This is a genomic window from Mycobacterium cajalii, from assembly GCF_045809005.2.
Lineage (GTDB): Bacteria > Actinomycetota > Actinomycetes > Mycobacteriales > Mycobacteriaceae > Mycobacterium.
On record NZ_CM141436.1, the window covers coordinates 2,620,655 to 2,677,662 of the forward strand.

Below are 57,008 nucleotides of genomic sequence, written 5' to 3' on the forward strand. Positions count from 1 at the left end.
AATCGTGACCGTGGTGCGGGGGCGTCTTACCCCATAGCGGTCCCCGGAGGTCAGCAATGTCTTATGTGTTCGTCCAGCCAGACGCGTTGACGGCGGCGGCGGCGAATGTGGCGACGATCAACGCGTCGCTGGACGCGGCGAACGCAGCGGCGGGCCTCCCATTCGTCTGGGTGCCGGGATCTGCCGGTGATCAGATTTCGAAGGCGCTCGCGACGCTGTTTTCCGAGGTCGGCGAGGAGTTCCAGACGCTCCTCAAACAATTCACGACGGTCAGCGCCCAGATCACGCAGGCCTTGAATGAGGCGGGGCAGGCGTTCAGGGGCGCCGAGGCGCTTGCCACCCAGGCGTTCAATCCGGCGACGTGGTGGGCCGCGGTGGCCGAAGCCTCGGGTTCTTCGCCGCCGCCGAGGACGGACCCGTTGGCGACGGTGATGTATGAGCTGAACCAGACCGGCGACAAATTGTTCGGCGAGCCGTTGTTCTACGACGGCGCTAATGGGACGGCGTCGAGCCCGAATGGCCAAAACGGCGGCTTGTTGCTGGGCAACGGCGGCAACGGCTGGAACTCCACGGTCACCGGGGGCAATGGCGGCAACGGCGGGATGGCCGGGATTCTCGGCAACGGCGGCGCCGGTGGGACCGGTGGTCCCGGTGCGGTCGGTGTGGCCCCTGGGACCGGTGGCAACGGTGGGGCCGCCGTCTGGCAGGGCAACGGCGGGGCCGGCGGGGCCGGTTGGAACTCCACGATCTCCGGCGTGAACGGCGGTAACGGCGGGGTAGGCGGGCAGGGCGGGTTCTTCTCGGGTGTTGGTGGTCCGGGTGGGGCCGGTGGCAGCGCAACCGACGCGACAGGCGGCACCGGCGGGGCCGGCGGCAGCGTGGGCTTCCTCGGGGGCGCCGACTTGGGCTTCGGCGTTCCGGCCGGCGCTGTCGGCGGGGCCGGTGGTGACAGCGTCAGCGGCACGGGCGGCGCCGGCGGGGCCGGCGGGGCCGGCTTCGCGCTCGGCGGTACCGGCGGGGCCGGCGGCAGCGGCGCCACCGGCGGTGACGGCGGCGTGGGCGGGGTGGCGTACAACCTGGGATGGGGAACCGCCACCGGCGGGGCCGGCGGAGTCGGCGGCGCCGGCACGGTCGGCGCCGGGGGCAACGGCGGCCATGGCGGCGCCGCGATCATGGGCCCCTACAGCTTCGTTGACACGTTCAACGGCCTGGCGATATGGCCCAGCAACTGGGGTACCGCCACCGGCGGTGTCGGCGGCGCGGGCGGCGGCGGTGTCACCATCGGCGGTACCGGTGGGACGGGTGGGACCGGATACAACTTCTTGAGCACCGGCGTCGCCTACGGCGGCACCGGCGGTATCGGTGGCACCGGTGCCACCGGTGGCAACGGCGGCACCGGCGGCAACGTCTTCGCGGTCACTCCGGGCAACGCCACCGTCGGGAGCGGCGGGGCGGCCGGCGGGTCCGGCGGAACCGCCGGCGGCCCCGGCAGCGTCATCTCGTTCTGACGAGTCGCCCGACAGGCGTCGCGTGCGTCGATCACCGCCACGACGGCCGGGCGCTCGAACGCTCTCGTAGGCTCTAGGTCCATGAGCGCTCCCCGGCAGGCACCGATCGGGATATCACCGCTGGCCTGGCTCGATGAGGTGGAGCAACAGCGCCGAGAGGCCGGGCTGCGTCGCTCGCTGTGCCCGCGGCCCGCGGTTGCCACCGAGCTGGACCTGGCGTCCAACGACTACCTCGGCCTTTCCCAGCATCCCGATGTCATCGAGGGCGGTGTCGCCGCGCTGCGCATGTGGGGCGCCGGGGCCACCGGCTCGCGCCTGGTCACCGGGGACACCGACCTGCATCAGCGGTTCGAGTCCGCGTTCGCCGCATATGTCGGCGCGCCCTCGGCGCTGCTGTTCTCCTCCGGCTACACGGCCAACCTGGGCGCCGTGGTCGGCCTGTCCGGGCCGGGATCGCTGCTGGTGTCCGACGCCTACTCGCACGCGTCGCTGGTGGACGCCTGCCGGCTGTCGCGGGCCCGGGTGGTGGTGGCGCCGCACCGCGATGTCGGCGCCGTCGACGCGGCCCTGGCAACGCGCGACGAGGAACGCGCCGTGGTGATCACCGACTCGGTGTTCAGCGCCGACGGCGCGCTGGCCCCCCTGCGCGAGCTGCATGAGGTGTGCCGCCGGCGCCGCGCACTGCTGATCGTCGACGAAGCACACGGTCTCGGCGTGCGCGGCGGCGGGCGCGGGCTGCTGCACGAAGTCGGGCTCGCCGGCGCGCCCGACGTGGTGATGACCACGACGTTGTCCAAGGCGCTGGGCAGCCAGGGCGGTGCGGTGCTGGGGCCGGTTGCCGTGCGCGCCCACCTGATCGACGCGGCGCGCCCGTTCATCTTCGACACCGGTCTGGCCCCGGCGGCCGTCGGCGCCGCGCTGGCCGCGCTCGAGGTGCTGCGCGCCGAGCCGTGGCGCCCCGAGGCGGTGCTGCGGCACGCCCGTGAACTGGCCCAGATCTGCGGAGTGGCCGAGGTTCCGCACTCGGCGGTGGTGTCGGTGATCCTGGGCGACCCCGAAGTGGCGCTGGCCGCCGCGACGGCCTGCCTGGACGCCGGGGTGAAGGTGGGCTGCTTCCGGCCCCCGACGGTTCCCGCCGGGACGTCGCGGCTGCGGCTGACCGCACGCGCGTCGCTGGACGCGGCCGAGCTCGAGATCGCACGCCGGGTGTTGGCGGACGTCGTCGCGGTGTCGCGCCGTTGACCGTGCTGTTCGTCACCGGCACCGGCACCGGGGTCGGCAAGACGGTCGTCACCGCGGCGCTGGCCTGTCACGCCCGTCGGGCCGGCATCGACGTGGCGGTCTGCAAACCGGTCCAGACCGGCACCGACGCCGGCGACGACGACCTCGCCGAGGTGGCGCGGCTGTCCGGAGTGACCGAGCTGGCCGGGTGCGCGCGGTATCCCCGACCGTTGGCGCCGGTCGCCGCGGCCGAGGCCGCCGGAACGGCACTGCCCACCCGTGAGCAACTGCTGACGCTGATCGACGGCCTGGACCGTCCCGGCCGGCTGACCCTGGTCGAGGGCGCGGGGGGGCTGTTGGTGGAGCTGGCCGCGGCGGGCGTCACGTTGCGTGACCTCGCCGTCGACGTGGGTGCCGCGGCGCTGGTCGCGGTCGGCGCGGAGCTGGGCACCCTCAACCACACCGCCCTGACGTTGGAAGCCCTTGCCGCCAAAGGAGTTTCGTGTGCCGGCCTGGTGATCGGCAGCTGGCCGGCCAAGCCCGGGCCCGCCGAGACCTCGAACCGCGCCGCGCTGGCGCGGCTGGCCGCCGTGCGGGCCGAGCTGCCCGCCGGGGCGGGCCGGCTCGGGGCAGCGGAATTCGCGGACATGAGCGCGGCGGCGTTCGACCGTCACTGGGTGGGCGCGCTGGCCGGCTGATGGTCCATTCGATCGAGCTGGTCTTCGACCCCGGCGCCGAGGCGGCGATCCGCCGCGTCTGGGACGACCTGGCCGGCGCCGGGATCCCCAGCCAGGCACCCGCCAGCCGCCCGCACGTCACGCTGGCCGTGGCCGACCGCATCGCGGCCGACGTCGACGAGCTGCTGCGACCGGTGAGCGCGCGGCTGCCGCTGCCGGCCATCATCGGCGCGCCGGTGCTCTTCGGCCGGGGCGACGTGGTGTTCGCGCGGCTGATCGTGCCGACCGGCGAGCTGTTGGCGCTGCATGCCGAGGTGCACCGGCTCTGCGCGGCGCACATGGCGCCCGGGCCGATGGCCAACAGCCTGCCCGGCCGGTGGACCGCGCACGTCACGCTGGCCCGCCGGGTCGGCGGCGCGCAGCTGGGGCGGGCGCTGCGGATCGCGGGCCGGCCGTCGCAAATCGACGCCACCTTTGCGGGCCTGCGCCGCTGGGACGGCAACAAGCGCGCCGAACACCCGATCGGCTGACCGCGGTTTGGTCGGTGCGGGCCGCTAACCTAACGTGAACGCGAACTCGTTCACGGCGTAAAGGAGTACCGGGTGACTCAGGCGGCGGCTCGGCCAGACACCGACGGCCACGACACCGACGATCCGGCCGACATTCTGGCGGTGGCCCGCCGGCAGGTCCTGGATTGCGGTGAGGGGCTGAGCCGGGACCAGGTGCTCACGGTGCTGCAGCTGCCCGACGACCGGCTCGACGAACTGCTGGCGCTGGCGCACGAGGTGCGGATGCGCTGGTGCGGCCCCGACGTCGAGGTGGAGGGCATCATCAGCCTGAAAACCGGCGGCTGCCCCGAGGACTGCCACTTCTGCGCCCAGTCGGGCCTGTTCGCGTCGCCCGTGCGCAGCGCCCGGCTCGACATCCCCAGCCTGGTCGAGGCGGCCAAGCAGACCGCCAAGTCGGGGGCCACCGAGTTCTGCATCGTGGCCGCGGTCCGCGGACCCGACGAACGGTTGATGGCCCAGGTCGCCGCGGGCATCGAGGCGATCCGCGACGAGGTCGAGATCAACATCGCCTGCTCGCTGGGGATGTTGACCGCCGAGCAGGTCGAGCAGCTCGCGGCGATGGGGGTGCACCGCTACAACCACAACCTCGAGACGGCGCGCTCGTTCTTCGCCAACGTCGTCACCACCCACACCTGGGAAGAGCGCTGGCAGACGTTGTCGATGGTGCGCGACGCCGGGATGGAGGTGTGCTGCGGCGGCATCCTGGGCATGGGGGAAACCCTCGAGCAGCGCGCCGAATTCGCCGCCGACCTGGCCGAACTGGGGCCCGACGAGGTGCCGCTGAACTTCCTCAACCCCCGGCCCGGCACCCCGTTCGGGGACCTGCAGGTGCTGCCGGCCACCGAAGCGCTGAAGTCGGTGGCCGCCTTCCGGCTGGCCCTGCCGCGCACCATCCTGCGCTTCGCCGGCGGCCGCGAGATCACCCTGGGCGACCTGGGCGCCAAGCAGGGCATCCTGGGCGGCATCAACGCCGTGATCGTCGGCAACTACCTGACCACCCTCGGCCGGCCCGCCGAGGCCGACCTGGAATTGCTCGGCGATCTGCAGATGCCGATCAAGGCGCTGAACGCCAGCCTCTAGGAACCGGCAATTGTGGTCGAGGGTCTGGGCGCGCCGGTCAGCGGCGGCGTCTACAACGTCTATACCGGGGAGTTAGGGGGCACCGAGGTGCCGACCGCGGCCCAGCTGGGCCTCGAGCCGCCACGGTTCTGCGCCGAGTGCGGCCGCCGCATGGTGGTGCAGGTCCGCCCCGACGGCTGGCGGGCGCACTGCTCGCGGCACGGTCAGGTGGACTCCTCCGACCTCGAGGCGCAGCGGTGAACGGGCGGGCGCGCGCGTTGGCCGCCGCCGCGCTGGGGCTGACGGTGGCCGGGGCGCTGCTCGGTGCGCTGTGGGCGTGGATCGCCGCGCCCATCCACGTGGTGGTGGCCAAGACCCGGGCCGGTGAGCGCGTGCACGACTATCTGGGCACCGAGTCGCAGCACTTCTTCGACGACCCGTGCCTGCTGCTGGGCCTGCTGACCACGCTGGCGGTCGTGGGGGCCGTGCTGGGGTGGCAGTGGCGCCGCCACCGCGGGCCGGGGATGGTCGTCGGGCTGTTCCTCGGGATGGTCGCCGCCGCGGCGGCGGCCTCGGCCGTCGGCGCGGCGCTGGTGCGGCTGCGCTACGGCGCGTTGGACTTCGACGCCGTGCCGCTGTCGGGGGACCCGGCGCTGGCCTACGTCCTCGAGGCGCCGCCGGTCTTCTTCTCCCACGGGCCGTTGCAGGTGGCGGCGACGCTGCTGTGGCCGGCCGCCCTCGCGGTGCTGGTCTACGCCCTGATGGCCGCGGCGGACGCCCGCGACGACCTGGGGGCCCCGCCGGTGGCCGACCGGCCCGAGGATGCGCTGCCGGTGGGTGCCGGCGGCTCCGCGGAAGCCGCGGTGTCATAGCGGACGGCGGTGGATCTTCCTGCCGAAGACGACCTTGGCCGCGATCTTGGCCAGCCGGACCATGCCGACGTAGGTCATCGGGTTGAACATCGTCGGCCACGTCGTCCGGATGTGGTGCTCGGTGAGCGGCCGGCGGTTGAACCGGTCGGTGAGCCAGCGCAGCGTCATCGGGGCCGACAGCGGGTGCAGGAGCATGTGCTCGTTGAACGCGTCCCGGTGGTAGGTGACCCGGGCGCCGCCGGCCGAGTAGGCGTCGGCGAGCACGTCGATGTCGTTGACGTCGATCAGGTAGTCGTGCACGGCCTGCACGAGCAGCACCGGCGGCGCCGGCACCGCGGCGCCCAGCTTGATCTGGTCGAAGACGTAGCTGACCTCGGGGGTCGACAGGATGGCATCGAGCGGTTCGTCGAGGTAGTCGCCCATGTTCTTGCCCGCCATCCGGACGACGGCTTCGACGGTCGTCATCTTCTCCAGCGATTCGAGCAGGGCGCGGCCTTCTTCGCTGGCGTGCTTCTTGATGACGCGGTCCAGGTCGGGGTAGGTGTGGACGAGCGCCGCCACGACCAGCGCGGGCAGGCCCGACAGGAAGCTGCCGTTGAGCCTGCGGAAGGTGTTGCCCAGATCGCCGACGGGTGAACCCAGCACCGCCCCGACGATGTCCAGGTCGGGCGCGTAGTCGGCGGACATCTCGGCGGCCCACGCGCTGGCCAGCCCGCCGCCGGAGTAGCCCCACAGCCCGATCGGCGCCGACGGGGACAGCCCGAGCCGGTCCGAACCCAGGGCGGCCCGGATGCCGTCCAGGACGCGATAGCCGGGTTCGTACGGGGCGCCCCACAGTCCCTTGAGGCCCTCGTGGTCGGGCACCGAAACCGCCCACCCCTCGGCGACGGCGGCGGCGATCAGGAACAGCTCGAGCTGGCCGATGGACCCGAGCGCCCGGGCCCGGCGCCGCAGCGCATAGGACGGGAAGCAGCGCGACGACACGGCGTCGATCGCGCACTGATACGACAGCAGCGGGCAGGTCTGCCCGGGAGCGAGCTCGGCCGGCACGATCACCGTGGTCGCCGCCGCCTCCGGCTCGCCGTTCAGGTCCATCGTCCGGTAGAGCAGCTGGACGGCTTTGACGGCCTGCGGGATCAGGCCCAGCAACGCCAGTTCGACGTCGCGCGAACGCAGCACCGTGCCCGGCTGGGCATGCTGATAGCCCAGCGGCGGCTGGTAGAAGGGGTCGTCGGAGGGCAGCAGCGGGCGCACGTTGCGCTGCAATTCCTCGTGTGGTGGCCGACCGATCCACTCCGCGCCGCGCGCTCCCGCCAGATTGCCGAGTTCAACCATCACGGATCCCTTCTTGGCCAACCGGCATTGTCGCGTATGAACGGGTGGTAACCCAAACGTAATCGCCGCAGTGTGAGCCGGTTCGTGTCGGTCGGTCCGCTCACCTGCGGCGATGTCCGGGCAGATGGGCCGCCGCAGCCGGTTGCCACCTCAGATAGCCCCGCGGGGTGGGTCCCAAACCTTCACGGCTGGCCGGGGGGCCGGAACGCGGCAAATTCTTCGGTGACCCGCAGCTGGGAGTCGACGAAGTGGTACAGCGCCGCCGGCCGCCCGCCGCTGCGCCCCGACTGCGCGATGGTACCGGTCTGGGTGATGACCCCGCGCCGGACCAGGACCCGCTGCAGGTTCGTCGCGTCGACCGGGTGGCCCAGCGTGGCGCCGTAGATGTCGCGCAGTGCGGACAGCGCGAACTCCTTGGGCGCCAACGCAAACCCGATGTTGGTGTAGGACATCTTGGCCACCAGCCGGGCACGCGCGTGGGTCACCATCGGCCCGTGATCGAAGGCCATCGGCGGCAGCGAACTCACCGGATGCCAACGGGTGTCCGGTGGCAGCTCGGGGGTGGCGGGGGAGGGCACCAGGCCCAGGAACGTCGACGCGATCACCCGGGTGTTGCCGGGCACCCGGTGAGGGTCGGAGAAGACCGCCAGTTGCTCGAGATGCGCCAGCTCGCGCAGGTCGACCTTCTCGGCCAGTTGGCGCCGGACCGAGGTGGTCATGTCCTCGTCGTTGCGCAACCGCCCGCCCGGCAGTGACCAGGCGCCCTGCTGCGGGTCCTTGGCGCGCTGCCATAACAGCACGTTAAGCTGCGGTTTTTCTTTTCGCGCCCCCGCCTTAACCTGCTCGGCCGCACGGCGAACCTGGAACACGACGGCGAGCACTTCGTGCGCGGTGTTACCATTGGACATGTTTTCGATTCTAAGTCGAAAACCTCCTAGCCGAAAGGAGCGGCCGTGACGGTGCTGAAAGGCATGGACACGCTCGCTGAAGACACCACAAACAAGATCACCGGCATCACCGATTCGCCCTCCGGCTACACCGGGGTGGATGCCGACGAGCAGTGGGCCGCCGAGATCCGCCGCCTGGCCAAGCAGCGCAACGCGACCGTCCTGGCGCACAACTACCAACTGCCCGCCATCCAGGACGTCGCCGACCACGTAGGGGACTCGCTGGCGCTGTCGCGGATCGCCGCCGAGGCGCCCGAGGACACCATCGTGTTCTGCGGCGTGCACTTCATGGCCGAGACCGCCAAGATCCTCAGTCCCGATAAGACCGTGCTCATCCCCGACCAGCGGGCCGGGTGCTCGCTGGCCGACTCGATCACCCCCGAGGACCTGCGCGACTGGAAGGACGAACACCCCGGCGCCGTCGTCGTCTCCTATGTCAACACCAGCGCGGCGGTCAAGGCGCTCACCGACATCTGCTGCACGTCGTCCAACGCCGTCGACGTGGTCGCATCCATCGACCCCGACCGCGAGGTGCTGTTCTGCCCGGACCAATTCCTGGGCGCGCACGTCCGTCGCGTCACCGGGCGCACCAACCTGCACGTGTGGGCCGGTGAATGCCACGTGCACGCCGGCATCAACGGCGACGAACTGGCCGACCGGGCGCGCGCGAACCCCGACGCCGAGCTGTATGTGCATCCCGAATGTGGTTGTGCCACTTCGGCGTTGTACCTCGCCGGCGAGGGCGCCTTTCCCGCGGACCGGGTGAAGATCCTGTCCACCGGCGGCATGCTGGATGCCGCCAACGCCACGCAGGCCCGCAAGGTGCTGGTCGCCACCGAGGTCGGCATGCTCTACCAGTTGCGCCGGGCGGCACCGGAAGTGGACTTCCAGGCTGTCAACGATCGCGCGTCGTGCCGCTACATGAAGATGATCACCCCCGCCGCCCTGCTGCGCTGCCTGGTGGAGGGGGCCGACGAGGTCGACGTCGACCCGCAGATCGCCACGGCGGGGCGGCGCAGCGTGCAGCGCATGATCGAGATCGGGCAGCCGGGCGGCGGGGAATGATCACCGCTGCGGCGTGGACGGACAGCGCCGACGTCGTCGTGATCGGCACGGGCGTCGGCGGGTTGGCCGCCGCCCTGGCCGCCCAGCGCGCCGGCCGCCGCGTCGTGGTGCTGTCCAAGGCCGACCGGACCCACGGCACGACCGCCACCCACTACGCCCAGGGCGGCATCGCGGTGGTGTTGCCCGACAACGACGATTCGGTCGACGCCCACGTCGCCGACACCCTGGCCGCCGGCGCGGGCCTGTGCGATGCCGACGCGGTCACCTCGATCGTCGCCGACGGCTACCGCGCGGTGACCGAGTTGGTCGGTGACGGAGCACGATTCGACGAGGCGGCCCCGGGCCGGTGGGCCTTGACGCGCGAGGGCGGGCATTCCCGGCGCCGGATCGTGCACGCCGGCGGCGACGCCACGGGCGCCGAGGTGCAGCGCGCGCTCGACCACGCCGCGGCCGTCCTGGACATCCGCACCGGCCACGTGGCCCTGCGGGTGCTGCACGACGGCGGGGCGGTCACCGGGGTGCTGGTGGCCAATCCGGACGGTTACGGGATCATCAGCGCGCCGTCGGTGATCCTGGCCTCCGGAGGGCTCGGGCACCTCTACGGCGCCACCACCAACCCGAGCGGGTCGACCGGCGACGGGATCGCGTTGGCGCTGTGGGCCGGGGTCGCGGTCAGCGACGTCGAGTTCATCCAGTTCCACCCGACGATGCTGTTCCGGGCCGGCGCGGGCGGCCGCCGTCCGCTGGTCACCGAGGCGATCCGCGGCGAGGGCGCGATACTGCTTGACCGGCAGGGCAATTCGATCATGGCCGGCGTTCACCCGATGGCGGATCTGGCGCCGCGCGACATCGTCGCGGCCGCGATCGACGCCCGGATGAGGGCCACCGGCGACCCGTACGTCCTGCTCGACGCCCGCGGCATCGACGGCTTCGAGGCCCGGTTCCCGACCGTCACCGCCGCGTGCCGGGCCGCCGGCATCGACCCCGTCCGCCAGCCCATGCCGGTCGTCCCGGGCGCGCACTACAGCTGCGGCGGCATCGTCACCGACGTGTCCGGCCGCACCGAGCTGCCGGGGCTGTTCGCGGCCGGCGAGGTCGCCCGCACCGGGATGCACGGCGCGAACCGCCTGGCGTCCAACAGCCTGCTGGAAGGGCTGGTGGTCGGCGGCCGCGCCGGCAAGGCCGCCGCCGCGCACGCGTCGGCGGCCGGGCGGGTGCACGCCGAGGTGCCCGAGCCGCTGACCTACGCCGCGCCGCGACGCGAGGACCTGCAGCGCGCGATGAGCCGTGACGCGGCGGTCGTGCGCGACGCGGCCGGGCTGCGGCGGCTGTCCGAGATTTTGTCCGCGGCGCCGGTGCGTCGCGTCGCGGGCCGGCGCGATTTCGAGGACGTCGCACTGACGATGACGGCCCGCGCGGTGACCGCCGCGGCCCTGGCCCGCACCGAGAGCCGGGGTTGCCATCATCGCGCCGAACACCCCGACGCGGCGCCGGAGCAGGCCCGCAGCAGCGTCCTGCGGCTGGCCGGGGACCGCACGGCGGTGCTGGTCGAAACGCTGGCGGTGGTCGGGTGACGATGTTGTCCGACGCCGAACGGGCCGCCGCCCTGGACACCATCCGGCGCGGTCTCGACGAGGATCTGTGCTACGGGCCCGACGTGACCACGCTGGCGACGGTTCCCGGTGACGCGGCGGCCACCGCGTCGATGGTGCCCCGCGAGCCCGGCGTGGTCGCCGGGGTGGACGTCGCGTTGCTGGTGCTCGACGAGGTGCTCGGCGCCGGCGGCTATGAGGTGGTGCACCGCGTCGAGGACGGGGCCCGCCTGCAGCCGGGGGAGGCGCTGCTGACCGTGCGGGCGCCCACCCGTGGGCTGCTGACCGCGGAGCGCACCATGCTCAACCTGATCTGCCACCTCTCGGGGATCGCCACCGCGACCGCGGCCTGGGTGGTGGCCGTGGAGGGCACCAAGGCCAAGGTCCGCGACACCCGCAAAACCCTGCCCGGCCTGCGGCTGCTGCAGAAATACGCGGTGCGCGTCGGTGGGGGCGTCAACCACCGGCTCGGGCTCGGCGACGCCGCGTTGATCAAGGACAACCACGTGGTGGCCGCCGGGTCGGTGGTCGAGGCGCTGCGCGCGGTGCGCGAGGCGGCCCCCGACCTGCCCTGCGAGGTCGAAGTCGACTCCCTCGAGCAACTGGACGCGGTGCTGGCCGAGAAGCCCGAGCTGGTCCTGCTGGACAACTTCGCGGTGTGGCAGACGCAGATCGCCGTGCAGCGCCGCGACACCCGCGCACCGACGGTGCTGCTGGAGTCGTCGGGTGGGCTCGGCCTCGACACGGCGGCGACCTACGCCGCCACCGGCGTGGACTACCTGGCCGTCGGGGCGCTCACCCATTCGGTGCGCGTGCTCGACATCGGCCTGGACATGTGATGCCCGCGCCCGGCCCTGCCGCGACACATAAACCACGCACACGACACGCCGATGCGCCGGGCGCTGGTTTATGTCTCGACGCGCGGAACGCCCCGGCCTCAGGCGATATCGGCGACGAACACCCCGATGCGCCGCAATTGCATGCGCGCCATCCGCGGTAGCGCGTCGGCCTCGGGCCCCTCGTAACCGGCCGGCAGAATGCGCGTATTGGTGAGGTGCACCACCCGGTTGCGGCTGAACTGCACGTCGGCCTCGCCGGCGGCCAGCACGTTCTTGACCCAGTTGGTCTTGCCGTGGCCCAGAGCGATCGCCAGCACGTGTCCCTTGCGGTAGGGCGTGATGATGGTCTCGTAGGCCTTCCCGGACTTGCGGCCGCGATGGGTGATGGTCGCGGTTCCGGGCAGAAAACGCGCGAACGGCTTGACCGCCGGGTTGAAGTATTTGATCTGGAAGCGCTCGAACCAGGGAGGGAACACCATCGGGACGCCCGGCGCGTTGTTGGGGTGATCCTTTGCGGCCATGACGGCTCCCTTTCCAATGCGGTGTCTACGGGCACTGTACCGGCCGGATAACGACTTGAGTTGCTCTGGGACAATGGAGGCGATGAGTACCCCTTCAGCCCCCGTGATCGCCCGCATCGACCTGCGGGGCACGGAGTTGACGGCTGCCCGGCTGCGGGCGGCGCTGCCGCGCGGGGGCGCCGATGTGGAAAGCGTCCTGCCGAAGGTGCGCCCGATCGTGGCCGCCGTCGCCGAGCGCGGTGCCGCGGCGGCGCTGGAATTCGGAGAGCAGTTCGATCGCGTGCGGCCTCCCGCGGTCCGCGTGCCCGGCGCCGCGCTGGCCGCGGCGCTGTCCGGGCTGGACCCCCAGGTGCGCGACGCGTTGGCGGTGATGATCGAGCGCACCCGCGCCGTGCACGCCGACCAGCGTCGCGCCGACGTGACGACCACGCTCGGTCCGGGCGCGACGGTCACCGAGCGGTGGGTCCCGGTCGAGCGGGTCGGGCTGTATGTGCCCGGCGGCAACGCGGTGTACCCGTCGAGCGTGGTGATGAACGTGGTGCCCGCGCAGGCTGCCGGCGTCGCGTCGCTGGTGGTGGCCAGCCCCCCGCAGGCCCGTTTTGATGGCCTGCCGCACCCGACGATCCTGGCCGCGGCCGCGCTGCTGGGCGTCGACGAGGTGTGGGCCGTGGGCGGCGCGCAGGCGGTGGCGCTGCTGGCCTACGGCGGCACCGACACCGATGGGGCCGACCTGGCGCCGGTCGACATGATCACCGGGCCCGGCAACATCTACGTCACCGCCGCCAAGCGGCTCTGCCGCTCGCAGGTGGGCATCGACGCCGAGGCCGGACCGACCGAGATCGCCATCCTGGCCGACCACACCGCCGACCCGGCGCACGTGGCCGCCGACCTGATCAGCCAGGCCGAACACGACGAGATGGCCGCCAGCGTGCTGGTGACCCCCAGCGCGGACCTGGCCGACGCCACCGACGCCGAACTGGCCGACCAGCTTCGGACCACGGTGCACCACCAGCGCGTGAGCACCGCACTCGGCGGGCCCCAGTCGGCGATCATCCTGGTCGACGACCTGGACGCCGGGGTCGACGTCGTCAACGCCTACGCCGCCGAGCACCTGGAGATCCAGACCGCCGACGCGGCGGGGGTGGCCGGGCGGATCCGTTCGGCCGGGGCTATTTTCGTGGGCCCGTACGCGCCGGTGAGCCTCGGCGACTACTGCGCGGGATCCAACCACGTGCTGCCGACGGCGGGCAGCGCGCGGCATTCCAGCGGCCTGTCCGTGCAGACCTTCCTGCGCGGCATCCATGTCGTCGACTACACCGAGGCGGCCCTCAAGGACGTGTCCGGGCACGTGGTCACGCTGGCCAAGTCCGAGGACCTGCCTGCCCACGGTGTGGCGGTGCGGCGGAGGTTCGAGCGATGAGCACGCCCGAGAACCCCACCCTCGCGGACCTGCCGCTGCGCGAGGACCTGCGGGGCAAATCCCCTTACGGGGCACCGCAATTGGAGGTGCCGGTGCGTCTCAACACCAACGAGAACCCGCACCCGCCCACCGCGGCGCTCGTCGAGGACGTCACGCGCTCGGTGGGCGCGGCGGCCGCCGAACTGCACCGCTACCCCGACCGCGACGCGGTGGCCCTGCGCCGCGATCTGGCCGGCTACCTCACCGCCCAGACCGGCGCCCGGGTGGGCGTCGAAAATGTCTGGGCGGCGAATGGTTCCAACGAGATTCTGCAGCAGCTGCTGCAGGCCTTCGGCGGGCCGGGGCGCTCCGCGATCGGGTTCGTCCCGTCCTACTCGATGCACCCGATCATCTCCGACGGCACCCAGACCGAATGGATCGAGGCCGCCCGCGCCGACGACTTCAGCCTCGACGTCGATGCCGCGGTCACCGCCATCGTCGAGAACAAGCCCGACGTGGTGTTCGTCGCCAGCCCCAACAACCCTTCGGGGCAGAGCATCTCGCTGCCCGACCTGCGGCGGCTGCTCGACGTGGTGCCGGGCATCCTGATCGTCGACGAGGCCTACGGCGAGTTCTCCGCGCAGCCCAGCGCGGTGACGCTGGTCGGGGAGTACCCGACGCGGCTGGTCGTCACCCGCACCATGAGCAAGGCGTTCGCCTTCGCCGGCGGCAGGCTCGGCTATCTGGTTGCCACTCCGGCGCTGATCGACGCGCTGCTGCTGGTGCGGTTGCCCTACCACCTCTCCTCGGTCACCCAGGCCGCGGCGCGGGCCGCTCTGCGGCACGCCGACGACACCCTGGGCAGCGTCGCCGCGCTGATCGCCGAGCGGGAGCGTGTCACGAAAGCCCTGCGCGACATGGGTTTCCGCGTCATCCCGAGCGACGCGAACTTCGTGCTGTTCGGGGAGTTCGCCGACGCGCCGGCCGCCTGGCAGCGCTACCTGGACGACGGCGTGCTGATCCGCGACGTCGGCATCCGCGGCTATTTGCGCGCCACCACGGGCCTGGCCGAGGAGAACGACGCGTTTCTGCGGTCCAGCGCCCACATCGCCGCCACCGAGCTGGCGCCCGTCACCCCCGTAGGAGCACCGTGACCGCGACTGAAACCGCCGGGAAAACCCGCCGCGCGCGCATCGAGCGTCGTACCCGCGAGTCCGACATCGTCATCGAACTGGACCTCGACGGCACGGGTCAGGTCCACGTCGACACCGGTGTCCCGTTCTACGACCACATGCTCACGGCGCTGGGCAGCCACGCCAGCTTCGACCTGACCGTGCGCAGCAAGGGCGACGTCGAGATCGAGGGGCACCACACCATCGAGGACACCGCGATCGCGCTGGGCCTGGCGCTGCGGGAGGCGCTCGGCGACAAGAAGGGCATCCGCCGCTTCGGGGACGCGTTCATCCCGATGGACGAGACGCTGGCCCACGCCGCGGTCGACGTGTCCGGGCGGGCCTACTGCGTGCACACCGGGGAGCCGGATCACCTGTTGCGCACCACCATCGCGGGCAGCTCGGTGCCATACCACACCGTCGCCAACCGGCACGTGTTCGAGTCGCTGGCCGCCAACGCCCAAATCGCGCTGCACGTCCGGGTCCTCTACGGGCGCGACCCGCACCACATCACCGAGGCGCAGTACAAGGCCGTGGCCCGCGCGTTGCGCCAGGCTGTCGAGCCCGATCCCCGGGTGTCGGGCGTGCCGTCCACCAAAGGCGTTCTGTGACGCCAACTTCCCCGAAGAAATCCGTTGTGGTCCTGGACTACGGCTCGGGCAATCTGCGGTCGGCGCAGCGTGCGCTGCAGCGGGTCGGCGCGTCGGTCGAGGTGACCTCCGACGCCGCGGCCGCCGCTGCCGCCGACGGGCTGGTGGTGCCCGGCGTCGGCGCCTTCGAGGCGTGCATGAACGGCCTGGGCAGAATCGGCGGCCAGAACATCATCGCCGAGCGGGTCGCCGCCGGCCGCCCGGTGCTGGGGGTGTGCGTCGGCATGCAGATCCTGTTCGCCCGAGGCATCGAGTTCGGGGCGCAGACCAAAGGCTGCGGGCAATGGCCGGGGGAGGTCACCCGGCTGCGCGCCCCGGTGATCCCGCACATGGGGTGGAACGTGGTGGACGCCGCGCCGGGCAGCGTGCTGTTCAAGGGCCTGGACGCCGACACCCGGTTCTACTTCGTGCACTCCTACGCCGCGCAGCGCTGGGAGGGTGCGCCGGAGGCGATGCTGACCTGGGCCACCCACCGGGTGCCCTTTCTGGCCGCGGTCGAGGACGGTGCGCTGTCCGCCACCCAGTTTCATCCCGAGAAGAGCGGGGATGCCGGTGCGGTCGTGCTGAGCAATTGGGTCGAGGGGTTGTGAAGCTTTGCGCGAAGGTGCATTCCGCTACGCGAATGCCGAGAAGCCGCGTCGCCAGTTGCACTTTCGGCGCCCAGGAGGAGATGTGCTGATTCTGTTACCCGCCGTCGACGTGGTCGAGGGCCGTGCCGTCCGCCTGGTGCAGGGCAAGGCGGGCAGTGAGACCGAGTACGGTTCGGCGCTGGACGCCGCGCTGACCTGGCAGCGCGACGGCGCCGAATGGATCCACCTGGTGGACCTGGACGCCGCCTTCGGCCGCGGCTCCAACCGCGAGCTGCTCGCCGAGGTGGTCGGCAAGCTCGACGTGCGGGTGGAACTGTCCGGCGGCATCCGCGACGACGACTCCCTGGCCGCGGCGCTGGCCACCGGCTGCGCCCGGGTGAACCTGGGCACCGCGGCGCTGGAGAACCCGCAGTGGTGCGCCCGGGCGATCGCCGAGCACGGCGACAGGGTGGCCGTCGGGCTGGACGTCCAGATCGACGACGGACGGCACCGGCTGCGCGGGCGCGGCTGGGAGACCGACGGCGGCGACCTGTGGGAGGTGCTGGAACGCCTTGACGGCGAAGGCTGTTCGCGCTACGTCGTCACCGACGTCACCAAGGACGGCACGCTGGGCGGGCCCAACCTGGACCTGCTGGCCCGCGTCGCCGAGCGCACCGAAGCCCCGGTGATCGCCTCCGGCGGCGTGTCCAGCCTCGACGACCTGCGCGCGATCGCCACCCTGGCCGGCCGCGGCGTGGAGGGCGCCATCGTGGGCAAGGCCCTCTACGCCGGGCGGTTCACCCTGCCGCAGGCGCTGGCCGCGGTGCGGGCATAGGGTCGCGATGGACCTCCACGCGTTGGTCGCCCAGGCGTCGGTGATCCTCGACGCCGTCGTGCCCCGGTTCCTGGACGGCCACCGGGCCGACTCGGCGGTCGCCAAGAAGGGCAACGACTTCGCCACCGAGATCGACCTGGCGATCGAGCGGCAGGTGGTCGCCGCCCTGGTCGAGGCCACCGGGATCGGCGTGCACGGCGAGGAGTTCGGCGGCGCCGACCTCGACGAGCCGTGGGTGTGGGTGCTGGACCCGATCGACGGCACCTTCAACTACGCCGCGGGGTCACCGATGGCCGCGATCCTGCTGGCCCTGCTGCACGACGGGGACCCGGTCGCGGGCCTGACCTGGCTGCCGTTCGTCGACGAGCGCTACACCGCCGTCGCCGGGGGCCCGTTGCTGAAAAACGGTGTGCCGCAGCCGCCGCTGGCCGACACCAAACTGGCCGACAGCCTGGTCGGGGTCGGCACGTTCAGCGCCGACGCGCGGGGCCGCTTCCCCGGACGGTATCGGATGGCCGTGCTGGAAAACCTCAGCCGGGTGTCGTCGCGGCTGCGCATGCACGGCTCCACCGGCATCGACCTCGTCTACGTCGCCGACGGGATCTTGGGTGGGGCTATCAGTTTCGGAGACCACATCTGGGACCACGCCGCCGGGGTGGCGCTGGTGCGGGCCGCCGGCGGCATCGTCACCAACCTCGCCGGTGAGGAGTGGACACCCGCCGCGCGGTCGGCGCTGGCCGCGGCGCCCGGCGTGCACGGCGAGATCCTCGAACTGCTGCGCGCTACCGGCGCACCCGAGGACTACTGAGATGGGTCCGTCAACGTCCGCCAACGGCCTTGCCGTGCGCGTGATCCCGTGCCTGGATGTCGACGCCGGGCGCGTCGTCAAGGGCGTCAACTTCGAGAACCTGCGCGACGCCGGCGATCCCGTGGAGCTGGCGGCCGCCTACGACGCCGAAGGCGCCGACGAGCTGACCTTCCTGGACGTGACCGCGTCGTCGTCGGGCAGGGCGACGATGCTCGACGTGGTGCGCCGCACCGCCGAGCAGGTGTTCATCCCGCTGACCGTCGGCGGCGGGGTGCGCACGGTCGAAGACGTCGACACCCTGCTGCGCGCGGGGGCCGACAAGGTCTCGGTCAACACCGCCGCGATCGCCCGGCCCGACCTGCTGGCAGAGATGGCGCGCCGGTTCGGCTCGCAGTGCATCGTGTTGTCGGTCGACGCGCGCACGGTGCCGCCGGGGTCGGTGCCCACCCCGTCGGGCTGGGAGGTCACCACCCACGGGGGCCGCCGCGGCACCGGCATCGACGCCGTCGAGTGGGCGTCCCGCGGGGCCGACCTGGGCGTGGGGGAGATCCTGCTGAACTCGATGGACGCCGACGGCACCAAGGCCGGGTTCGACCTGGCGATGCTGCGCGCGGTGCGCTCGGCGGTCACGGTGCCGGTAATCGCCAGTGGCGGCGCCGGCGCGGCCGAGCATTTCGCACCCGCGGTCGCGGCCGGTGCGGATGCGGTGTTGGCGGCCAGCGTCTTTCACTTCCGCGAGCTCACGATCGGGCAGGTCAAAGCGGCCATGGCCGCAGCGGGGCTGGTCGTGCGATGACGCTGGACCCGGACATCGCCGCACGCCTGAAACGCAACGCCGAGGGCCTGTTCACCGCCGTCGTGCAGGAGCGGGGCAGCGGCGACGTGCTGATGGTCGCCTGGATGGACGACGCGGCGCTGGCGCGCACCCTGGAAACCCGTGAGGCGACCTACTATTCGCGCTCCCGCGCCCAGCAGTGGGTCAAGGGCGCGACCTCGGGCCACACCCAGCACGTGCATTCGGTGCGGCTGGACTGCGACGGTGACGCCGTGTTGCTGACGGTCGACCAGGTGGGCGGCGCCTGCCACACCGGCGACCACAGTTGTTTCGACGCCGACCTGCTGCTGGGGCCCGAGGGCTAACCCGGCACTCCCTCGAGTCCGTTGGCCGCGGCGATCGCGGCGCGGGCCCACTCGCGGTGGTAGACGGCCGGCCCGATGCGGTCGCGGCGGATCTTCTCGACGTCGATGGCCGTTCCGTTGGCCAGCGCACCGGGCACCCGGAACGAATACGACGGCTCGTCGGTGGCGATGGCCAGCAGGGCGTCGCTGTCGCCCAACCCGTTGGCGCGCACCGCGTTCTCGGCCCACCGGAACGACCGCAGGCCGCCGAAGTCCTTGACGTACACCACCCACAGCCGGGTGTCGCGGTCGTTGTAGAGCTTGGTGAGCGCCCGCTCGACCGCCGCGTGCTCGACGGGCCCCAGCACGCCGGATCGATCGGTGATCTGGGTGGACAGCGTGATCGTCGGCGCCGCCGACGGGACCGCCGTCGGCGGGGGTGCCGCGACCGCGCCGCCGAGCGGCGCCGCCGCCGCCGGGGGCGAGGGGGTGCCGGCGGCCGGCGGGCGGGACTTGCCGCCCAGCAGGTGGATGCCGACGACCGCGGCCACCCCGACCAGCGCGACGGCGACCAGCGCCGCGACCACCGTGACCGGGCCCGGGCGGCCGCCGCGGGCTTTCGGCGCGGGCTCGGGCGGGCGCGCGATCACCTGCGTCGGCGCGACGCCGGCGTCGGCGCGGCCTGTCACCGGGGCCGGGGCGGTGGCCGGCTGGCCGGCCAGTGCCGCCGCGAACTCCCCGCAGGTGGCGAAGCGCTCGTCGGGGCTCTTGGCCATCGCCCTGGCGATGACCGCGTCGAGCCCGGCCAGCGCCGGGTGCCGGTCGCTGAGGCGGGGCGGCGGCGTCGACAGGTGATGCCCGATCACCACCGCCGGGTTGGAGTGCGCGAACGGCGCGGACCCGGCGAGCAGGTTGAACGCGGTGCAGCCGAGCGCGTACTGATCGGCGCGCGGGTCGAGGTCGGCGCCGCGCAGCTGCTCGGGCGCACAGTAGGCGGTCGTGCCCACCAGCATGTTCGTCGCGGTCAGCCCGCTGATCTCGCCGAGTTCGCGCGCGATGCCGAAATCGCCGAGCAGGATGCGCCGGCGCGGGCCCGCGGTGCCCAGCAGGATGTTGGCGGGTTTGACGTCGCGATGCAGCAGGCCGCGGGAGTGGGCGTAGTCGAGCGCATCGGCGACAGCCGAGATGATCTGCACTACATCGGCTTTCGGCATCCCGGACGGATAGTCGCCGCGCAGCAGCTGCGCGGCGTCGGTGCCCTCGACGTAGTCCATCGAGATCCACAACTGCCCTTCGTGTTCGCCGCGGTCGTGGATGCCGACGATGTGCTCGTGGTAGAGGCCGGCGGCCAGGTCGGCCTCCCGGTTGAAGCGCTGCCGGAACTCCAGGTTGTCGGTCAGGTCGCCGGGCAGGATCTTCAGGGCGTCGCGGCGGGGCAATCGGGGGTGCTGCGCCAGATACACCTGACCCATCCCGCCGGCACCCAGGCGCCGAACGATGGTGTACCCGGCGAACACGTCCCCTTCGGCAAGGCCGTCGCTGTTCGGCATGTGAGCATGCTACTGAGGCGGTGACCGCGGCAACGGGCATTCGCACACCGGGTCCGTGTTGCGGCAATGGCCGACAATGGTCGCATGGGCGAGCAAAGTCTCTGGATGCAGAAGGTCGCGGCGAACCCCGAACACTCGCACTGGTATGTGGAGCGTTTCCGTTCCATGGCCCGCGCCGGTGAGGACCTGGCCGGCGAGGCCCGGTTCGTCGATGCGATGGTGCCCCGCGGCGCCCGCATCCTGGACGCCGGGTGCGGGCCCGGGCGACTCGGCGGGTACCTGGCCGCGGCCGGCCATCACGTCGTCGGCGTCGACGTGGACGCGGTGCTGATCGCGGCGGCCGAGCAGGATCATCCCGGACCCCGCTATCTCGTCGGCGACCTCGCCGAACTCGACCTGCCCGCGCGCGGCATCGCCGAGCCGTTCGACGTCATCGTCATGGCCGGCAACGTCATGGCGTTCCTTGCCCCCACCACCCGGGGCCGGGTGCTGAGCCGGGTGCGTGCCCACCTCGGGCGCGACGGCCGCGCGGTGATCGGCTTCGGCGCCGGGCGCGACTACGCGTTCGGCCAGTTTCTCGACGACGCGGCGGCCGCCGGCCTGGCGCCCGACCTGTTGCTGTCCACCTGGGATCTGCGGCCCTTCGCCGAAGACTCGGAGTTCCTCGTCGCGGTCCTGCGGCCGGCATAGGCGATGTCGCGCGCATTCCCGGGCAACTTCGATGACAATGACGGGCGATGGCGAAACGCGTGTCGTGGACGGTGGCCGTTCCCCTGTTCGCCGTCGTCGCGTTCGCGCTGAGTTGGGGCGAGGACGTCGGGCCGGCACTGGCCCTGCTGCTGGCGGTGTTCCTGATCGGTGCCGTGCTGGCCGCCGTGCACCACGCGGAGGTGGTCGCGCACCGGGTCGGCGAGCCGTTCGGGTCGCTGGTGCTGGCCACGGCGGTGACGACGATCGAGCTGGCGCTGATCGTCACGCTCATGGCCTCCGGCGGGCACGAGAGCTCGACGCTGGCCCGCGACACCGTGTTCGCCGCGTTGATGATCACCACGAACGGGATCGCGGGCCTGTCGCTGTTGCTCGGTTCGCACCGTTACGGCGTGACCCTGTTCCACGCCGAGGGCAGCGGCGCGGCGCTGGCCACGCTCACCACGCTGGCCACGCTGAGCCTGGCGCTGCCCTCGTTCACCACGACCCAGGGCAAACAGGAGTTCTCGCCGGGTCAGCTGGCGTTCGCCGCGGTCGCCTCGCTGGGGCTCTACCTGCTGTTCGTCTTCACGCAGAACGTGCGGCACCGGGACTTCTTCCTGCCGGTCACGCAGAAGGGCCAGAAGAGCTTCTTCGAGGACGAGAGCCACGCCGAGCCGCCGAGCACCGCCGCCGCGCTGCGCAGCCTGGGTCTGTTGCTGGTGGCGCTGGTCGCGGTGGTGGGGCTGGCCGAGGAGGAGTCGCCGACGATCGAACACCTGGTATCGGCGGCCGGTTTCCCGCAGTCGTTCGTCGGGGTGGTGATCGCCGCGCTGGTGCTGCTTCCCGAGACGCTCGCGGCGGCGCGGGCGGCGCGGCAGGGCCGCATCCAGACCAGCCTGAACCTGGCCTACGGCTCGGCGCTGGCCAGCATCGGGCTCACGATCCCGGCCATCGCGCTGGCCTCGATCTGGTTCGAGGGTCCGCTGCTGCTGGGCCTGGGCGCCACCCAGCTGGTGCTGTTCGCGCTGACCGTGGTGATCAGCGTGCTCACCGTGGTGCCCGGGCGGGCCACCCGGCTGCAGGGCGAGGTGCACCTGGTGCTGCTGGCCGCCTACGTGCTCCTGTCGGTCATCCCCTGACGGAGTGGCGCGAGCAGACGCAGAATCGCACTCCGCCCGGCGTTTTTGTGCGACTCTGCGTCTGCTCGCGCCTAAGAAGCGGAGCGCGCCCGCAGCGTCTGCAGCGCCTTGTCGGCGTGGCTGTCCATGCTGAACTCGCTGGCGATCACGTCGAGCACCGTGCGATCGGTGTCGATGACGAACGTGGTGCGTTTGACCGGCATCAGCTTGCCCAGCAGGCCGCGCTTGACGCCGAACTGCGCGGCCACCGTTCCGGCGCTGTCCGACAGCAGCGGATAGTCGAACTTCTGCATTTCGGCGAACTTGGCCTGCTTGTGGACGGGGTCGGCGCTGATGCCGACGCGGACCGCCCCGACCGCGGTGAATTCGGCGGCCAGGTCGCGGAAGTGGCAGGCTTCCTTGGTGCAGCCCGGCGTCATCGCGGCGGGGTAGAAGAACAGGACCACCGGTCCGTCGGCAAGCAGGGCGCTCAGTTTGCGCGGCGTTCCCGTCTGGTCGGGAAGTTCGAAGTCGGCCACGGTTTCACCAGGTTTCATGGCCGTCACGCTACCGCCCGCGAGCGTGACCACACGGCGGAAAATCGGGCCGCAGATCGCCGTGGTGTCACGCCCGCGGACCGCGGCCACCCATCTGGGAGGATGGTTCGGTGCACGACCATTTCGCCGCCACCACCTCACGGGAGGACTTCCGCCGGCTGGCGGCAGAACACCGCGTCGTTCCGGTGACCCGCAAGGTGCTGGCCGACAGCGAGACGCCCCTGTCGGCCTACCGCAAACTCGCCGCCAACCGCCCGGGCACCTTCCTGCTGGAATCCGCCGAGAACGGGCGGTCCTGGTCGCGGTGGTCGTTCATCGGCGCGGGGGCGCCGTCGGCGCTGACCGTGCGCGACGGCCAGGCGGTGTGGCTGGGCGCCGCGCCGCAGGACGCGCCCACCGGCGGCGACCCACTGCGGGCGCTGCGGGCCACGCTCGAGTTGCTGGCCACCGCCGCGCTGCCCGGGCTGCCGCCGCTGTCGGGCGGGATGGTCGGCTTCTTCGCCTACGACCTGGTGCGGCGCCTGGAACGGCTGCCCGAGTTGGCCGCCGACGACCTGCACCTGCCCGACTTGCTGCTGCTTTTGGCCACCGATGTGGCCGCGGTCGACCACCACGAGGGCACCATCACCCTGATCGCCAACGCGGTGAACTGGAACGCCACCGACGAGCACGTCGACGAGGCCTACGACGACGCGGTCGCGCGGCTCGACGTGATGACGACGGCGCTGGGTCAGGCGCTGCCGTCGACGGTCGCCACGTTCGGCAGGCCCGAACCGCGGTTCCGCGCGCAGCGCACCGTCGAGGAGTACGGCAAGATCGTCGATTACCTCGTCGAGCAGATCGCGGCCGGTGAGGCCTTCCAGGTGGTGCCCTCCCAGCGCTTCGAGATGGACACCGGCGTCGATCCGATCGACGTCTACCGGATGCTGCGGGCCACCAATCCCAGCCCCTACATGTACCTGCTGCACGTGCCGAACAGCGATGGCGCAACCGACTTTTCGATCGTCGGATCCAGCCCCGAAGCGTTGGTCACCGTCGCCGACGGCTGGGCGACCACGCATCCGATCGCCGGGACGCGGTGGCGGGGCAACAACGAGGAAGAGGATCAGCTACTGGAAAAGGAGTTGCTGGCCGACGACAAGGAACGCGCCGAGCACCTGATGCTGGTCGACCTCGGCCGCAACGACCTCGGCCGCGTGTGCACCCCGGGCACCGTGCGCGTCGAGGACTACAGCCACATCGAGCGCTACAGCCACGTGATGCACCTGGTGTCGACGGTGACCGGGATGCTCGACGAGCACCGGACCGCGCTGGACGCGGTGACGGCCTGCTTCCCGGCCGGGACGTTGTCGGGGGCGCCGAAGGTGCGGGCGATGGAGCTCATCGAGGAGGTGGAGAAGACGCGCCGCGGCCTCTACGGCGGGGTGGTCGGCTACCTCGACTTCGCCGGCAACGCCGACTTCGCGATCGCCATCCGCACCGCGCTGATGCGCGACGGCACCGCCTACGTGCAGGCCGGCGGCGGGGTGGTGGCCGACTCCAATGGGCCCTACGAGTACACCGAGGCGTCCAACAAGGCGCGCGCGGTGCTGAACGCGATCGCCGCCGCCGAGACGCTGACCGCCCCGGATCCGACGTGACCGGTGACCGGCGGGCCCGGCTGGCGATCCGCAGCGCGCAGGTGCTGCTGGTGGTCGCCGCCGGCGCGCTGTGGGCGGCGTCGCGGCTGCCCTGGGTGACGATCCGCTCGTTCGACGGGCTGGGCCCGCCCAAGCGCGTGACTTTGTCCGGGGCGGCGTGGTCGACGGCCCTGCTGCCGCTGGCGCTGCTGATGCTGGCGGCGGCCGTCGCGGCGCTGGCGGTGCGGGGCTGGGCCCTGCGCGTGCTGGCGGCGCTGCTGGCCGCGGCCAGCCTGGCGGTGGGCTACCTCGGCATCAGCCTGTGGGTCGTCCCGGACGTGGCGGTGCGGGGCGCCGATTTGGCGCACGTCCCCACGATGACGCTGGTGGGAAGCGAGCGGCAGTACGGGGGTGCCGGGGTGGCGGTGGCGGCCGCCGTGTGCACGCTGATCGCCTCCGTTCTGCTGATGCGGGCGGCCGCGGATTCCGGGTCGACCCGTTCGAGCGCAACGAAATACGCGGCACCCGCGACGCGCCGGTCGATTGCACTGCAGGATGGCGCCGGCGGGGCGATGCTGCAGGGGCAGGAGGCGCCGGGAATGTCGGAACGGATGATCTGGGATGCGCTTGACGAGGGCCGCGACCCCACGGAGCGGGCCGACGGCTCGGACAGCGAGGGGCGGTGATGTGCCCCACGTCCAGGGCCGCTACCCTTCATGGACGTCGTCGGAATCGGCTAAGCATCGTTGCGGCTAGCCGGATGGCAGTGGGAAGGAAACGACAGGCATGAGTCCGGCAACTGTGCTCGACTCCATCCTCGAGGGAGTCCGGGCCGACGTTGCCGCGCGCGAAGCCCTGATCGGCCTGTCGGAGATCAAAGCCGCCGCCGCGGCGGCGGCGCCGCCGCTCGACGTGATGGCCGCGCTGCGTCAGCCCGGCATCGGTGTCATCGCGGAGGTGAAGCGCGCCAGTCCGTCGGCGGGCGCGCTGGCGACCATCGCCGATCCGGCGAAGCTGGCCCGGGCTTACGAGGACGGCGGCGCGCGGATCATCAGCGTGCTGACCGAGGAGCGACGCTTCCGCGGCTCGCTCGACGACCTCGACGCCGTGCGGGCCGCCGTCTCGGCGCCGATCCTGCGCAAAGACTTTGTGATTCAGCCGTATCAGATCCACGAGGCCCGCGCCCACGGCGCCGACATGTTGTTGCTCATCGTGGCCGCGCTGGACCAGTCGGCGCTGGTGTCGATGCTGGACCGCATCGAATCCCTGGGGATGACGGCATTGGTGGAGGTGCACACCGAGGAGGAGGCCGACCGGGCGCTGACGGCCGGGGCCAAGGTGATCGGTGTCAACGCCCGCGACCTGACGACGCTGGAGGTGGACCGGGATTGCTTCGCGCGCATCGCACCCGGGCTGCCCAGCAACGTGATCAGGGTGGCCGAGTCCGGTGTGCGCGGTACCGGGGACCTGTTGGCCTACGCCGGGGCGGGCGCCGACGCCGTGTTGGTCGGCGAAGGTCTGGTCAAAAGCGGTGACCCGCGCGCCGCGGTCGCCGACCTGGTCACCGCGGGTACCCATCCGTCCTGTCCGAAACCGGCTCGCTAGTCACGTTGATCGCAATGAGTCGTCCGCGCGTCGAGCCTTGGTGATGGCCGGTCTGCCCCGGCCGGACCTCCCTGTGATGAGTGCGGCCATCTCCGAACCCACCCGGCACGATCCCGACCCGGGCGGGCATTTCGGCGTTTACGGCGGCCGTTACCTGCCCGAGGCGCTGATGGCGGTGATCGAAGAGGTCACCGCCGCCTACGAGAAGGAACGCGTCAACCCCGACTTCCTGGACACCCTGGACGACCTGCAGGAGCACTACACCGGGCGGCCGTCACCGCTCTACGAGGCCACTCGGCTGTCCGAGCACGCCGGCTCGGCGCGCATCTTCCTCAAGCGTGAGGACCTGAACCACACCGGATCCCACAAGATCAACAACGTCCTGGGCCAGGCCCTGCTCGCCCGGAGGATGGGCAAGAGCCGGGTGATCGCCGAAACCGGGGCGGGGCAGCACGGCGTGGCCACGGCCACCGCGTGCGCGCTGCTCGGGCTGGAGTGCGTGATCTACATGGGCGCGGTGGACACCGCGCGGCAGGCGCTCAACGTCGCCCGGATGCGGCTGCTGGGCGCCGAGGTCGTCTCGGTCGAAACCGGTTCCCGGACACTCAAGGACGCCATCAACGAGGCGTTCCGGGACTGGGTCACCAACGCCGACCGAACGTATTACTGCTTCGGCACCGCGGCGGGACCGCATCCGTTCCCGACGATGGTGCGTGACTTCCAGCGGATCGTCGGCATGGAGACGCGCGTGCAGATCCAGCAGCAGGCGGGCCGGTTGCCGGACGCGGTGGTGGCCTGCGTCGGGGGCGGCTCCAACGCGATCGGCATCTTCCACCCGTTCATCGACGACCCCGGTGTGCGACTGATCGGTTACGAGGCGGCCGGTGAGGGAGTCGAGACCGGAAGGCACGCGGCCACTTTCGCCGGCGGTTCGCCCGGGGCGTTTCAGGGATCGTTCTCCTACCTGCTGCAGGACGAGGACGGTCAGACCATCGAATCCCATTCGATCTCGGCGGGTCTGGATTACCCGGGCGTGGGTCCCGAGCACGCGCATCTGAAGGAGACCGGGCGTGCCGAGTACCGGCCCATCACCGACTCCGAGGCGATGGACGCGTTCCGGTTGCTGTGCCGCACGGAAGGCATCATCCCGGCCATCGAATCCGCGCACGCGGTGGCCGGTGCGTTGCAGCTGGGTCACGAGTTGGGTTCGGGGGCCGTCATTGTCGTCAATCTGTCGGGCCGCGGTGACAAGGACGTCGAGACGGCGGCGAAATGGTTCGGCCTCTTGGAGCCCGGCGAGCGATGACCGTGGAACAACGCGAGGCAAGCAGGCTGGGGCCGGTCTTCGACGCGTGCCGCGCGGATGCCCGCGCCGCGCTGATCGGTTACCTGCCCACCGGCTACCCCGACGTGGCGGGGTCCGTGGCCGCGATGCTCGCCTTGGTCGAATCCGGTTGCGACATCATCGAAGTCGGAGTCCCGTATTCGGATCCCGGCATGGACGGCCCGACGATCGCCCGGGCCACCGAGGCCGCGTTACGCGGGGGAGTGCGAGTCCGGGACACGCTGGCGGCGGTCGAATCGATCAGCGGGGCCGGCGGGCACGCCGTGGTGATGACGTACTGGAACCCGGTGGTGCGCTACGGGGTTGACGCGTTCGCGCGCGATCTGGCGTCGGCCGGCGGGTACGGTGTCATCACTCCCGACCTGATTCCCGACGAAGCCGGGCAGTGGATGGCGGCATCCGAGGAGCATCGATTGGATCGCATATTCCTGGTGGCGCCGTCGTCGACACCGGAGCGCCTGGTGAGCACCGTGGAGGCGTCGCGCGGGTTCGTCTACGCGGCCTCGACGATGGGGGTGACCGGGGCGCGCGACGCGGTGTCGCACGCCGCGCCCGAACTGGTCAAGAGGGTGAAAGCGGTGTCGGACATACCCGTCGGTGTCGGACTGGGGGTGCGCTCGCGCGAGCAGGCCGCTCAGATCGGCAGCTACGCCGACGGCGTCATCGTCGGGTCGGCACTGGTGGCGGCGCTGAGCGACGGGCTGCCCGCGTTGCGCGCGCTGACCGGGGAACTCGTCTCCGGTGTCCGGGAGCGGGCGTCCGGTTCATGACGATGCGACCCGAGTTCATCCCCAGCCCACCGCAGGGTGTCTGGCACCTGGGACCGCTGCCGCTGCGCGCCTACGCGTTGTTCATCATCGCCGGCATCGTGGCCGCGCTGCTGATCGGTGATCGGCGCTGGGAGGCCCGCGGCGGCCAGCGCGGGGTGATCTACGACATCGCGCTGTGGGCCGTGCCGTTCGGGTTGGTCGGCGGCAGGCTCTATCACCTGGCCACCGACTGGCGGACCTACTGGGGTCCCGGTGGCGCCGGATCCGGTGCGGCGCTGCGCATCTGGGACGGCGGCCTGGGTATTTGGGGCGCGGTCGCCCTCGGTGGCGTCGGTGCGTGGATCGGTTGCCGCCGCCGCGGGATTCCGTTGCCCGCGTTCGCCGATGCACTCGCCCCCGGGATCGTCCTGGCGCAGGCCATCGGCCGGTTGGGCAACTATTTCAACCAGGAGCTTTACGGCCGGGAGACGACGCTGCCGTGGGGCCTGGAGATCTTCTACCGCCGCGACCCGTCGGGCTACGTCGACACCCATTCGCTCGACGGGGTTTCGACGGGCCAGGTCGCCCTGGTCGTACAGCCGACTTTTCTGTACGAATTGCTCTGGAACCTGCTGGTTTTCGTCGCCCTGATCTATGCGGACCGATGGTTCAGGATGGGCCACGGGCGGCTGTTCGCGCTGTACGTCGCCGGTTACTGCGTCGGCCGCTTCTGCGTCGAGCTGTTGCGTGACGATCCCGCCACCCACATCGCCGGAATCCGGATCAACTCGTTCACCTCGACGTTCGTGTTCATCGGGGCGGTGGTCTACATCATTCTGGCGCCGAAGGGTCGCGAGGATCCCGCCAGCTTGCGCGGCAAGGACTACGTCGCCGAAGAGGCGGAACCAGAAACCGGTCGGACGGAAGAGCTTTCGACCGTCGCGTCGCCCGCGGCGGAAACAGTACCGGCCCCGGTGGGCACGGTCGGCGACGGCGAACCCCCGGACCCGGGGGAGGAGTCCGAGCCCGCCGGGGAGCCCGAAGCCGAGGAGCCCGAAGCTGCGAAGCCCGAAGCCGAGGAGGCCGAAGCCGAGGAGCCCGAAGCCGAGGAGGCCGAAGCCGAGGAGCCTGTAGCCGCGGAGGCCGAAGCCGCGGAGGCCGAAGCCGCGGAGGCCGAAGCCGAGGAGGCCGAAGCCGCGGAGGCCGAAGCCGAGGAGCCCGAAGCCGAGGAGCCCGAAGCCGAGGAGCCCGAAGCCGAGGCGGAAGAGCCGGCTGCCGCAGGCGAAGCCGAGGAACCACCGACCGAAACGCCCGTCGACGCGCCTTCGATCGGCGAGCCCGCCGGGCCAACGGGGCGGAGGTGGGCGCTTCGCTCCCGAAGCCGGCGTTCTGGCCGCTAGAGAAGCCCCCGAAAGGCCCGCAAACTGCCGATTCGCCCGCACCTCAACGGTCCTCGTCGCAGCAGTCACATTCGTCACCGCAGACAGGCGGTGTCCGTTGTGCCCGCCTTCGAGCGACAAACTCCGGGCCGGTTGCGCAGTCGCTGCGAGGCGGGCACAAAGAGTGCCGGCTCGGCCAGGTACTCGTGTGGCGGATGTGGGCGGCGCCGCGCCACCACGTCCCGGCGAATCTGGCATGCTGCACATGTGACCGATCCGTCGTGGGGCGACCCGGGGTCCGGCGCGCCGCCGCCACCGCCGCCACCGCCGCCTGGATATCCGCCGCCCTATGCGCCCCCCTACCGGTACTACCCGGTGCCCGGACCTTACTTCGACCCGTCGGCACCCTTCGGCCGTCACCCCCTGACCGGACAACCCTTTTCGGACAAATCGAAAGTCGTGGCGGGCCTTCTACAACTGCTCGGACTGCTCGGCCTCGTCGGGCTCGGTCGCATCTACCTCGGCCAGACGGGCTTGGGGATCGCGCAGTTGATCGTCGGCCTGGCGACGTGCGGACTCGGCGCCGTCATCTGGGGCATCGTCGATGCCGTATTGATATTGACCGACAAGGTCAGTGATCCCGAGGGCAGGCCGTTGCGCGATGGCACCTGAGCAGGCGCCGCAGGCGGGGCCGCGCCGTCAGCACCTGTACACCGCGGCGGGCACGTCCGCCCTGCTGGCCGGCGCACTCGGTTATGTCGGCCTCGTCGACCCGCATCACGCGCACTTGCTCTACCCGCCGTGCCCGTTCAAGTGGCTGACCGGCTGGAACTGCCCCTTGTGCGGGGGGCTTCGGATGACGCATGACATACTGCACGGTGATCTGCCGGCCGCCGTCAACGACAACCTCTTCGCGCTCGTCGGTCTCCCGCTGCTGGCGGCGTGGTTTCTGCTGCGCCGCCGCCACGGCCGGGAGCCGTTGCCGATACCGGCTGCGCTGGCGATCACGCTCGTCGCGGCCGTGTGGACGGTGGTGCGCAATCTTCCCGGATTTCCGCTCGTGCCGACCGTTCTCGGTGGGTAGCGGGCCGGTGTCGCGATTTCTCGGGTGCCTGATCGCGCCGCCACCCTGCGGTCACCCCCGTCGCAACCGGCAAGACTATGCTGGGTCGGCGTGAGTAGACGCGGAAAGATCGTCTGCACCCTTGGCCCTGCAACCCAATCCGACGAACTGATTCTGGCGCTGGTCGAAGCCGGAATGGACGTGGCCCGTCTGAACTTCAGCCACGGCGACTACGCGGATCACAAGGCCGCCTACGAGCGCGTGCGGGCCGCCTCCGACACCACCGGCCGCGCCGTCGGTGTGCTCGCCGACCTGCAGGGCCCGAAGATCCGACTGGGGCGCTTCGCGACGGGGCCCACCTACTGGGCCGACGGGGAGACGGTGCGGATCACCGTCGCCGACTGCGAGGGCAGCCACGACCGGGTGTCGACCAGCTACAAGAGACTGGCCAAGGACGCCGCGGCCGGCGACCGCGTCCTGGTCGACGACGGCAAGGTCGGCCTGGTGGTCGATGCCATCGAGGGCGACGACGTGGTCTGTACGGTCGTCGAGGGCGGGCCGGTCAGCAACAACAAGGGCATGTCGCTGCCCGGCATGAACGTGTCCGCCCCACCGTTGTCGGAGAAGGACATCGCGGACCTCACCTTCGCGGTGGAGCTCGGCGTCGACATCGTCGCGTTGTCGTTCGTGCGCTCGCCGTCGGACATCGAGTTGGTGCACGAGGTGATGGACCGGCTCGGCCGGCGGGTGCCGGTGATCGCCAAGCTGGAAAAGCCCGAAGCCGTCGACAATCTCGAGGCCATCGTGCTGGCGTTCGACGGCATCATGGTCGCCCGCGGCGATCTGGGTGTCGAATTGCCTCTGGAAGAGGTCCCGCTGGTGCAGAAGCGGGCCATCCAGATGGCCAGGGAGAACGCCAAACCCGTCATCGTGGCCACCCAGATGCTGGACTCGATGATCGAGAACTCGCGACCGACGCGCGCCGAGGCCTCCGACGTCGCCAACGCCGTGCTCGACGGCGCCGACGCGCTGATGCTGTCCGGGGAGACCTCGGTGGGCAAGTACCCGATGGCCGCCGTGAAGACGATGTCGCGCATCGTGTGCGCCGTCGAGGAGAACTCCACCGCCGCGCCGCCGCTGACCCACGTGCCGCGCACCAAGCGCGGGGTAATCTCGTATGCGGCCCGCGATATCGGCGAGCGGCTCGACGCCAAGGCGCTGGTCGCGTTCACCCAGTCCGGTGACACCGTGCGCCGCCTGGCCCGCTTGCACACCCCGCTGCCGCTGCTGGCCTTCACGGCCTGGCCCGAGGTGCGCAGCCAGCTCGCCATGACGTGGGGCACCGAGACGTTCATCGTCCCGATGATGAAGTCCACCGACGGCATGATGCGGGAAGTCGACAGGTCGCTGCTCGACCTCGGTCGTTACAAGCGCGGTGACCTGGTGGTGATCGTCGCCGGCGCGCCGCCGGGCACGGTAGGTTCGACCAACCTGATCCATGTGCACCGGATCGGGGAGGACGACGTCTAGCCCGAAGGAGAGCCCGTGCCGGCCGGTGATGCGATGAACGATGCGCCCGACTTCAAGGAACTGCTGGCGGTCCTGGACCTGGACCGCGTCTCCGACGACCGGTTCGTCGGCTCGCACCCCAGCAAGAATCCGATGCGGACGTTCGGCGGGCAACTCATGGCGCAGTCGTTCGTCGCGAGCAGCCGGACGCTGCCCTCGCGAGACCTGCCGCCCAGCGCGCTGTCGGTGCATTTCGTCAACGGCGGCGACATCGCCAAGGACATCGAATTCCGGGTGACGCGGCTGCGCGACGAGCGGCGCTTCGCCAACCGGCGCGTCGACGCGGTGCAAGACGGCGTGGTGCTGTCCTCGGCGCTGATCTCCTACATGTCCGGCGGCCCCGGCCTCGAGCACGGCGTCAAGCCGCCGCAGGTCGGGCAGCCCGAGGCCCACCCGCCGATCGGCGAGTTGCTGCGCGGCTACGAGGAGACCGTCCCGCACTTCGTCAACGCCCTGCATCCGATCGAATGGCGCTTCACCAACGATCCCTCCTGGGTGATGCGGGACAAAGGCGAGCGCCTCCCGCACAACCGCGTGTGGCAGAAGGCGCTGGGCCTGCTGCCCGACGACCCGGTGCTGCACACCGCTGCCCTGGTCTACTCCTCGGACACCACGGTGCTCGACTCGGTCATCACCACCCACGGCCTGTCCTGGGGTTACGACCGCATCTTCGCCGCCTCGGCCAACCATTCGATCTGGTTCCACCGGCAGGTGAACTTCAACGACTGGGTGCTGTACTCGACGTCCTCGCCGGTGGCCGCCGACTCCCGCGGGCTGGGCACCGGGCATTTCTTCGACCGCGCGGGGCAGGTCGTCGCCACGGTGGTGCAGGAGGGCGTCCTGTTATATTTCCCGTCCGCCGGCCGATAGAGGAATTGCCGGACCCGCACGTCAGCCGCCCGACTTCGGCCGACAACGCCACGACTGGCGCGTAGCTTCGCACCAGGCCGGGTATTCGGTGCCCAGGCGGCAGCCTGTCGCCCAGCTGAGCGTCAGCGCATCGGGAGGTGAAGGTGAACGCACCGCTGGTGGATGTCGTAGCAAAGCCCCCCGCCCGCGAACGCGTGGTCGTCAGCGTCGACTCGCGGGCGGCCCGCCTGATCGGCGCCCTGGCCCTGCTGTGCGCGGCGTGCTGGCTGATCGAGATCGTCGCCCGCCAGCATGCGCGGCCGGACTGGTATCACTCCGACCGCGTGGCGTGGTCGCTGACCGTTCTGGTCGCGGTCGGGTGGATCGCCCGCGGCATCTTCCTGGGCCGTCCGGTGACGGCCACCCACGCCACCGCCGCCGCCCTGTGCCTGCTGGGCGGGCTGGGGCTGCAGGTGCTGACGTTCGACCTGCTCGGGGACCTGGTGATCGCGAGTTCGGGCATGGTGCTGATGTGGCCGACGACGTCGCATCCGCGGCCCGAAGATCTGCCCCGGGCCTGGAGACTGATCGACGCCACCCGTGCCGACCCGCTGGCGCCGTTCACGATGCAGACGGGCAAGACCTTCCACTTCAGCGCGGACGGCGGGGCGGCGCTGGCTTACCGGACGCGGTTGGGCATCGCCGTCGTCGGGGGAGACCCGATCGGCGACGAGGCGCAGTTCCCGCACCTCGTCGCCGACTTCGCGGCCATGTGCCACGCCCACGGCTGGCGGATCGCGGTGGTCGGGTGCAGCGAAGCGCGCCTCGGGCTGTGGCAGGACCCGGTCGTGATCGGCCACTCGTTGCGCGCCGTGCCGATCGGCCGCGACGTCGTCGTCGAGGTGCCCGGCTTCGACATGGTGGGCCGCAAGTTCCGCAACTTGCGGCAGGCGGTCAAGCGCACGCACAACTGCGGCATCACCACCGAGATCGTCGCGGAGCAGGAACTCGACCACACGCTGCTGGCCGAGCTCACCGAGGTGGTCCGGGAGTCCACCAAGGGCGCGCACAGCGATCGCGGCTTCCACATGAACCTCGACGGCGTGCTGGAGGGCCGCTTCCCCGGCATACGGCTGATCCTGGCCCGCGACGCCGCGGGCACAGTGCAGGGATTCCACCGCTACGCGACCGCGGGCGGCGGCAGTGAGATCACCCTCGACGTGCCGTGGCGCCGGCGCGGGGCCCCCAACGGGATCGACGAGCGGCTCAGCGTCGACATGATCATGGCCGGCAAGGACAACGGGGCGCAGCGGCTGTCGCTGGCGTTCGCGGCGTTCCCCGAGATCTTCGAGGACAAGCACCGCGGCCGGCTGCAAGCCGTCTTCTACCGCCTGATCCACGTCCTCGACCCGCTGATCGCGCTGGAGTCGCTGTACCGGTACGTGCGGAAATGGCACGCGCTGGACGCGCGGCGCTACGCGCTGATCTCGATGGGGCAGTTGGTACCCCTGCTGTTCGTGCTGTTGTCGCTCGAGTTCATGCCGCGCCGACGTCACCTGTAGGTGGCCGGAAAGCGTTGCGGCGCATGGATGGCTTCCCGCTGCGCGAAGCGGCGGAATTTTTCGGCCACCAGCTACTATTTCCTATGGCCACATACGCGTACCGATGCACGCAACACGGCGACTTCGACCTCAGGTGCCCGTTGGGAACGGCGCCCGCCGAGTCGGCGTGTCCGGTGTGCAACGGCTGGGCGGGCCGTGTCTTTCGTGCGCCGATGCTTTCGCTGGCGCCTCGCGCGTTGGTGACCGCGATCGACCGCACCGAGAAAACGCGCGACGAACCCGAGGTGGTGTCGGCTCTGCCGCCACGGTCTGCGCAAGCGCACAATCCGGCGCCGGCACAGAATCCCGCATGGCGGCGCCTGCCGCGACCGTGAGCAACTCCTCGCCGGCAAGCCCCTGGCTCAGCGCTTTTCTCGAGCGGCGGCCGTCAGGATCCGGCGGTGGCCGTCGGGACGCCCATCCCGGGATCGACCTGCGCCGGCCCATCGGCTGAGGGACGGACATCGATGTCGAAGATCTCGGTGGGGATGTACACCGTTGAACACGAGTTCGGGATGTCCACGACGCCGGAGAGCCTGCCCTCGATCGGCGCCGAACCCAGAATCATGTACGCCTGGATAGGGCTGTAGCCGAACTTGGACAGGTAGTCGATCGCGTGCAGGCACGCCCTCTGGTAGGACAGGTGCGAGTCCAGGTAGTGCTGGACGCCGTCGAGCGTGACCGACGTTCCCGAGAACGCCAGCCATTGGCTGAACTGCGGGCTGACGTTGCCGGGCAGGAAGATCGCGTTCTCGGTGACGCCGTAGGTCTCCATCCCGCCTTTGATCAGGTCGACGTGCAGGTCCAGAAATCCGCCCATCTCGATGGCGCCGCAGAAGGTGATCTCGCCGTCTCCCTGGGAGAAGTGCAGGTCTCCCACGGACAGGTTTGCGCCGTCGACGAAGACCGGATAGAAGACCCGTGTTCCCTTGGTGAAGTTCTTGATGTCCTGGTTGCCGCCGTTCTCCCGCGGCGGAGCGGTGCGGGCCGCCTCGGCGGCGACCCGATCGAATTCCGCGCCGGAGAGGCTGCCCAGGATCGCCGAATCCGCCAGGGGCGGCAGCGCCAGCGGCGGCACCCGGTCCGGGTCGGTGTCGATGAGTGCCTGTTCGCGGGCGTTCCATTTCGCCAGTAGCTCCGGCGAGGGCGCCGTACCCATCAGCCCCGGGTGCACGATGCCCGTGTAGGACACTCCCGGCACGTGGCGCGATGTGGCCACGCCGCCCTGAAAGTCCCAGATGACCTTGTAGGCGTCGGGAAACTGCTCGGTCAAGAACCCGCCGCCGTTCTGCTTCGCGAACACGCCGGTGTAGCCCCAGCCCTGGCCGGCCAGCGGTCCCGAGTCCTCCTGGGGGAGGGGGCCGACATCGAGGATGTCGACGATGAGCAGGTCACCGGGCTTGGCGCCCCGCACGGCGATCGGCCCGCTGAGCACGTGCACCGCGGCGAGTGGCGCGTGCAGAATGTCTTCGGCGGAGTCGTCGTTGTGGATCGCGCCATCGAACCACTCACGGCAGTGGACCCGAAATGTGTCTCCCGGTTTCACCTCAACCTGAGCCGGGATGGCCCAGTGCCACCGATTGTGGCCGACCATCTGCTGGTCGGTGAATGCCTTGGTGGAATCGAGCGGAAAGACTACCTGTGGCACAAGGCCTCCTGAGTGTTGTGGGCGTGGACTCCCTGCAGTAGCTAGACGAAAATCTACAAGCCAACGCCGCGATAGTCAGGACCTCTCCGCATTCCACCTGTGGGACGCGCATCGAAACGTCGCTGCGGTGCCAAGTATTTCGCTGGACCGCGACTCCCGACACGCTGACGCACCGCGTGTCGCAGATCCGTGGTGGTACGCACCGATGTTGCTGTGCCGGCAAAGTAATCGACCCGAAGTTCGACGCATCAACCCATGCCCACAACGGTTTTGGGCGTCTTTCTGCCCGACGGGACGTCGTTGTCCGCAAGCCGCGTCGAACGTGCCCCGGCGCGACGGCGGTGCGATTCAACTGGCCCGTGCGGCGGGGGACTCGCTCGACAGAGATGGTTGGGCGGGTTCGATCCGCAGTTGCGGGCAGTCCACGCCCGCGGGCAGGTGGTGGGTGGCCACGACCACGGTCCGCGCCGCGGCGAGCAGGCCGTGACCGTCGCCGCCGAGCAGGTCCTCCAGCAGCCGGCCCGCGTCCGCCGCGTCGAGATGCTCGGTGGGCTCGTCGAGCAGGACGATCCGGGCGGGCGAGATCACGGCCCGCGCCAGCAGCAACCGCCTGCGCTGGCCCGCCGACAGCGCCTGGGCGCCCCCGGTCAGCACCGTGGACAGGCCGTCGGGCAGACCGGCCAGCCACGCTCCGAGCCCGACGGCATCCAGCGCCGCCGTCAGTTCGTCGTCGCCGCAGTCGCCGCGGGCCACCAGCAGGTTGTCCCGGACGGTGGTGGCGAAGATGTGCGCGTCCTCGGCGAAGAAGCTGACGGCACCGGGGAGTCGGTCCTCGTCGAACCGGCGCAGGTCGGTCCCGTCCAGCAGCACCCGGCCCTCCAGCGGGGGCAGCAGCCCGGCCAGCGTCATCAGCAGCGTCGTCTTCCCCGAACCGCTGGGACCGGTGACGGCCAACCGGGCGCCCGGGGGCAGGTCGAGCTCGATCCCGGCCGACCGCGCCGCTTCGGAGTGACCGCACCGGACGGCGGCAGACAACCGGCCGGTGCCGGCCGGGGGCGCCTCCGCGGCCCGCGCGGGTCCGGTCGCAGCGCCTGGAGTCAGGTCGAGGAGTCGCCGGGCGGCGATCCGCGACCGCGTCAGCTGGACCGCGGCGCCCGGCAGCGGCGTCGTCGCCTCGAAGGCCGACAGCGGCAACAACATCAGCACCGCCAGGGTGGTCGGTGCGACCGAGGGGGCCAGCCCGATGCCGGCCACCACCGCCCCGAGCATGCTGACCCCGATCGCGACGGTGGGCATCGCCTCGGCGATCGCGGCCGGGCGCGCCGCGGCATCCAGGGCATCGCCCCACGCGCGCTGGCGGCGCTGCGACTCGGCGATCACCCCGCCCAGCGCGCCGGCGACACGCAGTTCCGGCGCATGCTCGAGCGCGAGCATCGCCGACGCGTCACGCCGGGCATGGTGCCGGCGGGCGAGCTCCTCCTGGGTGGCGGCGGCCCGGCCGGCCAGCCGGGGCGCCAGCACGCCCGCGACCAGCAGACAGACCGCCAGCACCGCGGCCGCCGCCGGGGAGATGGCCGCGACCACCGCGGTCGCGGCCACCGCGAGCACCGCCGCGACGCCGATCGGCACCAGCGCGCGTACCAGCACGTCGGCCAGTTCGTCGACGTCGGCGCCCACGCGCGCCACCAGCTCGCCGCTGGACAGCCGGGCGGCGGCTGCGGCCGGCCCCCGGGCCAGCCGGCGATAGATCTGCGTCCGGGCGGTGCCCGCGGCGCGCAGCGCGGTGTCGTGGGTGGCCAGCCGCTCGCAGTAGTGCAGCACGCCCCGGGAGATCGCGAACGTGCGCACCGCCACCACCGCGACCGACAGGTCCAGCACCGGCGGCATCTGCCAGGCCCGGGTGATCAGCCACGCCGAAACACCGGCCAGGGCCAGCGCGCTGCCCAGCGACAGCACGCCCAGCCCGATCGCCGCCAGCACGCGGGGCAGCCGCGGACGCAACAGGCGCAGGGCGGCGGGGAGCGGGTCAGACTGCCGCATACCGCACCCCGGTCGCTGCGGCCACCTCGACGACCCGGTCGGCGACGGCCACGACGGGCTCGCGGTGGCCGACGACCACCACGGTCGCGCCGGCGCGCGCCCGCTCGACGATGGCCCGCAACACGAGCTCCTCGGTGCGGGCGTCCAGGTGCGCGGTCGGTTCGTCGAGCAGCAGGACCGGCGCCGCCGACCCGAGCGCTCGCGCGAGCCCCAGCCGCTGCCGCTGCCCCAGGGACAGCCCGACGCCCCCGCGCCCGAGCACGGTGTCCATCCCGTCGGGCAGCTCGGCCAGCACGGCGTCGAAAGCCGATGCGGCGCAAGCGGCGTCGCGGTCCTGCAGCGGGCCGAACAGGTCCAGGTTGGCGGCGACGGTACCCGGGACCAGCACCGGTCGCTGCGGCAGCCAGGACAACTGCCGCCACCACGCGCCCGGTTCGAGGTCGGCGACGTCGACCCCGGCGACGGTGACGCGGCCCGACGACGGCGGCGTCAGGCCGGCGATCGCCTGCAGCGTGGTGCTCTTGCCGGCCCCGTTGCGTCCCGTCAGCACCGTCACCCGGCCGGGTTCGAGCACGGCGGTCAGATCGCACGGCGCGCGGCCGTCACGGCCGGCGACGCTGAGGTTTTCCAGGCGGATCTCGGCGCCGCGCGCGGCCACGGTGCGGTGCCGCTGTGTCGCGGCCTGCGGTTCGCCGATGAGCGCGAACGCCCGGTCGGCGGCGGCCCGGCCGTCCTGGGCGGCGTGGAACTCCACGCCGATGCGGCGCAGCGGCCAGTAGACGTCCGGCGCGAGCAGCAGCACGGTCAGCCCGGTGGCCAGCGACATCTCACCGAACACCAGCCGCAGGCCGATCCCCACGGCGATCAGCGCCACCCCCAGCGTGGCCAGCAATTCGAGCACCAGCGCCGAGAGGAACGCGATGCGCAGCGTCGCCATCGCCGAACGCCGATGGGCGGCGGCCAGTTCGGCGATCCGGTGTTCGGGGCCCGAGGCGCGGCCCAGCGCCCGCAGCGTCGGGATCCCGGCGATCAGGTCCAGCAGCCGCGCCTGCAGCGTCGTCATGGCCGTCAGCGCCGCCGCCGACCGCTCCGCGGTCGCCAGCCCGATCAACACCATGAAGAGCGGGATCAGGGGCAGGGTGATCACCACGATCACCGTCGATCTCAGGTCGTAGCAGGCGATCACGGCCACGGTCGCCGGCGTCAGGATCCCGGCGAGCACCAGCGTGGGCAGGTATCCGGTGAAGTACGGGCGTACGCCGTCGAGACCGCGCGTGACCACCACCGCGGCGTCGTCGCGCTGTGCGGCGAGTTCAGCCGGCGGGCGGGCGGTGACCGCCGCCAGCACCTGACCGTTGAGATCGGCGATGACCGCGCTGGCTCCCCGTTGCCCCAGCCGCGCCTGCAGCCAGTGCGTCACGGCGCGCACCGCCCACAGCGCGGCCAGGATCGACAACGGGCCCAGCCAGCCGCGCAGGCCCGGCGGGGGGTGGGCCACCGCGCGGGCGACGAGGTGCCCCAGCACGATCGCCGAGCCGACCGCGCAGCCGGAGATCACCACGCCACAGCCCACTGCGGCGACCAGGTAACGGCGCACCGCGCCCGATGCCCGCCACAGTCGCGGGTCCAGCGGCCCCCTGCTGGTTTTCGCGTCGTTCGCGCTCAGGAGCCGCGCCTCGCCAAGCCGATGGAGGCGGGTATCCGCTCGGCCGAAATCCGTTGCCGGAACACCCAATACGTCCACGCCTGGTATACCAGCGTCAGGGGCAGCATGAACACCGTCACCCACGTCATGATCTTGAGGGTGTAGGGGGTCGACGAGGCGTTGTAGATCGTCACGCTCCATTGCTTGTTCAGCGTCGAGGGCACCAGGTTGGGATACAGCGCGCCGAACAACAGGACCACCACGGCGGCGACGACCGCCGCGACGCAGGCGAACGCCCAGCCGTCGGACACCCGGCGCCACACCAGGCCGACCGCGGCCAGCTGGGCGACCACCGCGACGGCCAGCACCAGCCACGTCCAGCTCTTGCCGTAGGCCAGCTGGGTCCACAGGCCGAAACCCCCGACCAGCACGGTCACCGGAAGCGACAGCCACACCGCGAACCGGTGGGCGTCCTCGCGCATGGTTTCGGAGGTCTTCAGCGCGACGAACACCGCGCCGTAGAACGCGAACAGTCCGGCCGTCGCCAGCCCGCCGAAAAGCGTGTAGGCGTTGAGCACGTCGGTGATCGACAGGTTTATCCGGCCGGCGGCGTCCACCGGAAGCCCGCGCACCAGGATCGCGAACGCCACGCCCCACAGCACGGCCGGCAGCCAGGACCCGGCCGCGATGCCGACGTCGGCCCAGACGCGCCAGCGCGTGTCGTCGATCTTGCCGCGCCACTCGATCGCGACCGAGCGCACGATCATGCCGACCAGGATGGCCAGCAGCGGCAGGTACAGGGTGGAGAACAAGGTGGCATACCACCCGGGGAACGCGGCGAACATCGCCGCGCCGCCGGTGATCAGCCACACCTCGTTGCCGTCCCACACCGGCCCGATGGTGTTCAGGGCCGCGCGGCGGTGCAGTTCGGGGTCGCCGATGCCGACGCGGGCGAATGGCTCCATCAACATGCCGACGCCGAAGTCGAAGCCCTCGAGAATGAAGAAACCGAGGAACAACGCGGCGATGGCGCCGAACCACAACTCTTGCAGACCCACCGATCAGCTCCCTTCCGAACCCGACCCCGTCGACGCCCCGGTAGGCACCTCAGTAGGCAAAAGACAGTGGTGCCACCTCGTCCTGCCCGGGTGGCGGGGGCGGCGCCGGTTCCGCGTCGTGCTCCAGGGGACCCTCGGTGACGTAGCGTTTCAGCAACCAGAACCAGCCCACCGCGAGGACCGCATAGACCAGCGTGAACGTCACCAACGAGGTGACCACCATGGCGGGGGCGTGATGCGAGACCGCCTGGCCGACGGTGAACCGCACCTGCTGGTCACCGGTCGGGTTGGGTGCGACGATCCACGGCTGGCGCCCCATCTCGGTGAACACCCATCCCGCCGTGTTGGACAGGAACGGGGTGGGAATCGTCACCAGCGCCAGCCGCGAGAGCCACCGCTGATCGGGATTGCGGCCGCCGCGGGTCAACCACAGCACCGCCAGCGCGAACAGCACCGGGATCGCCAGCAGCCCGATCATCGCGCGGAACGCCCAGTACGTGACGAACATGTTGGGCCGGTAGTCGTTCGGGCCGAACCGGTGCTGGTAGTCCTGCTGGATGTTGCGCACCCCCTGCAGGGTGACGCCCTCGGCCCGGCCCTGGGCCAGGATCGGCAGCAGGTAGGGCACCTGGATCACGCCCTTGACGGCGTCGCAGTTGTTGTGCCGGCCGACCGTCAGGATGGAGAAGTCGGGATCGGTTTCGGTGTCGCACAACGATTCCGCCGATGCCATCTTCATCGGCTGCTGGACGAACATCAGTTTGCCCTGGCGGTCCCCGGTGAGGAACAGGCCGACGGTGGCGACCAGCACCACCCAGCAGCCAAGGATCGCCGCCGGGCGGAACATGGCGGCCCGGTCGGCTCCGGCGTCCGTGCCGGCCGACGTACCGCTGCGCGAACGGACCAGCCACCACGCGCTGATGGCGGCGACGAAGGTGCCGGCGGTCAGCAGTGAGCCGGTGACCACATGCATAAACGCCGAGCGCGCAGTGTTGTTGGACAACAGCGCGGCGATGCTGTCGAGCTCGGCGCGTTTGGTCACCGGGTTGTAGTGCGCGCCGACGGGATGCTGCATGAACGAATTCGCCACGATGATGAAGAACGCGGACGCGTTGACGCCGAACGCGACGATCCAGATGCAGGCGAGGTGGACCAGTTTGGGCAGCCGGTTCCAGCCGAAGATCCACAACCCGATGAAGGTGGACTCGAAGAAGAACGCGAACAGGCCTTCCATCGCCAGGGGGGCGCCGAAGATGTCGCCGACGAACCGCGAGTACTCCGACCAGTTCATGCCGAACTGGAATTCCTGGACGATCCCGGTTGCCACGCCGATGGCGAAATTGATCAGGAACAGCTTGCCGAAGAATTTGGTGAGGCGATACCACGCGGTGTTGCCGGTGGCCACCCACACCGTCTGCATCACGGCGATCAGCGGGGCCAGCCCGATGGTGAGCGGCACGAAGATGAAGTGGTACACGGTGACGATGCCGAACTGCCACCGCGAAATGTCGACGACGTTCATGCATTCATCTCCCGGGAGGATGGGGGCCGGACTACCGTGTTACTACGGAGTGTAGTAACACGGTAGTCCCAACGCCACTGGTAACTAGTCGCTCTCAAGCGCCCAGGTTCTTCGACGCCTTGCGGATACCGAACGACGACACGATCTCGAACGCGCCGATCACCACGAACCAGACACCGACCACGATCGCCAGGGTGACGATCGACGCGAACGGCGAAGCCAGCACGACGATGCCGGCCAGCAGGCTGATCACACCGACGAAGATCGACCACGCCCGCCCGGGCAGGCCCGGGTCGCTGATCGCCGAAATCGACGTGGCGACACCGCGGAAGATGAAACCTATGCCAATCCAGATGGCCAGCAACAAGATCGCGGTCAGATCGTCTTTTCCGAAGTGACGGAAGGCCAGCACCGCGAGGATCAGTGATGCCGCCCCGCTGATGAACAGCAAAATCCGGCTCCCGGCCGACACGTGCAGGCTGAACGCGAAGATCACCTGGGCGATGCCGGTGATCAGCAGATAGACGCCGAAGAGGATGGCGGCCAAGAGGATGGTCCTGCCCGGCCACGCCAGGATCAGGCCACCAACGACCAGCGACAGAAACCCGGATATCAGCGTCGACTTCCACAGATGCGGCAACAAGCTCGGAACGGGAGTGGTTCCAGGAGTGGTTTGCATGGCCGCAGTGTGACACAAACACAGGTCCGGGGATAGGGCATTTCGGGTTACACGCGCGCCGAGTGTGATTCCTCCGCAAGAAGATTGCCGGACGCGTCGGCCACCGCCCTGCGCCCGACAAGATACCAGGTGCGCATGACGCCCTTGCCCTTGACGTCGACGCGCCCGCGCTCCTGGAACACGAATTCGTCCTTGAGGCGTTCGTAGACCGAGTGGGGCACCTGAATTCGTCCCACGGAGTCGGTGGACTCCATCCGGGACGCGACGTTGACCGCGTCGCCCCACACGTCGTAGAAGAACCGCCGCGAACCCACCACGCCGGCGACGACGGGGCCGCGCGCCAGGCCTATCCGCAGCGGCACGGACATGCCGTGCGGATCCTTCATCCCGGCGGCGACGGCGACCATGTCGAGCGCGAAATCCGCCAGGGCCCGAACGTGATCGGGCCGTGGCCTGGGGACCCCGCTCACCACCATGTAGGAGTCGCCGCTGACTTTGATCTTCTCCAGCCCGTGCTTGTCCACCAGCGCGTCGAAGGCGCTGTACAGCCGGTCCAGGAAGCACACCAGGTCGGCCGGCGCGGTGTTGCTGGCGCGTTCGGTGAAGCCGACGATGTCGGCGAAGAGGACCGACGCGTCCTCGTACTTGTCGGCGATGATGCCGTGCCCGGGCTCTTTGAGCCGGTCGGCGATGCTGGCCGGCAACATGTTGGCCAGCAGGGCCTCGGAGCGTTGGTACTGGGCCTCCATGGCGGCCTCGGCGCGGGCGGTGTCGCGCAGGGCGAACCAGATCGTCACGACCACCATCACCACGGCGGAGACGGTCGTGATGACGAAGCCGGTCGACTGCGCCCAGGCGGGCTGCAACCCGGTGTAGTCGGGGACGAGGAACTGCAGCGCGATGATCAGGCCGGCGGCGACCGCGGCCAGGCTCGAGGCCAGCACGATGTGCTCGGTGCCCAGCATCAGCACCACCAGGCAGGCCGCGACGAGGTAGAAGAACTGAGAGCCCGAACCGGTGCCCACGTCCCAGCAGCTGGCGAAGATCGACACGTAGGCTGCGCCGATAAAGGTAAGCGGCGCAACCAGTTCGCCGAAGCGGTGCAGCCACGGCACGAACGCGAAGACGGTGGCGGCGGCGATGTTGGTCACGCTGAACTGCCAGGCCCATACGCCCGTGAGAAGTTGCACGAGCACGAAGCTCGCGGTGACCAGGACGGCCAGCCAGGCGGTGATGTTGAGCACACGCGCCCGGCGCGCCGCGCTGTCGGCGTAGTGCCGGCTGCGGTCGTGGTTCTGCGCCCGCACTGCGGCCACACAGTCCGGGCGTCGCGACGTCCCGTCCGACGGGCGTGGAGCGCCGCATTTCTTGGGCACCACGATCGAAGCCTAGCCGTCGTGCCGGGCAAAAGCCCAGCGCGAACGCGTCGACGGCTGAGTGCCCTCGGTGGGATTCGAACCCACACTGGACGGGTTTTGAGTCCGTCGCAAGCGACGTGGGGGAGTGACGGCAGGTGTTGCCAGAAGACAAAAAAGCGCATCCTATGTGCAGTTATAGGCACGATAGCTGGACCGTCTGCGTTGCTGGGTGTAGACCGAAATAGTCAGGTTTGTGCATCTGTTGCGGTATCTACTGCGGTACAAAACCGCTCCGTACACCTTCTGCACGGCACCTCGACGGACGTAGCCTGTTTGACATACGCCCAGCGAAAGGACAAGACCCATGGCCGATAGCTCGTTCGATGTCCCGCTCCCGGCCGGCGCACTCGACGCGGAACCCTGGCAGGACGATACCCACCGTCAGTTCTGGGGCACCACGTACATTCACGATGCCGCAGTTCAGCCCTCCAAGGGCGTGCGCCTTGGCATCTGGGGGCTGCAGGACATCAGCGGGACGGTGCTCACGCGGACAATCCTCATTGAAGCTGACCGCTGTGGCACCGAGGTTGATTCCGCGACCGGTCGAAGGATCGCGACCCACGTACTGTCGTTGTGCGACGAACTCGATGCCCTGTCGGACCCCGACGACACAATCGGATCATGAGCGACACGCTGGCCTCTAACAGGCCAGACACCACCACCCATGCCATACGGGCATGGCAGAACGCACCCGACGAACCGCTGTTGTTGCCGGTGGGCCGCGTCGCCGAGTTGAAGTACTACGTTGCCCGCAGGCGCGGCAAGCTGGCCGCGGTTCTCACATTCACCGCGTTAGCCGCAGCGCTGTTGGTGCTAACCCCGGCGCCAGTGCAGCAAGCCACACCGCCGGTCGGGATCGCGCAGGCGCCGATTAGCGGTCCCATCCCGCCGCCGGTAGCAGCACTGCCCGCACCGAAGCCACCTCCACCACCTCCCGTGCCAGCACCGAAGCCGGTAGCAGCACCGCCGGTTCAACATCGAGCAGCGGTCCCGCAAGCGCCGCCACCGGACGCACACCGGCAGTTCACCCAGTCGCTACAGGACGACAAAGCGCAGACGGTGGGCGGCAACGGGCTACATCCCAGCCAATCCACGGACGTTATCAACGCAGAGGCGCAAGAGATGTGTCAGGACTTGGCGAACGGTGGCAGCGCTCAGCCCTACATCGACGGCACGCTCAAGAAGTCCCCATCACTGGCACCCTGGCAGGCGGCGTTGGTCGTTCATCAGGCCATTCAGGCCTACTGCCCGCAGTACGACCAATAGAAGGAGCGCTCGATGGTTTCACGCGATGGAGAACCCGTATTGGTGCGCGGGCCGCTGTCCGGCTCTCTCCAAATGGCGAACAAGTACGAGATCCGAACAACGCCGATTCCTGCTGGCCACCACGGTACGAACTGGCTCGGGTACTTCAACTCCCAGTTCACCGGTCAGAAAGCGATCACCGGGTATCACGACGGCCACAAGATCACTATTGAGTGCTGGCCAGACGATGAGCCTCGGTTGATTGAAACCGTCGACGCAGCCATCGAGCACGCGAACGAACGAGTGCAGGGCTAGTTCTCCGAGAGGTCAAGAACTGTACAGCCTGACTTCATACCTGTCATTCACCAACGGTTATCGGAGTGTCGTTCCAATGTTGTCGGTGGTCGGTGATACATAAAGGGATGGCGTCCACCGTGGACACCCCCGGCGGGGAAGGCCGGGACCATTCCGGAAAGAGTGAAACAATGACGACAGGCAAGAAAGCTGCGAGTGACGCTGGCAGGGTCCTAAACGACCCGAGAGCGACGAAGGCTGAAAAGGCTGCGGCGGCAAGCGACCTGGCCCAGGCGCCCAGGAAGAAGAAATAGCCCCGCACAAAAAAGGCCCTCAGATCAATTCTGGGGGCCTTTTTGTTGTCTCGGGTATGTTCTATCTACCCGCATGCCGTTGAGGCCTCTACGGGCCATTCAAGACTGGGAAATGCACAGAGGGGCCGGGCGAGCGAGTACCTTTACTCCGATTTGATTTTTTGTCGACCGGCCCCCTGGCGTGGGGTCAGGAGAACTACCGACTGACCCGGTGTTTCCGACACCTTTTTGGGGTGCGGAAGTTTGAAAGCCGGGACGTGCACCTCACATGTCACGCCCCGGCCTGGCGCCGGCCTTTCAGGGGAAAGCCGCGCCCATCGCGCCCGCGCAGCCAGGGGGACAGGCGCAGCTGGGCGGAAGTTTGAGGGGGGCCGGGCGAACTCCCGAGATCAGGGGAATCGCCCGGCCCCATTTGGCCGTGAGATGCGGGAGTAGGAGAATAACTAAAAGAAATCCCCGCAAATACGACCATTCTCGACAATTTACAGAGAAAGGCGTAGCCGCAATTGTCGAAAATTAATTGGGAGGCTGGGGCCTACGGCCGCGCCTGCCGTCCCGTTCATCGTCCACCTGGACGTGAATCATCTCGCCGGAATCGGGAAGCTCGCGACCCATAGGCTCGAATCGCCTAGTGGGGCCGACACGCTCCTCAAACAACGGGCGACCAACCGTCACCACGTCGCCGAGCGGCGCCGCTACGCTTATCACGGCGTGTAGGCGGTCGCAGGCAAGCCGGTGATCGTCAGGATTGCGCCCGGTCGCACAACCGCCAGCTGACCGCGCCAAATCAACGCGTAACGCTGAATGAATTCGCTGAAGTCTGCCGCGTTGTACCCCTGGTGCAACTGAATACCCTGACGGATGATACCGAACCCCATTTTGGTGGAGTCCATTATCACAGCCGTTCCCGCGGTCATCGCGGTGGTGGTGTAGACCGGGATATTCCACAGCTTCTTAGGCGCGTCCTCGGTCGGGTCGGGGGTAATCATGTAACGCCCGTAAGCGTCCTTAATGCCGACTAGTGAAAACCAATCGTTGGGGTGAAGCCAAATCTGATCGGCGACACCCAGGACGTTCGGGACAGTCCGCAGGGTGTTGATTCCCTGAAGGACGTAATCCAGTGCCGTCGCGCCGGTGGGCAACGTGGCAGGAACTGCAATTGTGTTGGCGGCCTGGTTGATTAGGCCGTTCATATTCCCGGTAGTGCCCGTAGCTGTCAGGACCTGTGAGTTCTCTAGGTCGGTAATTTGGCGAGAAATTTCGGCCTGTACGTATCCCAAAAGGGTGGGCCAGTCCTGCAGCGACTCGTAACTGAGCCCGAACGTCGCCTTGAGCGGCACCATTTCGACGATCTTGGCGCCAAACGTTAGCGTCACATCGGGGGCGGCAACGCCTTCGGCGGTCGGCCCGGTAATCCCATTAGAGGTCGTTTCATCGCAGATGAATTCGTAATTCAGCGACGTTGCGGTCACGCAAGGCAGATGGTCATATACCCGGTCCTCATGCACTCTCGCAACCACTGAAGGATTTAATTCCGCCGGCAGTAGACTGGACGTGGTGGTCGAATACCCGGTTTCAACGGTGTTGAAATCTTTGGTAATCAACGTGGCTGTTGGGCTTTTCGCCTCGAAGCCTTTGCGAAGCGCCTCGATGGCGTGGCCATCGAATGACAGCGGCTGAAGATCCGCGCCGGTCGTCGTAATCGTCTGCCCATTGGGGCGGATATTGCTTAGGGCCTTGCGGCCGTTTGTGTCAGGCGCCGATCCGACGCCGGTGGGATTAGTGCCCATGCGTGTGATAAACGCCTCTCCGATTTCGTGTTTCCGCTTTTCGGCCTTCAGGGCTTTAAATTCCGCCGTCAGGGCCTCAAAAGTTTGCTGTTTTTGGTGTTCCGTGAGACGGGGGTTATTCTCGACATCCGTCTCGAAATTCACCAAACGCTTCTCCAATTCGATGCCTTTGGCTTCGAGTTGGGTGATGTTCATATTTGTTACTTTCATTTTTGGTTAGTCATTGCCTACGACTTACCAAGCGCCACACTTTTAATTGCGGGTCACCTAACGCGAGCGGCAAAGTGTGGGGGTGGTCGTGCCAAAGCACTCATAGACGCGTCATTGGCGGGCTGTCGCTTCGACAGGCGGCCCCAAATGGGGCGGGCTATCGGAGGTTGACAGGCGGCCCATCGACGGCGCCCGTTTTCGGTGGGGCCGGGAATCGGCCCAGTTGGGGGTAAGGGACTTTGCCCTACCCCGGTACGCCGGCCAGGTGATCGTATCTGGCCTGCATCTCAGCGATGGCGGCGTCACGCCGTTCGGTCGGCCAGCCATTGATAAAATCGGTTGCCCGCCCGAGGGCGAATGTTCGCAGCAAGGAGGACAGACGTGACATCTCATCCTCACCGCTGCGCTTGCAACCTTCACTACACCACCGTGTCGGCCGGCCAGGTCCCCCTCGGGCCAAGGCGTTTCCGCATTTAGGGCAGTGCGTCGGGGTGTACTTCGGCATTCGGTATCCTTCATTGGACGGCAGCGGGCCCACCCGTACGATGGGTTTGATCTACTCAGGGCCCGACCTTTCGGAAAATACGAGGTTGATCAGAACCCTGGCGGGTGATCCAGATGGATCAGTTGGGGGGGGTACACACGCGGTTCATCTCCAAGGCGTCCGATTCTGGACAGCCGGACCCGGCGGTTCCATCGCCAAAACACGTTGCACACCAGACGGTTTCTGCAATCCCTTGCACCACAACACATCCCGCACCAAGGCCAAACATGCTGCACCACAACACATCCCGAAAACCCTTACGTGTCACCACTTCCCGCGTGTGGATGAAATCCCAAGCGGGAGCGGGTTGTTCGCGTCCAGTGGAGTTGCCCTTGCGTGGGAAATCCCCTGAGCGGGAATGCTTTTCGCGTAGGGAATTCCCTTGCGTGGGAAGGGTTTTGATTTACGCAAAAACAGCGTTTGACCAGCGGTTATGTGGTTTTCACGAAATCCGTTGTGCCGCAATATGTGGAATTTGACCCGTTCAGCCCGAAGGGTCGCGGGGGGTGACCATTCCTAGGGATTTCCTAGCACCCCCCACGGTCGGAATGCCTTGACGCACAACCGCTCTCGACTGCCACGCCCATTACGAGGACTCCATGTGCCCACGCGCATGGACTACAGCAACGCCAAGCGGTACTCATAGCTCCCGACTTTTGTGTACGCACCAGCGCGCCCCGCTTCGATCTGTGCCAAGTCGATTTGGTTAAGCTCGGCTAGCCGTCGCCGGTCGGTCGGCGAGTCCGTCCAATAGAGGCGATTCGCCACATTGATGGCCTTGGCGTCGGCGGTCAGCGCATCGCGATATGCCGACGCGAGTTCCTTCGCCGCGACGAAGTCCCACGTCTTCGTCTTACCGAGGTAGCCGAAGGCCCATTTCTTGCCGCTGAACACGGGCTCATCGAGGTAGGCGACGCCGTGGCGAGAGAATCCGGCTATCGCTGCGGCGCCCCGGTGGGCACCATCGCGCGTTCGCGAGGTCGGACGCTGTAGGAACGGACACGCCACGGCGGCGGTGTAGATGATGCACGAGAGGTGCGCCGGCCCGAGTGACGACACGAAGACGCCGCCGGGGTAGGAATAGCTCCCCTCGTAATCCTCCGAGCAGTGGAGCACTACGTACCGCGGTCCAGAAATGGCGCAACCGCAACTGGCGCAGTGCCCCCTCGTTGCCAGGGCTAGTGCGCGAGCGTCGTCAAACACACTGTGGGCGTGGTCGCTCACCGCTGGGTTGTGAACCTTTAGTTGCGCTGGCGTGCGGGGGGTGCCGAAGTCCGATACCGGGCGTAGACGCGGAAGTGAAGCCAGCCAGGGGGGCTCTGGGAAGCCGCTCACAGCAGCGCCAAGCGATACGTGTAGCCGCCGACCTGCAGGTGCGCACCAGCGCGCCCCGCTTCAAGGTGGGCTTCGTCGATTTGTTTTAGCTCGGCTAGCCGTCGCCGGTCGGTCGCGGAATCGGTCCAGTAAAGCCTGTTCGCGACCTTCACGGTCTTCGCGTCGGCGGTCAGCGCATCGCGATATGCCGAAAGAAGTTCCCTGGCGGCGACAAATTCGATGCGCTTCGTCTGGCCTAGGTAGCCAAAAGCCCAGTTCCAGTCACCCACGACAGGCTCATCGAGGTAGGCGATGCCGTACCGCGAGAATCCAGCCACCGCTGCGCCCCCCCGGTGCGTACCGTCGCGCAGTGCCCGTGAGGTGGGCCGCTGTAGGAACGGACACACCAAGCTCCCGTACAGGGCGCAGGACAAGTGCAATGGCGGCTGACTATCCACGAGCACGCCACCTGGATAGGAAAGGCAAGGCTCATAGTCGTCTGAGCAATGTTCTACTACATACCGCGCACCAGACACGGCATAACCACAGTGCCCGCACCGTCTCCTAAGACCAAGGGCCACGGCGCGAGTCACGTCAAATGACGTTCCACCGGGGTGGCACACCGCTGGGACGGGAAGTTTCAACTGTGACGGGGTGCGCCTGCCGTCCGGCCGTAGCCGCGGAAGGTCGGCCAGCCAGGGTGGTTCCGGCGGAATTCCGCCGGCTACGGGACAGCTAGCAGACACGGCAAGCAAGTATGAGCGAAGCGGCTCATGGCGCGGAACAAGGCGTGGTAGGTCTCGGCGGTGTCGAACACGGCCCAGTCCATCGCCCGGAACGCCATCGTGCGCGCCAACTCGGCCCCTTCGGACGCGGCCAGCGGGGTGGTGGCGTCCAAAAACGCGCTCGCGGCCAATAGGAGGCGATTACGGTCCACGTCCTCGGCGCCTTCCATGGCCGCGAAGAGCAGCATCGACAGTTCACTCACCTAAGTCTCCATTGGCTTTTGTGTAGCGCTGCAGAGGCCCGTGAACGAACTGAATCAACCGATCCAGCTCGGACCGGCTCAGCAGCATCGCGTGACGGTGGTTGCGAATCACAATGCCGCCCTCCGCGTCAGTTCGTCTACGGACCGAAATGGGCGAGCGAAAGCGGTCGGAGATGACCAGGGTTTCCGTCATTGCGCCTTTTCCAGCAATAGGGTGCCGATCTCTACGGCGGTGCGCGCCGTCATGGGGACGACGAAGCTCTCGCCGAACCGCGGATTTACTTTCAGGCCCAGGATTTTCTCGGGGCGCCGTATGGTCGACCAGCACGGCATAGCTGGCCGCTTCAATGTTAGTCATAAAAGTTCCTCTCACCTATTGGTGATGATCGGAGAAGTAATCTACCTGCGCATTTACAGCGGCGATTTTAGAATCATGAAGCCACGGTCTGCCCAATCCAATTCCGCCAACTGGTCACGGTCATCACCAGGCCGGCGGCCCACCAATTTCGGTTCGGCAGGCGCCCCGGTGTGATCACGTATTCCGGCGACGCCGAAATGCAGGGAGTAACAATTATCGGTGGGATAGCTTCTCGGAGCATCGCCACATCGGAGGCAGATCCGGTTACCCGTCCCCCAATGGACGATACGGGGCTTGGGCGTCATCCACGTCTTGAGGACTTCGTGGTCAAACTCCATGAGGGGATGACCCTTGCGGCATGTGACCTGGGGGCGCTGGCGTGCGGCCCGTCGCTCCTGGTCGACCAGCTCGGGAAACACCTGCGGAAAAAGGTCCCGCACGTGAAACCGCCGCGATTGTCCGTTCTTGCACAACCAAACCCGGCCGTCGTCGCACTTGATCCGCTTGCCCGCGTGCTGTCGAGTGCGACCACCCTTACACGCAACCTCACGCGGCAAGCTCCATACTTCCAGCCGGACACTCATAACGTAGGCGCTGAATTCGGGGATGACGCGCCACTCCTCTCCCCAGTCGAAGTCCACTAGGCTTCGCGCTTCTGGTTCGCGCGCCATGCCTCCTGACGGGCGCGGTTGGCCTCGCGGACGCGTTCCTGTTCTTCGAGCTGCGCACGGGTCGACTGCCACGCCCAGTAATCGGCATTCACGCGATAAAGGCCCGCATCATCACACTCGACCAGTCCCATCGCTAAAAAGCGGGCGATGTGCCCGGAGTCCAGATTGGCGACCATCTCAGCGTCGGTCGGGTCGAAGACCCCATCCGAGATCAGCGACACCACCCACACGTTGAGATTGATAAACGCCCGAAACTCCTCAGCCGTCAGCTTGCGTTGCAACTTCGCGTCTAACAGCAGCTTGTGACGCAGGCGAGTATCCAACGATTCGCCTTTAGTCTTAAGTGTCATTCTCAGTTCCTTTTCCTGGCACTCGCTAAACGTGCCTTAAATCCTTTTCCTGAAAGACTGGCGTGGCCTTTACCTGGACTTGCCGCGCCTCGCCTATTCCTGTCCTTCTCCTAAGACCTGTGGCCTAAGCCGGGCCTTTACTAACTGGCCTTTCTCGCCTAACTGGCCTAGTTCCTAATTCCTAGCCTGTGCCTAGCTGGCCTCGCCTCGCCTTGCCTCGCCTTTCCTAGGGTCACGCCGTTACGTAACGCGTGACGTAACAAGCCCCCCTTGTGCCGTCGCCAAGCCGCCGCGCAAGGTCTGCGCCTTCTGTTCGGCGATCCACGCCTCAAGATCGGCCACGTCGTACCAGAGTCGCCGGCCGATGACGTAGGACCGCGGACCCTGGTCCGTGGCACGCCAGAAGCGGAGCGTCCCCACTGGAACTCCCGTAATCTCTGCTGCCCCTTCGATTTTCACACGCTCGGCCATCTCGTCCCTTCAGTTTCAAAGTCCTGTCGTTGCATGTCCGAGTCAATCACCGGCATCCGTCATGGCCCCGTCGCAACAGCTTCAAAAACAGCGTCGGGGGCGCATTCTGTGCAGGTGGGGCCGGACACCCCATCAGCGCAAATCTGTGGGTGTTCGCAGGTCAGGACGTTGTAGCTGGCGTAGTTGCGCAAGTCCCTGACGATCTCGGCGGGCGCCTTGTTGTTCGCGCACCCACGCCCACGGCTCGCCGCTGTGAGCATTCGTTCCGGCATTTCGCGAATCGCAGGGCACAAAGCCGACGAACGGATTTACTGCGGTATGCTGCGGTACGTGGTCACCCGAAATCCCCGCGCAGGAATAGACGACCGCTGGCACAAGCAAGTCAAGGGACCAGACGGCACGATGCGTAAAGAGCGTTCGGCCGTCTACGGCAAGGTAGCCCGCTGGCGCGTTCGCTGGGTCGACGAAACCGGGGAGGAACACACAAAAGTGTTCCGGCTCAAGGAACCCGCCCAAGCCCACCTCGACAAGGTGACTGCCGATGTCGTGAAGGGCGATTACGTTAGCCCGCGAAGCTCTGCGGTCACTTTCGGTACCGTCGCCAAGGAGTGGCTAGAGGGGAAGGGGGCGCGCAAACCGAAGACCGTCGCCGGCTACGAGTCGCTGCTCGACCATCTGATCCTGCCCCGGTGGCGCGACACGAAGCTGAAGGACATCACGCACGCCGATGTACAACGCTGGGTCAGCGGTCTGTCGGCCAGCGGGTCCGTTCGCACCGAAGGAAAGGGACTGTCCGCGTCAAGGGTCATTCAGGCGCACCAGTGCATGTCGGCAGTTCTCAAGTACGCGATCCGCACCGATCGGCTGTCGAAGAACGTCGCGACAAGCATCGAGCTGCCCCGTAAGGCATCGGCAGAGCGCAGATACCTCACGCACGCCCAACTGTGGGAACTGGCTCGCCACTGCGGTTGCGTAGAAACCCTGACGCTCGTCATGGGCTATTGCGGTCTCCGGTTTGGAGAAGCTACCGCGTTGCGGGCACGCGACGTGGGGGACCGGGAACTCACGGTCAGGGCCTCCGTCACCAAGGTCACCGGTAAGGGCTACGTCGAGGACACCACCAAGACGCACCGCACCCGCTGGGTACCAGTGCCCGAGATCCTTTGGGAGCGGCTGGCGAATTATGAGAATGATGAGAATCCCGACCGCCTGTTGTTCCCCAGCCCCCGCGGCGGGTACCTGACCAACGCCGAGTACCGACGCAGGTTCGACCCGGCCGCGAAGGACATGGGCATGCCGGGGCTAGTCCCGCATGAATTGCGTCACACCTGCGCCTCGCTTGCCATTGCAGCCGGCGCCAACGTTCTTGCGGTACAGAAGCTTCTGGGCCATCAAACGGCCTCCATGACGCTTGACCTCTACGGACATCTGTTCTCCGACGATCTGACCAACGTGGCCAAGGCGCTCGACAAGGCTGCAAGGGCCGCGCTCGGCGTCTCTCTATAGTGAACTGCGGTACTACTGCGGTATTGAATCGGAGGTCCGCGCCTGTTTTGCCTGCTTAAGTGGTGCCCTCGGTGGGATTCGAACCCACACTGGACGGGTTTTGAGTCCGTTTCCTCTGCCAGTTGGGATACGAGGGCGTGTCGTCGGCCAAGATCAGCCTTCTACCTTAAAGGAGCCTCTCACCTTAGGTGATCGGTGTAGTCACGGGTTCTCGACGCCCCCGACGTCGGTGATCACAGCCGGCCACGACACAATATTGGTCATGACAGGCCGCACGACCGACCACGACGCCGCTGTGCCGCGCCGAGTGCTGATCGCGGAAGACGAGGCGCTCATCCGGCTGGACCTGGCCGAGATGCTCCGGGAGGAGGGTTACGAGATCGTCGGCGAGGCAGGCGACGGCCAGGAGGCCGTCGAGCTGGCCCAGCGGTGCAAACCCGACCTGGTCATCATGGATGTGAAGATGCCGCGTCGCGACGGCATCGACGCGGCGTCGGAGATCGCCAGCAAGCGCATCGCTCCCATCGTGGTGTTGACCGCGTTCAGCCAGCGTGACCTCGTCGAACGGGCCCGCGACGCCGGGGCCATGGCCTATCTGGTGAAGCCGTTCACCGCCAGCGACCTGGTTCCGGCCATCGAGTTGGCCGTCAGCCGGTTCGGCGAGATCAGCGCGCTGGAAGCCGAAGTGGCGTCCTTGTCCGACCGGCTGGAGACCCGCAAGCTCGTGGAGCGCGCCAAGGGCCTGCTGCAGACCAAACAGGGCATGACCGAGCCCGAGGCGTTCAAGTGGATCCAGCGTGCCGCCATGGACCGTCGGACCACCATGAAGCGGGTGGCAGAAGTGGTACTGGAAACCCTCGACACCGAGGACGAATAGCCCGGCGAGCGTGCGTGTCTGCACGGCGACACGCCGTGCGGCGCATACATCTGCGCACGCTCGCGCCGCGGCGGAGCCCTAGCGGGCCACGATCACCGAGGAGCCGTGCCCGAACAGGCCCTGGTTCGCCGTGATGCCGACCGTGGCGTTCTCCACCTGCCGGCCGGTCGCCTGACCCCGCAGCTGCCAGGTCAGCTCGCAGACCTGCGCGATCGCCTGGGCTGGGATCGCCTCGCCGAAGCAGGCCAGGCCGCCGGAGGGGTTGACCGGGATCCGGCCGCCGACGGTGGTCGCCCCGCTGCGCAGCAGGGCCTCGGCCTCACCTTTGGGGCACAACCCCAAGTGCTCGTACCAGTCCAGCTCCAGCGCGGTGGACAGGTCATAGACCTCGGCCAGGCTCACGTCCTCGGGCCCGATGCCCGCCTCGGCGTAGGCCGCATCGAGGATCTGGTCCTTGAACACCCGCTCCGGCGCGGGCACCACGGCGGTGGAATCCGTTGCGATGTCCGGTAATTCGGGTAGGTGCTGCGGGTAGCGCGGGGTCACGGTGCTGACCGCCCGCACCGACGGTACGCCGTCGAGCGAGCCGAGGTGCTTGCGGGCGAACTCGGCGCCGGCCACCACCAGGGCCGCCGCGCCGTCGGAGGTCGCGCAGATGTCCAGCAGCCGCAGCGGATCGGAGACCACCGCGCTGGCCAGCACGTCCTCGACCGACACCTCTTTGCGGTACCGGGCGTTGGGATTCTGCAGGCCGTGCCGGGAGTTCTTGACCTTCACCTGGGCGAAGTCCTCGAGGGTGGCGCCGTAGAGGTCCATGCGCCGCCGCGCCAGCAGCGCGAAATACACCGGGTTGCTCGCCCCGATCAGGTGGAAGCGCTGCCAGTCGGGGTCGTTTTTGCGTTCCCCGCCGACCGGGGCGAACGCGCCCTTGGGGGTGGTGTCGGCACCGATCACCAGTGCGACGTCGCAGAAACCGGCCAGGATGTGGGCGCGGGCGCTCTGCAGGGCTTGCGAGCCGCTGGCGCACGCGGCGTAGCTCGAGCTGACCGGGACGCCGTTCCAGCCGAGTTTCTGCGCGAACGTCGACCCGGCGACGAACCCCGGGTAGCCGTTGCGGATGGTGTCCGCGCCGGCCACCAGTTGGATCTGGCGCCAGTCCAGCCCCGCTTCGCCGAGCGCGGCCCGGGCGGCGACCACCCCGTATTCGGTGAAGTCGCGGCCCCACTTGCCCCACGGGTGCATTCCGGCGCCGAGGATGTAGACGGGTTCCGGAACGCTCATCGGGGCGCGACCTTCCATGCGTGGACGACGCGCTCGACGCCGTCGTCGTCGGTGAACAGCGGCATCGTCGTCAGCTCCATCTCCATGCCGACCTTCAGGTCGGCCGCCAGCGTGCCCTCGACCACCTTGCCCAGCACGATCAGCCCCTCGTCGGCCAGCTGCACCGCGGCGATGGCGAACGGCTCGAAGGGGTCCGGGGCGGGGTAGGGAGGCGGCGGGGCGTAGCGGTTCTCGGTGTAGCTCCACAGCGTGCCGCGCCGCGACAGCGCGACCGACTCCAGCGCGTCGCCGGCACACGCCGGGTTGGGGCAGTTGTTGCTCCGGCCCTCCGATG

At 69.1% G+C, this 57,008-nt stretch carries 56 protein-coding genes and 1 tRNA gene (1 of these 57 cut by a window edge); 36 read left to right on the forward strand and 21 right to left on the reverse strand.

Translation table 11 applies throughout. The annotated features are described in order from the left end of the window. Positions 1-65: 65 nt before the first annotated feature. The 7 genes from ACJ512_RS12560 (at position 66) to ACJ512_RS12590 (ending at position 5,906) form a co-directional block, all read left to right on the forward strand. Positions 66-1,508, forward strand: coding sequence for a PE family protein (locus ACJ512_RS12560; RefSeq protein WP_461480069.1), 1,443 nt, complete (start codon positions 66-68; stop codon positions 1,506-1,508). A gap of 81 nt (positions 1,509-1,589) precedes the next feature. Beyond that, positions 1,590-2,750: an 8-amino-7-oxononanoate synthase gene (locus ACJ512_RS12565; protein ID WP_407688778.1), complete on the forward strand. Its 1,161-nt coding sequence runs from the start codon at positions 1,590-1,592 to the stop codon at positions 2,748-2,750. Beyond that, entirely contained in the window at positions 2,747-3,427 is a 681-nt protein-coding gene (gene bioD / locus ACJ512_RS12570) for a dethiobiotin synthase (RefSeq protein ID WP_407688779.1), read from the forward strand. Before ACJ512_RS12565 ends, bioD begins: the two co-directional genes overlap by 4 nt. Beyond that, the gene (locus ACJ512_RS12575; protein ID WP_407688780.1) at positions 3,427-3,936 is read left to right on the forward strand and encodes a 2'-5' RNA ligase family protein; all 510 of its coding nucleotides are present in this window, start codon (positions 3,427-3,429) and stop codon (positions 3,934-3,936) included. Before bioD ends, ACJ512_RS12575 begins: the two co-directional genes overlap by 1 nt. 72 nt (positions 3,937-4,008) lie before the next feature. Then, positions 4,009-5,055, forward strand: coding sequence for a biotin synthase BioB (gene bioB / locus ACJ512_RS12580; protein WP_407688781.1), 1,047 nt, complete (start codon positions 4,009-4,011; stop codon positions 5,053-5,055). A gap of 12 nt (positions 5,056-5,067) precedes the next feature. Continuing rightward, positions 5,068-5,295, forward strand: a complete 228-nt coding sequence (bsaP, locus tag ACJ512_RS12585; protein WP_144956792.1) for a biotin synthase auxiliary protein BsaP — start codon at positions 5,068-5,070, stop codon at positions 5,293-5,295. Next, positions 5,292-5,906: a DUF2567 domain-containing protein gene (locus ACJ512_RS12590; RefSeq protein WP_407688782.1), complete on the forward strand. Its 615-nt coding sequence runs from the start codon at positions 5,292-5,294 to the stop codon at positions 5,904-5,906. The genes bsaP and ACJ512_RS12590 overlap by 4 nt, the downstream gene beginning before the upstream one ends. Here ACJ512_RS12590 and ACJ512_RS12595 read toward each other — a convergent pair. Next, entirely contained in the window at positions 5,901-7,241 is a 1,341-nt protein-coding gene (locus ACJ512_RS12595) for a lipase family protein (protein ID WP_407688795.1), read from the reverse strand. The two genes, ACJ512_RS12590 and ACJ512_RS12595, sit on opposite strands and share 6 nt — an antisense overlap. 182 nt (positions 7,242-7,423) lie before the next feature. Beyond that, entirely contained in the window at positions 7,424-8,149 is a 726-nt protein-coding gene (locus tag ACJ512_RS12600; protein WP_407688783.1) for an NUDIX hydrolase, read from the reverse strand. Between the two features lie 45 nt (positions 8,150-8,194). Here ACJ512_RS12600 and nadA point away from each other — a divergent pair, with 45 nt between their 5' ends. From nadA to nadC, 3 genes are read left to right on the forward strand one after another with little or no spacing between them, the layout of a single operon-like run. Then, positions 8,195-9,253, forward strand: a complete 1,059-nt coding sequence (nadA, locus tag ACJ512_RS12605) for a quinolinate synthase NadA (RefSeq protein ID WP_407688784.1) — start codon at positions 8,195-8,197, stop codon at positions 9,251-9,253. Beyond that, a complete protein-coding gene (locus tag ACJ512_RS12610) occupies positions 9,250-10,827 on the forward strand; it encodes an L-aspartate oxidase (RefSeq protein WP_407688785.1) in 1,578 nt (525 codons plus the stop codon). The genes nadA and ACJ512_RS12610 overlap by 4 nt, the downstream gene beginning before the upstream one ends. A 2-nt stretch (positions 10,828-10,829) precedes the next feature. Next, on the forward strand, positions 10,830-11,684 hold the full coding sequence (gene nadC / locus ACJ512_RS12615) for a carboxylating nicotinate-nucleotide diphosphorylase (protein WP_407688796.1): 855 nt from the start codon (positions 10,830-10,832) through the stop codon (positions 11,682-11,684). Between the two features lie 98 nt (positions 11,685-11,782). Here nadC and ACJ512_RS12620 read toward each other — a convergent pair whose 3' ends face one another. After that, a complete protein-coding gene (locus tag ACJ512_RS12620; RefSeq protein ID WP_407688786.1) occupies positions 11,783-12,205 on the reverse strand; it encodes a nitroreductase family deazaflavin-dependent oxidoreductase in 423 nt (140 codons plus the stop codon). Positions 12,206-12,308: 103 nt separating this feature from the next. Here ACJ512_RS12620 and hisD point away from each other — a divergent pair, with 103 nt between their 5' ends. The 8 genes from hisD (at position 12,309) to hisI (ending at position 18,778) form a co-directional block, all read left to right on the forward strand. After that, positions 12,309-13,625 carry a histidinol dehydrogenase gene (gene hisD / locus ACJ512_RS12625; protein WP_407688797.1) on the forward strand — a complete coding sequence of 439 codons (1,317 nt, stop codon included), beginning with the start codon at positions 12,309-12,311 and terminating at the stop codon, positions 13,623-13,625. Beyond that, complete coding sequence (locus tag ACJ512_RS12630; RefSeq protein WP_407688787.1) at positions 13,622-14,758, forward strand: histidinol-phosphate transaminase; 1,137 nt, start codon at positions 13,622-13,624, stop codon at positions 14,756-14,758. The genes hisD and ACJ512_RS12630 overlap by 4 nt, the downstream gene beginning before the upstream one ends. Further along, positions 14,755-15,387 carry an imidazoleglycerol-phosphate dehydratase HisB gene (gene hisB / locus ACJ512_RS12635; protein WP_407688788.1) on the forward strand — a complete coding sequence of 211 codons (633 nt, stop codon included), beginning with the start codon at positions 14,755-14,757 and terminating at the stop codon, positions 15,385-15,387. The genes ACJ512_RS12630 and hisB overlap by 4 nt, the downstream gene beginning before the upstream one ends. Next, a complete protein-coding gene (hisH, locus tag ACJ512_RS12640; protein ID WP_407688789.1) occupies positions 15,384-16,016 on the forward strand; it encodes an imidazole glycerol phosphate synthase subunit HisH in 633 nt (210 codons plus the stop codon). Before hisB ends, hisH begins: the two co-directional genes overlap by 4 nt. A gap of 82 nt (positions 16,017-16,098) precedes the next feature. Continuing rightward, complete coding sequence (priA, locus tag ACJ512_RS12645; RefSeq protein WP_407688790.1) at positions 16,099-16,830, forward strand: bifunctional 1-(5-phosphoribosyl)-5-((5-phosphoribosylamino)methylideneamino)imidazole-4-carboxamide isomerase/phosphoribosylanthranilate isomerase PriA; 732 nt, start codon at positions 16,099-16,101, stop codon at positions 16,828-16,830. Between the two features lie 7 nt (positions 16,831-16,837). Beyond that, positions 16,838-17,638, forward strand: a complete 801-nt coding sequence (locus tag ACJ512_RS12650; RefSeq protein WP_407688791.1) for an inositol monophosphatase family protein — start codon at positions 16,838-16,840, stop codon at positions 17,636-17,638. A 1-nt stretch (position 17,639) separates the two neighbouring features. Then, the gene (hisF, locus tag ACJ512_RS12655; RefSeq protein ID WP_407688792.1) at positions 17,640-18,434 is read left to right on the forward strand and encodes an imidazole glycerol phosphate synthase subunit HisF; all 795 of its coding nucleotides are present in this window, start codon (positions 17,640-17,642) and stop codon (positions 18,432-18,434) included. Further along, on the forward strand, positions 18,431-18,778 hold the full coding sequence (gene hisI, locus ACJ512_RS12660; protein ID WP_407688793.1) for a phosphoribosyl-AMP cyclohydrolase: 348 nt from the start codon (positions 18,431-18,433) through the stop codon (positions 18,776-18,778). Before hisF ends, hisI begins: the two co-directional genes overlap by 4 nt. Here hisI and ACJ512_RS12665 read toward each other — a convergent pair. Beyond that, positions 18,775-20,307 carry a serine/threonine-protein kinase gene (locus ACJ512_RS12665; RefSeq protein ID WP_461480070.1) on the reverse strand — a complete coding sequence of 511 codons (1,533 nt, stop codon included), beginning with the start codon at positions 20,305-20,307 and terminating at the stop codon, positions 18,775-18,777. The two genes, hisI and ACJ512_RS12665, sit on opposite strands and share 4 nt — an antisense overlap. A gap of 84 nt (positions 20,308-20,391) precedes the next feature. Here ACJ512_RS12665 and ACJ512_RS12670 point away from each other — a divergent pair, with 84 nt between their 5' ends. Both ACJ512_RS12670 and ACJ512_RS12675 read left to right on the forward strand, forming a co-directional pair. Next, positions 20,392-20,997, forward strand: a complete 606-nt coding sequence (locus tag ACJ512_RS12670) for a class I SAM-dependent methyltransferase (RefSeq protein WP_407688060.1) — start codon at positions 20,392-20,394, stop codon at positions 20,995-20,997. A gap of 47 nt (positions 20,998-21,044) precedes the next feature. Beyond that, complete coding sequence (locus tag ACJ512_RS12675; RefSeq protein WP_407688059.1) at positions 21,045-22,136, forward strand: calcium:cation antiporter; 1,092 nt, start codon at positions 21,045-21,047, stop codon at positions 22,134-22,136. 71 nt (positions 22,137-22,207) lie between these two features. On the opposite strand, the gene ACJ512_RS12680 is transcribed toward ACJ512_RS12675, so the two are convergent. Then, positions 22,208-22,672: a peroxiredoxin gene (locus tag ACJ512_RS12680; protein ID WP_407688058.1), complete on the reverse strand. Its 465-nt coding sequence runs from the start codon at positions 22,670-22,672 to the stop codon at positions 22,208-22,210. 110 nt (positions 22,673-22,782) lie between these two features. Between ACJ512_RS12680 and ACJ512_RS12685 the strand changes: the two genes are divergently transcribed. The 11 genes from ACJ512_RS12685 (at position 22,783) to ACJ512_RS12735 (ending at position 34,412) form a co-directional block, all read left to right on the forward strand. Continuing rightward, positions 22,783-24,312 (forward strand): anthranilate synthase component I, encoded by a 1,530-nt coding sequence (locus ACJ512_RS12685; RefSeq protein WP_407688057.1) that lies wholly within the window; start codon positions 22,783-22,785, stop codon positions 24,310-24,312. Further along, positions 24,309-24,977, forward strand: a complete 669-nt coding sequence (locus ACJ512_RS12690) for a TIGR02234 family membrane protein (RefSeq protein WP_407688056.1) — start codon at positions 24,309-24,311, stop codon at positions 24,975-24,977. Before ACJ512_RS12685 ends, ACJ512_RS12690 begins: the two co-directional genes overlap by 4 nt. Before the next feature lie 100 nt (positions 24,978-25,077). Then, positions 25,078-25,896, forward strand: coding sequence for an indole-3-glycerol phosphate synthase TrpC (gene trpC, locus ACJ512_RS12695; RefSeq protein WP_407688055.1), 819 nt, complete (start codon positions 25,078-25,080; stop codon positions 25,894-25,896). Positions 25,897-25,939: 43 nt separating this feature from the next. Then, positions 25,940-27,202 carry a tryptophan synthase subunit beta gene (trpB, locus tag ACJ512_RS12700; protein ID WP_407688054.1) on the forward strand — a complete coding sequence of 421 codons (1,263 nt, stop codon included), beginning with the start codon at positions 25,940-25,942 and terminating at the stop codon, positions 27,200-27,202. Further along, positions 27,199-28,011, forward strand: coding sequence for a tryptophan synthase subunit alpha (trpA, locus tag ACJ512_RS12705; RefSeq protein WP_407688053.1), 813 nt, complete (start codon positions 27,199-27,201; stop codon positions 28,009-28,011). Before trpB ends, trpA begins: the two co-directional genes overlap by 4 nt. Further along, entirely contained in the window at positions 28,008-29,390 is a 1,383-nt protein-coding gene (locus ACJ512_RS12710; RefSeq protein ID WP_407688052.1) for a prolipoprotein diacylglyceryl transferase, read from the forward strand. The genes trpA and ACJ512_RS12710 overlap by 4 nt, the downstream gene beginning before the upstream one ends. 246 nt (positions 29,391-29,636) lie before the next feature. Continuing rightward, the gene (locus ACJ512_RS12715) at positions 29,637-30,041 is read left to right on the forward strand and encodes an NINE protein (RefSeq protein WP_407688051.1); all 405 of its coding nucleotides are present in this window, start codon (positions 29,637-29,639) and stop codon (positions 30,039-30,041) included. Then, positions 30,031-30,453: a DUF2752 domain-containing protein gene (locus ACJ512_RS12720; RefSeq protein ID WP_407688050.1), complete on the forward strand. Its 423-nt coding sequence runs from the start codon at positions 30,031-30,033 to the stop codon at positions 30,451-30,453. The genes ACJ512_RS12715 and ACJ512_RS12720 overlap by 11 nt, the downstream gene beginning before the upstream one ends. 90 nt (positions 30,454-30,543) lie before the next feature. After that, complete coding sequence (gene pyk / locus ACJ512_RS12725; RefSeq protein ID WP_407688049.1) at positions 30,544-31,962, forward strand: pyruvate kinase; 1,419 nt, start codon at positions 30,544-30,546, stop codon at positions 31,960-31,962. A 33-nt stretch (positions 31,963-31,995) separates the two neighbouring features. Then, a complete protein-coding gene (locus ACJ512_RS12730) occupies positions 31,996-32,871 on the forward strand; it encodes an acyl-CoA thioesterase II (protein WP_407688063.1) in 876 nt (291 codons plus the stop codon). 143 nt (positions 32,872-33,014) lie between these two features. Then, positions 33,015-34,412 (forward strand): bifunctional lysylphosphatidylglycerol flippase/synthetase MprF, encoded by a 1,398-nt coding sequence (locus ACJ512_RS12735; protein WP_407688048.1) that lies wholly within the window; start codon positions 33,015-33,017, stop codon positions 34,410-34,412. Positions 34,413-34,839: 427 nt separating this feature from the next. Here ACJ512_RS12735 and fmdA read toward each other — a convergent pair whose 3' ends face one another. From fmdA to ACJ512_RS12770, 7 genes are all read right to left on the reverse strand, one after another. Then, on the reverse strand, positions 34,840-36,099 hold the full coding sequence (gene fmdA / locus ACJ512_RS12740) for a formamidase (RefSeq protein WP_407688047.1): 1,260 nt from the start codon (positions 36,097-36,099) through the stop codon (positions 34,840-34,842). A 348-nt stretch (positions 36,100-36,447) separates the two neighbouring features. After that, positions 36,448-38,139, reverse strand: a complete 1,692-nt coding sequence (cydC, locus tag ACJ512_RS12745) for a thiol reductant ABC exporter subunit CydC (protein ID WP_407688046.1) — start codon at positions 38,137-38,139, stop codon at positions 36,448-36,450. Then, entirely contained in the window at positions 38,126-39,712 is a 1,587-nt protein-coding gene (gene cydD, locus ACJ512_RS12750; RefSeq protein ID WP_407688062.1) for a thiol reductant ABC exporter subunit CydD, read from the reverse strand. The genes cydC and cydD overlap by 14 nt, the downstream gene beginning before the upstream one ends. Before the next feature lie 89 nt (positions 39,713-39,801). Continuing rightward, on the reverse strand, positions 39,802-40,842 hold the full coding sequence (gene cydB / locus ACJ512_RS12755; RefSeq protein ID WP_407688045.1) for a cytochrome d ubiquinol oxidase subunit II: 1,041 nt from the start codon (positions 40,840-40,842) through the stop codon (positions 39,802-39,804). A gap of 49 nt (positions 40,843-40,891) precedes the next feature. Then, the gene (locus ACJ512_RS12760; protein ID WP_407688044.1) at positions 40,892-42,364 is read right to left on the reverse strand and encodes a cytochrome ubiquinol oxidase subunit I; all 1,473 of its coding nucleotides are present in this window, start codon (positions 42,362-42,364) and stop codon (positions 40,892-40,894) included. 94 nt (positions 42,365-42,458) lie between these two features. Next, entirely contained in the window at positions 42,459-43,061 is a 603-nt protein-coding gene (locus tag ACJ512_RS12765; RefSeq protein WP_407688043.1) for an HdeD family acid-resistance protein, read from the reverse strand. Between the two features lie 29 nt (positions 43,062-43,090). Then, positions 43,091-44,422: an adenylate/guanylate cyclase domain-containing protein gene (locus tag ACJ512_RS12770; protein WP_407688042.1), complete on the reverse strand. Its 1,332-nt coding sequence runs from the start codon at positions 44,420-44,422 to the stop codon at positions 43,091-43,093. Between the two features lie 343 nt (positions 44,423-44,765). Between ACJ512_RS12770 and ACJ512_RS12775 the strand changes: the two genes are divergently transcribed. The 3 genes from ACJ512_RS12775 to ACJ512_RS12785 are packed head-to-tail and all read left to right on the forward strand — an operon-like array spanning position 44,766 to position 46,021. Continuing rightward, positions 44,766-45,086, forward strand: coding sequence for a hypothetical protein (locus ACJ512_RS12775; protein ID WP_407688041.1), 321 nt, complete (start codon positions 44,766-44,768; stop codon positions 45,084-45,086). Continuing rightward, complete coding sequence (locus tag ACJ512_RS12780) at positions 45,083-45,727, forward strand: DUF732 domain-containing protein (RefSeq protein ID WP_407688040.1); 645 nt, start codon at positions 45,083-45,085, stop codon at positions 45,725-45,727. Before ACJ512_RS12775 ends, ACJ512_RS12780 begins: the two co-directional genes overlap by 4 nt. 12 nt (positions 45,728-45,739) lie before the next feature. Then, positions 45,740-46,021 carry a hypothetical protein gene (locus ACJ512_RS12785; protein ID WP_407688039.1) on the forward strand — a complete coding sequence of 94 codons (282 nt, stop codon included), beginning with the start codon at positions 45,740-45,742 and terminating at the stop codon, positions 46,019-46,021. A gap of 997 nt (positions 46,022-47,018) precedes the next feature. Here the strand turns inward: ACJ512_RS12785 and ACJ512_RS12790 are convergent. The 6 genes from ACJ512_RS12790 to ACJ512_RS12815 all read right to left on the reverse strand — a co-directional run bounded on the left by ACJ512_RS12790 (position 47,019) and on the right by ACJ512_RS12815 (position 52,539). After that, complete coding sequence (locus ACJ512_RS12790; protein ID WP_461480071.1) at positions 47,019-48,299, reverse strand: phage major capsid protein; 1,281 nt, start codon at positions 48,297-48,299, stop codon at positions 47,019-47,021. A gap of 1,177 nt (positions 48,300-49,476) precedes the next feature. Further along, a complete protein-coding gene (locus ACJ512_RS12795; protein ID WP_407689812.1) occupies positions 49,477-49,752 on the reverse strand; it encodes a hypothetical protein in 276 nt (91 codons plus the stop codon). A gap of 437 nt (positions 49,753-50,189) precedes the next feature. Beyond that, entirely contained in the window at positions 50,190-50,462 is a 273-nt protein-coding gene (locus ACJ512_RS12800) for a hypothetical protein (RefSeq protein WP_369737464.1), read from the reverse strand. A gap of 434 nt (positions 50,463-50,896) precedes the next feature. Further along, the gene (locus tag ACJ512_RS12805) at positions 50,897-51,160 is read right to left on the reverse strand and encodes a hypothetical protein (RefSeq protein WP_461480072.1); all 264 of its coding nucleotides are present in this window, start codon (positions 51,158-51,160) and stop codon (positions 50,897-50,899) included. Further along, positions 51,153-51,518 (reverse strand): hypothetical protein, encoded by a 366-nt coding sequence (locus ACJ512_RS12810; protein WP_461480073.1) that lies wholly within the window; start codon positions 51,516-51,518, stop codon positions 51,153-51,155. The genes ACJ512_RS12805 and ACJ512_RS12810 overlap by 8 nt, the downstream gene beginning before the upstream one ends. Positions 51,519-52,158: 640 nt before the next feature. Next, positions 52,159-52,539 (reverse strand): hypothetical protein, encoded by a 381-nt coding sequence (locus ACJ512_RS12815; RefSeq protein WP_461479857.1) that lies wholly within the window; start codon positions 52,537-52,539, stop codon positions 52,159-52,161. Positions 52,540-53,193: 654 nt separating this feature from the next. Here ACJ512_RS12815 and ACJ512_RS12820 point away from each other — a divergent pair. Then, the gene (locus ACJ512_RS12820) at positions 53,194-54,516 is read left to right on the forward strand and encodes a tyrosine-type recombinase/integrase (RefSeq protein ID WP_407688605.1); all 1,323 of its coding nucleotides are present in this window, start codon (positions 53,194-53,196) and stop codon (positions 54,514-54,516) included. Between the two features lie 60 nt (positions 54,517-54,576). Here the strand turns inward: ACJ512_RS12820 and ACJ512_RS12825 are convergent. Beyond that, positions 54,577-54,653, reverse strand: a tRNA-Leu gene (locus ACJ512_RS12825). Between the two features lie 125 nt (positions 54,654-54,778). On the opposite strand from ACJ512_RS12825, the gene ACJ512_RS12830 reads away from it, so the two are divergent. Beyond that, a complete protein-coding gene (locus tag ACJ512_RS12830) occupies positions 54,779-55,393 on the forward strand; it encodes an ANTAR domain-containing response regulator (RefSeq protein WP_407688604.1) in 615 nt (204 codons plus the stop codon). Between the two features lie 78 nt (positions 55,394-55,471). Here the strand turns inward: ACJ512_RS12830 and ACJ512_RS12835 are convergent, their stop codons facing one another. Both ACJ512_RS12835 and ACJ512_RS12840 read right to left on the reverse strand, forming a co-directional pair. Beyond that, positions 55,472-56,674 (reverse strand): lipid-transfer protein, encoded by a 1,203-nt coding sequence (locus ACJ512_RS12835; protein ID WP_407688603.1) that lies wholly within the window; start codon positions 56,672-56,674, stop codon positions 55,472-55,474. Next, positions 56,671-57,008, reverse strand: partial view of a Zn-ribbon domain-containing OB-fold protein gene (locus ACJ512_RS12840; protein ID WP_407688602.1) — the 3' portion only. 124 nt of this gene lie beyond the right edge of the window; 338 of the gene's 462 nt are visible here — the last part of the coding sequence; its start codon lies beyond the right edge, outside the window; the stop codon is at positions 56,671-56,673. The genes ACJ512_RS12835 and ACJ512_RS12840 overlap by 4 nt, the downstream gene beginning before the upstream one ends.

Excerpts from the sequence above, each read along its gene's own strand:
- ACJ512_RS12775 (WP_407688041.1), top strand. The coding sequence starts at position 44,766 with ATGGCCGATAGCTCGTTCGATGTCCCGCTCCCGGCCGGCGCACTCGAC.
- ACJ512_RS12650 (WP_407688791.1), top strand. The coding sequence starts at position 16,838 with ATGGACCTCCACGCGTTGGTCGCCCAGGCGTCGGTGATCCTCGACGCC.
- hisI (WP_407688793.1), top strand. The coding sequence starts at position 18,431 with ATGACGCTGGACCCGGACATCGCCGCACGCCTGAAACGCAACGCCGAG.
- ACJ512_RS12670 (WP_407688060.1), top strand. The coding sequence starts at position 20,392 with ATGGGCGAGCAAAGTCTCTGGATGCAGAAGGTCGCGGCGAACCCCGAA.
- ACJ512_RS12565 (WP_407688778.1), top strand. The coding sequence starts at position 1,590 with ATGAGCGCTCCCCGGCAGGCACCGATCGGGATATCACCGCTGGCCTGG.
- ACJ512_RS12600 (WP_407688783.1), bottom strand. The coding sequence starts at position 8,149 with ATGTCCAATGGTAACACCGCGCACGAAGTGCTCGCCGTCGTGTTCCAG.
- ACJ512_RS12620 (WP_407688786.1), bottom strand. The coding sequence starts at position 12,205 with ATGGCCGCAAAGGATCACCCCAACAACGCGCCGGGCGTCCCGATGGTG.
- ACJ512_RS12710 (WP_407688052.1), top strand. The coding sequence starts at position 28,008 with ATGACGATGCGACCCGAGTTCATCCCCAGCCCACCGCAGGGTGTCTGG.
- trpA (WP_407688053.1), top strand. The coding sequence starts at position 27,199 with ATGACCGTGGAACAACGCGAGGCAAGCAGGCTGGGGCCGGTCTTCGAC.
- cydC (WP_407688046.1), bottom strand. The coding sequence starts at position 38,139 with ATGCGGCAGTCTGACCCGCTCCCCGCCGCCCTGCGCCTGTTGCGTCCG.
- hisF (WP_407688792.1), top strand. The coding sequence starts at position 17,640 with ATGGGTCCGTCAACGTCCGCCAACGGCCTTGCCGTGCGCGTGATCCCG.
- ACJ512_RS12730 (WP_407688063.1), top strand. The coding sequence starts at position 31,996 with ATGAACGATGCGCCCGACTTCAAGGAACTGCTGGCGGTCCTGGACCTG.
- ACJ512_RS12675 (WP_407688059.1), top strand. The coding sequence starts at position 21,045 with ATGGCGAAACGCGTGTCGTGGACGGTGGCCGTTCCCCTGTTCGCCGTC.
- ACJ512_RS12665 (WP_461480070.1), bottom strand. The coding sequence starts at position 20,307 with ATGCCGAACAGCGACGGCCTTGCCGAAGGGGACGTGTTCGCCGGGTAC.
- ACJ512_RS12835 (WP_407688603.1), bottom strand. The coding sequence starts at position 56,674 with ATGAGCGTTCCGGAACCCGTCTACATCCTCGGCGCCGGAATGCACCCG.
- ACJ512_RS12780 (WP_407688040.1), top strand. The coding sequence starts at position 45,083 with ATGAGCGACACGCTGGCCTCTAACAGGCCAGACACCACCACCCATGCC.
- ACJ512_RS12575 (WP_407688780.1), top strand. The coding sequence starts at position 3,427 with ATGGTCCATTCGATCGAGCTGGTCTTCGACCCCGGCGCCGAGGCGGCG.
- trpC (WP_407688055.1), top strand. The coding sequence starts at position 25,078 with ATGAGTCCGGCAACTGTGCTCGACTCCATCCTCGAGGGAGTCCGGGCC.
- ACJ512_RS12720 (WP_407688050.1), top strand. The coding sequence starts at position 30,031 with ATGGCACCTGAGCAGGCGCCGCAGGCGGGGCCGCGCCGTCAGCACCTG.
- ACJ512_RS12815 (WP_461479857.1), bottom strand. The coding sequence starts at position 52,539 with ATGACACTTAAGACTAAAGGCGAATCGTTGGATACTCGCCTGCGTCAC.
- ACJ512_RS12830 (WP_407688604.1), top strand. The coding sequence starts at position 54,779 with ATGACAGGCCGCACGACCGACCACGACGCCGCTGTGCCGCGCCGAGTG.
- ACJ512_RS12680 (WP_407688058.1), bottom strand. The coding sequence starts at position 22,672 with ATGAAACCTGGTGAAACCGTGGCCGACTTCGAACTTCCCGACCAGACG.
- ACJ512_RS12760 (WP_407688044.1), bottom strand. The coding sequence starts at position 42,364 with ATGAACGTCGTCGACATTTCGCGGTGGCAGTTCGGCATCGTCACCGTG.
- ACJ512_RS12785 (WP_407688039.1), top strand. The coding sequence starts at position 45,740 with ATGGTTTCACGCGATGGAGAACCCGTATTGGTGCGCGGGCCGCTGTCC.
- trpB (WP_407688054.1), top strand. The coding sequence starts at position 25,940 with ATGGCCGGTCTGCCCCGGCCGGACCTCCCTGTGATGAGTGCGGCCATC.
- nadC (WP_407688796.1), top strand. The coding sequence starts at position 10,830 with ATGTTGTCCGACGCCGAACGGGCCGCCGCCCTGGACACCATCCGGCGC.
- ACJ512_RS12790 (WP_461480071.1), bottom strand. The coding sequence starts at position 48,299 with ATGAACATCACCCAACTCGAAGCCAAAGGCATCGAATTGGAGAAGCGT.
- ACJ512_RS12630 (WP_407688787.1), top strand. The coding sequence starts at position 13,622 with ATGAGCACGCCCGAGAACCCCACCCTCGCGGACCTGCCGCTGCGCGAG.
- ACJ512_RS12595 (WP_407688795.1), bottom strand. The coding sequence starts at position 7,241 with ATGGTTGAACTCGGCAATCTGGCGGGAGCGCGCGGCGCGGAGTGGATC.
- ACJ512_RS12810 (WP_461480073.1), bottom strand. The coding sequence starts at position 51,518 with ATGACTAACATTGAAGCGGCCAGCTATGCCGTGCTGGTCGACCATACG.
- ACJ512_RS12610 (WP_407688785.1), top strand. The coding sequence starts at position 9,250 with ATGATCACCGCTGCGGCGTGGACGGACAGCGCCGACGTCGTCGTGATC.